General features: G+C 67.3%; 54 protein-coding genes (1 of these 54 cut by a window edge). 29 read left to right on the forward strand and 25 right to left on the reverse strand.

Annotated elements, in window-relative coordinates; translation table 11 throughout:
* Nucleotides 1-223: 223 nt before the first annotated feature.
* Together ABIA73_RS06525 and ABIA73_RS06530 are read right to left on the reverse strand one after the other, a co-directional pair.
* Nucleotides 224-448, reverse strand: coding sequence for a YbdD/YjiX family protein (locus ABIA73_RS06525; protein WP_025877091.1), 225 nt, complete (start codon nucleotides 446-448; stop codon nucleotides 224-226).
* Nucleotides 448-2,529, reverse strand: a complete 2,082-nt coding sequence (locus ABIA73_RS06530; protein WP_025877093.1) for a carbon starvation CstA family protein — start codon at nucleotides 2,527-2,529, stop codon at nucleotides 448-450. The genes ABIA73_RS06525 and ABIA73_RS06530 overlap by 1 nt, the downstream gene beginning before the upstream one ends.
* A gap of 269 nt (nucleotides 2,530-2,798) precedes the next feature.
* Between ABIA73_RS06530 and ABIA73_RS06535 the strand changes: the two genes are divergently transcribed.
* A complete protein-coding gene (locus tag ABIA73_RS06535; RefSeq protein ID WP_354275569.1) occupies nucleotides 2,799-3,650 on the forward strand; it encodes a pirin family protein in 852 nt (283 codons plus the stop codon).
* A 225-nt stretch (nucleotides 3,651-3,875) separates the two neighbouring features.
* Here ABIA73_RS06535 and ABIA73_RS06540 read toward each other — a convergent pair whose 3' ends face one another.
* From ABIA73_RS06540 to ABIA73_RS06555, 4 genes are all read right to left on the reverse strand, one after another.
* A complete protein-coding gene (locus ABIA73_RS06540; RefSeq protein ID WP_025877096.1) occupies nucleotides 3,876-4,334 on the reverse strand; it encodes a hypothetical protein in 459 nt (152 codons plus the stop codon).
* Between the two features lie 196 nt (nucleotides 4,335-4,530).
* On the reverse strand, nucleotides 4,531-5,250 hold the full coding sequence (gene aqpZ, locus ABIA73_RS06545; RefSeq protein WP_032951977.1) for an aquaporin Z: 720 nt from the start codon (nucleotides 5,248-5,250) through the stop codon (nucleotides 4,531-4,533).
* A 121-nt stretch (nucleotides 5,251-5,371) separates the two neighbouring features.
* Nucleotides 5,372-6,235 (reverse strand): pirin family protein, encoded by an 864-nt coding sequence (locus ABIA73_RS06550; RefSeq protein ID WP_099786112.1) that lies wholly within the window; start codon nucleotides 6,233-6,235, stop codon nucleotides 5,372-5,374.
* Nucleotides 6,236-6,882: 647 nt separating this feature from the next.
* The gene (locus ABIA73_RS06555) at nucleotides 6,883-8,946 is read right to left on the reverse strand and encodes a 3-hydroxyacyl-CoA dehydrogenase NAD-binding domain-containing protein (protein ID WP_354275570.1); all 2,064 of its coding nucleotides are present in this window, start codon (nucleotides 8,944-8,946) and stop codon (nucleotides 6,883-6,885) included.
* Between the two features lie 235 nt (nucleotides 8,947-9,181).
* Between ABIA73_RS06555 and rpoE the strand changes: the two genes are divergently transcribed.
* From rpoE to recO, 9 genes are all read left to right on the forward strand, one after another.
* Nucleotides 9,182-9,802 (forward strand): RNA polymerase sigma factor RpoE, encoded by a 621-nt coding sequence (gene rpoE / locus ABIA73_RS06560; protein WP_025877103.1) that lies wholly within the window; start codon nucleotides 9,182-9,184, stop codon nucleotides 9,800-9,802.
* Nucleotides 9,799-10,674, forward strand: a complete 876-nt coding sequence (locus ABIA73_RS06565) for a sigma-E factor negative regulatory protein (protein WP_059064783.1) — start codon at nucleotides 9,799-9,801, stop codon at nucleotides 10,672-10,674. Before rpoE ends, ABIA73_RS06565 begins: the two co-directional genes overlap by 4 nt.
* A gap of 76 nt (nucleotides 10,675-10,750) precedes the next feature.
* Nucleotides 10,751-12,292 (forward strand): DegQ family serine endoprotease, encoded by a 1,542-nt coding sequence (locus ABIA73_RS06570; protein ID WP_059064782.1) that lies wholly within the window; start codon nucleotides 10,751-10,753, stop codon nucleotides 12,290-12,292.
* A 184-nt stretch (nucleotides 12,293-12,476) separates the two neighbouring features.
* Complete coding sequence (gene lepA, locus ABIA73_RS06575; RefSeq protein WP_033832213.1) at nucleotides 12,477-14,270, forward strand: translation elongation factor 4; 1,794 nt, start codon at nucleotides 12,477-12,479, stop codon at nucleotides 14,268-14,270.
* 54 nt (nucleotides 14,271-14,324) lie between these two features.
* The gene (gene lepB / locus ABIA73_RS06580) at nucleotides 14,325-15,119 is read left to right on the forward strand and encodes a signal peptidase I (protein WP_025877111.1); all 795 of its coding nucleotides are present in this window, start codon (nucleotides 14,325-14,327) and stop codon (nucleotides 15,117-15,119) included.
* Nucleotides 15,120-15,153: 34 nt separating this feature from the next.
* A complete protein-coding gene (locus ABIA73_RS06585; protein WP_025877113.1) occupies nucleotides 15,154-15,537 on the forward strand; it encodes a DUF4845 domain-containing protein in 384 nt (127 codons plus the stop codon).
* Complete coding sequence (gene rnc, locus ABIA73_RS06590; RefSeq protein ID WP_025877115.1) at nucleotides 15,527-16,207, forward strand: ribonuclease III; 681 nt, start codon at nucleotides 15,527-15,529, stop codon at nucleotides 16,205-16,207. The genes ABIA73_RS06585 and rnc overlap by 11 nt, the downstream gene beginning before the upstream one ends.
* Entirely contained in the window at nucleotides 16,204-17,100 is an 897-nt protein-coding gene (era, locus tag ABIA73_RS06595) for a GTPase Era (protein ID WP_025877117.1), read from the forward strand. The genes rnc and era overlap by 4 nt, the downstream gene beginning before the upstream one ends.
* An 18-nt stretch (nucleotides 17,101-17,118) precedes the next feature.
* Nucleotides 17,119-17,838 carry a DNA repair protein RecO gene (gene recO, locus ABIA73_RS06600; RefSeq protein WP_134832927.1) on the forward strand — a complete coding sequence of 240 codons (720 nt, stop codon included), beginning with the start codon at nucleotides 17,119-17,121 and terminating at the stop codon, nucleotides 17,836-17,838.
* A 556-nt stretch (nucleotides 17,839-18,394) separates the two neighbouring features.
* Here recO and ABIA73_RS06605 read toward each other — a convergent pair.
* On the reverse strand, nucleotides 18,395-19,117 hold the full coding sequence (locus ABIA73_RS06605) for an Hpt domain-containing response regulator (RefSeq protein WP_025879186.1): 723 nt from the start codon (nucleotides 19,115-19,117) through the stop codon (nucleotides 18,395-18,397).
* A gap of 128 nt (nucleotides 19,118-19,245) precedes the next feature.
* Between ABIA73_RS06605 and rlmD the strand changes: the two genes are divergently transcribed.
* A complete protein-coding gene (gene rlmD / locus ABIA73_RS06610) occupies nucleotides 19,246-20,580 on the forward strand; it encodes a 23S rRNA (uracil(1939)-C(5))-methyltransferase RlmD (RefSeq protein ID WP_025879185.1) in 1,335 nt (444 codons plus the stop codon).
* Nucleotides 20,581-20,640: 60 nt separating this feature from the next.
* Here the strand turns inward: rlmD and ABIA73_RS06615 are convergent, their stop codons facing one another.
* A complete protein-coding gene (locus tag ABIA73_RS06615; RefSeq protein WP_059064779.1) occupies nucleotides 20,641-21,261 on the reverse strand; it encodes a hypothetical protein in 621 nt (206 codons plus the stop codon).
* 93 nt (nucleotides 21,262-21,354) lie between these two features.
* Between ABIA73_RS06615 and ABIA73_RS06620 the strand changes: the two genes are divergently transcribed.
* From ABIA73_RS06620 to ABIA73_RS06655, 8 genes are all read left to right on the forward strand, one after another.
* A complete protein-coding gene (locus tag ABIA73_RS06620; RefSeq protein ID WP_059064778.1) occupies nucleotides 21,355-21,840 on the forward strand; it encodes a CYTH domain-containing protein in 486 nt (161 codons plus the stop codon).
* A 48-nt stretch (nucleotides 21,841-21,888) separates the two neighbouring features.
* On the forward strand, nucleotides 21,889-22,596 hold the full coding sequence (locus ABIA73_RS06625; RefSeq protein ID WP_059064777.1) for a DsbA family oxidoreductase: 708 nt from the start codon (nucleotides 21,889-21,891) through the stop codon (nucleotides 22,594-22,596).
* A gap of 162 nt (nucleotides 22,597-22,758) precedes the next feature.
* Nucleotides 22,759-23,766 (forward strand): beta-N-acetylhexosaminidase, encoded by a 1,008-nt coding sequence (gene nagZ, locus ABIA73_RS06630; protein WP_025879181.1) that lies wholly within the window; start codon nucleotides 22,759-22,761, stop codon nucleotides 23,764-23,766.
* The gene (locus ABIA73_RS06635) at nucleotides 23,766-24,320 is read left to right on the forward strand and encodes a hypoxanthine-guanine phosphoribosyltransferase (protein ID WP_025879180.1); all 555 of its coding nucleotides are present in this window, start codon (nucleotides 23,766-23,768) and stop codon (nucleotides 24,318-24,320) included. Before nagZ ends, ABIA73_RS06635 begins: the two co-directional genes overlap by 1 nt.
* 81 nt (nucleotides 24,321-24,401) lie before the next feature.
* Entirely contained in the window at nucleotides 24,402-25,148 is a 747-nt protein-coding gene (locus tag ABIA73_RS06640) for an S-methyl-5'-thioinosine phosphorylase (RefSeq protein WP_025879179.1), read from the forward strand.
* 88 nt (nucleotides 25,149-25,236) lie between these two features.
* Nucleotides 25,237-25,443, forward strand: a complete 207-nt coding sequence (gene cspE / locus ABIA73_RS06645; protein WP_019183439.1) for a transcription antiterminator/RNA stability regulator CspE — start codon at nucleotides 25,237-25,239, stop codon at nucleotides 25,441-25,443.
* A gap of 377 nt (nucleotides 25,444-25,820) precedes the next feature.
* Complete coding sequence (locus ABIA73_RS06650) at nucleotides 25,821-27,089, forward strand: FAD-dependent oxidoreductase (RefSeq protein WP_033831732.1); 1,269 nt, start codon at nucleotides 25,821-25,823, stop codon at nucleotides 27,087-27,089.
* Between the two features lie 178 nt (nucleotides 27,090-27,267).
* On the forward strand, nucleotides 27,268-27,537 hold the full coding sequence (locus tag ABIA73_RS06655; RefSeq protein ID WP_025879177.1) for a hypothetical protein: 270 nt from the start codon (nucleotides 27,268-27,270) through the stop codon (nucleotides 27,535-27,537).
* A gap of 21 nt (nucleotides 27,538-27,558) precedes the next feature.
* Here ABIA73_RS06655 and pdeM read toward each other — a convergent pair whose 3' ends face one another.
* From pdeM to ABIA73_RS06675, 4 genes are read right to left on the reverse strand one after another with little or no spacing between them, the layout of a single operon-like run.
* Nucleotides 27,559-28,200 (reverse strand): ligase-associated DNA damage response endonuclease PdeM, encoded by a 642-nt coding sequence (gene pdeM / locus ABIA73_RS06660; protein WP_218787824.1) that lies wholly within the window; start codon nucleotides 28,198-28,200, stop codon nucleotides 27,559-27,561.
* Nucleotides 28,190-30,649, reverse strand: a complete 2,460-nt coding sequence (locus ABIA73_RS06665; protein ID WP_218787823.1) for a ligase-associated DNA damage response DEXH box helicase — start codon at nucleotides 30,647-30,649, stop codon at nucleotides 28,190-28,192. Before ABIA73_RS06665 ends, pdeM begins: the two co-directional genes overlap by 11 nt.
* Entirely contained in the window at nucleotides 30,646-32,253 is a 1,608-nt protein-coding gene (locus ABIA73_RS06670) for an ATP-dependent DNA ligase (RefSeq protein ID WP_218787822.1), read from the reverse strand. The genes ABIA73_RS06665 and ABIA73_RS06670 overlap by 4 nt, the downstream gene beginning before the upstream one ends.
* The gene (locus ABIA73_RS06675; RefSeq protein ID WP_218787821.1) at nucleotides 32,250-33,248 is read right to left on the reverse strand and encodes a ligase-associated DNA damage response exonuclease; all 999 of its coding nucleotides are present in this window, start codon (nucleotides 33,246-33,248) and stop codon (nucleotides 32,250-32,252) included. Before ABIA73_RS06675 ends, ABIA73_RS06670 begins: the two co-directional genes overlap by 4 nt.
* Before the next feature lie 114 nt (nucleotides 33,249-33,362).
* Here ABIA73_RS06675 and ABIA73_RS06680 point away from each other — a divergent pair, with 114 nt between their 5' ends.
* A complete protein-coding gene (locus tag ABIA73_RS06680; protein WP_033831727.1) occupies nucleotides 33,363-35,000 on the forward strand; it encodes an acyl-CoA dehydrogenase family protein in 1,638 nt (545 codons plus the stop codon).
* Between the two features lie 171 nt (nucleotides 35,001-35,171).
* Here the strand turns inward: ABIA73_RS06680 and ABIA73_RS06685 are convergent, their stop codons facing one another.
* The 3 genes from ABIA73_RS06685 to ABIA73_RS06695 all read right to left on the reverse strand — a co-directional run bounded on the left by ABIA73_RS06685 (nucleotide 35,172) and on the right by ABIA73_RS06695 (nucleotide 37,373).
* A complete protein-coding gene (locus tag ABIA73_RS06685) occupies nucleotides 35,172-35,582 on the reverse strand; it encodes a hypothetical protein (RefSeq protein WP_025879171.1) in 411 nt (136 codons plus the stop codon).
* Nucleotides 35,583-35,731: 149 nt separating this feature from the next.
* Complete coding sequence (locus ABIA73_RS06690) at nucleotides 35,732-36,073, reverse strand: hypothetical protein (RefSeq protein ID WP_025879170.1); 342 nt, start codon at nucleotides 36,071-36,073, stop codon at nucleotides 35,732-35,734.
* A 124-nt stretch (nucleotides 36,074-36,197) separates the two neighbouring features.
* A complete protein-coding gene (locus ABIA73_RS06695) occupies nucleotides 36,198-37,373 on the reverse strand; it encodes a thiolase family protein (RefSeq protein WP_025879169.1) in 1,176 nt (391 codons plus the stop codon).
* 181 nt (nucleotides 37,374-37,554) lie between these two features.
* On the opposite strand from ABIA73_RS06695, the gene ABIA73_RS06700 reads away from it, so the two are divergent.
* Nucleotides 37,555-40,392, forward strand: a complete 2,838-nt coding sequence (locus ABIA73_RS06700; RefSeq protein WP_354275571.1) for a S8 family serine peptidase — start codon at nucleotides 37,555-37,557, stop codon at nucleotides 40,390-40,392.
* 85 nt (nucleotides 40,393-40,477) lie between these two features.
* On the opposite strand, the gene ABIA73_RS06705 is transcribed toward ABIA73_RS06700, so the two are convergent.
* Complete coding sequence (locus tag ABIA73_RS06705) at nucleotides 40,478-41,575, reverse strand: Glu/Leu/Phe/Val dehydrogenase dimerization domain-containing protein (RefSeq protein WP_025879167.1); 1,098 nt, start codon at nucleotides 41,573-41,575, stop codon at nucleotides 40,478-40,480.
* A gap of 272 nt (nucleotides 41,576-41,847) precedes the next feature.
* On the opposite strand from ABIA73_RS06705, the gene ABIA73_RS06710 reads away from it, so the two are divergent.
* Complete coding sequence (locus ABIA73_RS06710) at nucleotides 41,848-42,927, forward strand: HDOD domain-containing protein (protein WP_354275572.1); 1,080 nt, start codon at nucleotides 41,848-41,850, stop codon at nucleotides 42,925-42,927.
* Nucleotides 42,928-42,930: 3 nt separating this feature from the next.
* On the opposite strand, the gene ABIA73_RS06715 is transcribed toward ABIA73_RS06710, so the two are convergent.
* The 3 genes from ABIA73_RS06715 to ABIA73_RS06725 all read right to left on the reverse strand — a co-directional run bounded on the left by ABIA73_RS06715 (nucleotide 42,931) and on the right by ABIA73_RS06725 (nucleotide 45,884).
* Nucleotides 42,931-44,499 carry a phospholipase D family protein gene (locus ABIA73_RS06715; RefSeq protein ID WP_354275573.1) on the reverse strand — a complete coding sequence of 523 codons (1,569 nt, stop codon included), beginning with the start codon at nucleotides 44,497-44,499 and terminating at the stop codon, nucleotides 42,931-42,933.
* Between the two features lie 139 nt (nucleotides 44,500-44,638).
* Nucleotides 44,639-45,337: an RNA pseudouridine synthase gene (locus ABIA73_RS06720; RefSeq protein ID WP_025879164.1), complete on the reverse strand. Its 699-nt coding sequence runs from the start codon at nucleotides 45,335-45,337 to the stop codon at nucleotides 44,639-44,641.
* A gap of 46 nt (nucleotides 45,338-45,383) precedes the next feature.
* A complete protein-coding gene (locus tag ABIA73_RS06725) occupies nucleotides 45,384-45,884 on the reverse strand; it encodes a M48 family metallopeptidase (RefSeq protein ID WP_354275574.1) in 501 nt (166 codons plus the stop codon).
* A gap of 61 nt (nucleotides 45,885-45,945) precedes the next feature.
* Here ABIA73_RS06725 and ABIA73_RS06730 point away from each other — a divergent pair, with 61 nt between their 5' ends.
* Together ABIA73_RS06730 and ABIA73_RS06735 are read left to right on the forward strand one after the other, a co-directional pair.
* Nucleotides 45,946-46,503: a DUF2058 domain-containing protein gene (locus ABIA73_RS06730; RefSeq protein WP_025879162.1), complete on the forward strand. Its 558-nt coding sequence runs from the start codon at nucleotides 45,946-45,948 to the stop codon at nucleotides 46,501-46,503.
* Nucleotides 46,504-46,609: 106 nt separating this feature from the next.
* Nucleotides 46,610-46,876 carry a DksA/TraR family C4-type zinc finger protein gene (locus tag ABIA73_RS06735; protein ID WP_025879161.1) on the forward strand — a complete coding sequence of 89 codons (267 nt, stop codon included), beginning with the start codon at nucleotides 46,610-46,612 and terminating at the stop codon, nucleotides 46,874-46,876.
* A gap of 648 nt (nucleotides 46,877-47,524) precedes the next feature.
* On the opposite strand, the gene ABIA73_RS06740 is transcribed toward ABIA73_RS06735, so the two are convergent.
* Both ABIA73_RS06740 and ABIA73_RS06745 read right to left on the reverse strand, forming a co-directional pair.
* Nucleotides 47,525-48,118, reverse strand: a complete 594-nt coding sequence (locus ABIA73_RS06740; protein WP_025879067.1) for a mechanosensitive ion channel family protein — start codon at nucleotides 48,116-48,118, stop codon at nucleotides 47,525-47,527.
* A 35-nt stretch (nucleotides 48,119-48,153) separates the two neighbouring features.
* Complete coding sequence (locus ABIA73_RS06745) at nucleotides 48,154-48,333, reverse strand: hypothetical protein (protein WP_032977115.1); 180 nt, start codon at nucleotides 48,331-48,333, stop codon at nucleotides 48,154-48,156.
* A 126-nt stretch (nucleotides 48,334-48,459) separates the two neighbouring features.
* Between ABIA73_RS06745 and ABIA73_RS06750 the strand changes: the two genes are divergently transcribed.
* Genes ABIA73_RS06750 through ABIA73_RS06760 form a run of 3 tightly spaced genes read left to right on the forward strand, consistent with a single transcriptional unit; the run spans nucleotide 48,460 to nucleotide 50,450 of the window.
* On the forward strand, nucleotides 48,460-49,038 hold the full coding sequence (locus ABIA73_RS06750; protein ID WP_025879069.1) for an RNA polymerase sigma factor: 579 nt from the start codon (nucleotides 48,460-48,462) through the stop codon (nucleotides 49,036-49,038).
* Entirely contained in the window at nucleotides 49,035-49,559 is a 525-nt protein-coding gene (locus ABIA73_RS06755) for a hypothetical protein (RefSeq protein WP_059064771.1), read from the forward strand. The genes ABIA73_RS06750 and ABIA73_RS06755 overlap by 4 nt, the downstream gene beginning before the upstream one ends.
* Nucleotides 49,560-49,571: 12 nt before the next feature.
* Nucleotides 49,572-50,450, forward strand: coding sequence for a DUF4097 family beta strand repeat-containing protein (locus ABIA73_RS06760; protein ID WP_032977119.1), 879 nt, complete (start codon nucleotides 49,572-49,574; stop codon nucleotides 50,448-50,450).
* 49 nt (nucleotides 50,451-50,499) lie between these two features.
* On the opposite strand, the gene ABIA73_RS06765 is transcribed toward ABIA73_RS06760, so the two are convergent.
* From ABIA73_RS06765 to ABIA73_RS06775, 3 genes are all read right to left on the reverse strand, one after another.
* A complete protein-coding gene (locus tag ABIA73_RS06765; RefSeq protein ID WP_025879072.1) occupies nucleotides 50,500-50,682 on the reverse strand; it encodes a hypothetical protein in 183 nt (60 codons plus the stop codon).
* Between the two features lie 11 nt (nucleotides 50,683-50,693).
* Nucleotides 50,694-50,987 (reverse strand): YkgJ family cysteine cluster protein, encoded by a 294-nt coding sequence (locus ABIA73_RS06770; RefSeq protein ID WP_051501656.1) that lies wholly within the window; start codon nucleotides 50,985-50,987, stop codon nucleotides 50,694-50,696.
* A gap of 230 nt (nucleotides 50,988-51,217) precedes the next feature.
* Nucleotides 51,218-52,579: an Hsp70 family protein gene (locus tag ABIA73_RS06775; RefSeq protein WP_025879074.1), complete on the reverse strand. Its 1,362-nt coding sequence runs from the start codon at nucleotides 52,577-52,579 to the stop codon at nucleotides 51,218-51,220.
* 179 nt (nucleotides 52,580-52,758) lie between these two features.
* Here ABIA73_RS06775 and ABIA73_RS06780 point away from each other — a divergent pair, with 179 nt between their 5' ends.
* Nucleotides 52,759-53,094, forward strand: a complete 336-nt coding sequence (locus ABIA73_RS06780; protein ID WP_025879075.1) for a zinc ribbon domain-containing protein YjdM — start codon at nucleotides 52,759-52,761, stop codon at nucleotides 53,092-53,094.
* Between the two features lie 7 nt (nucleotides 53,095-53,101).
* Here ABIA73_RS06780 and ABIA73_RS06785 read toward each other — a convergent pair whose 3' ends face one another.
* Complete coding sequence (locus ABIA73_RS06785) at nucleotides 53,102-54,259, reverse strand: tetratricopeptide repeat protein (protein WP_059064769.1); 1,158 nt, start codon at nucleotides 54,257-54,259, stop codon at nucleotides 53,102-53,104.
* A gap of 229 nt (nucleotides 54,260-54,488) precedes the next feature.
* On the opposite strand from ABIA73_RS06785, the gene ABIA73_RS06790 reads away from it, so the two are divergent.
* Nucleotides 54,489-54,913 carry the 5' portion of an HD domain-containing protein gene (locus ABIA73_RS06790; RefSeq protein WP_059064768.1) on the forward strand. It continues 178 nt past the right edge of the window, so only the first 425 of its 603 coding nucleotides appear in the window; it begins with the start codon at nucleotides 54,489-54,491; its stop codon lies beyond the right edge, outside the window.

The raw sequence follows: 54,913 nt of genomic DNA on the forward strand, positions 1-54,913 counted from the left end.
ATTTTGTGCGTGGGGGGGGGGTGGGGGGCTTGCTGGGACTGGGGGCGCCCGTCGGCCCCCCCCCCCCCCCGGGGGGGGGGTGGCGGGGGGGCCCCCCCCCCCCCCCACCGCCCCGTCAAACCCACAGAACCCCAGAGCCGACGCTCCAGCAGTTGCGGTTGCAGTTGATGTTGCCGTTGCCTCTGCGGGCGCCGGGCTGCAAGCCCGGCACCCACCGGGAACCTCAACAGCAGCGACCACCGTTGCGCCCGCCATACCGCGCTTCCTGCCGCTCGCGGAAGAACGTCTTGTAGTCCATCGGCTCGCGGTCCGGATGCTTCTCCCGCACATGCCGCACATAGTTGTCGTAGTCGGGAATGCCGCAGCACAGCCGCGCCGTCTGCACCAGGCGTCGCCAGATCCGGCGATGCGCCTGGTACTGCCCCACCGGAACCAGTTGTGTACTCATTACAGGTCCACCATTTCATGCGGCTTCAGCGCCACGTACGGGGTCTCGCGGTCGCTGCGCTGCGGATTGCGGCGCGCCGCCACGATCGTCTTGATCGAATACACCAGCACCGACGCCACCACCAGCAGGAACAGCGCGGTCAGGCCGGTGTTTACATAGGCATTGACCACGATCTGCTGCATCTGCGCGACCGACTTCGCCGGTGCGGTGATGGTGCCGCTGGCCAACGCGTCCTGGAACTTGTGTGCCTGTGCCAGGAAGCCCTGCGCCGGATTGCTGTCGAAGATCTTGATGAAACCAGCATAGGTGGTGCAGATCAGCAGCCACACCGCAGGCACCGCGGTGACCCACGCGTAGCGGTCACGCTTCATCTTGAACAGCACCACCGTGCCCAGCATCAGCGCGATGCCCGCCAGCATCTGGTTGGAGATGCCGAACAACGGCCACAACGTCTGGATGCCGCCGAACGGATCGACCACGCCGGTGTACAGCAGGTAGCCCCACAGCGCCACGCAGCCGGCAGTGCCGATAATGTTGGCGGTCCACGACTCGGTCTTCTTCAGCGCCGGCACGAAATTGCCGAGCAGGTCCTGCAGCATGAAACGACCGGCACGTGTGCCCGCATCCACAGCGGTGAGGATGAACAGTGCTTCGAACAGGATGGCGAAGTGGTACCAGAACGCCATCATCGCGTCGCTGCTGCTGGGGATCGCCTCATGCAGGATCTGCGCGATGCCCACCGCCAGGGTGGGGGCACCACCGGCACGATGCAGGATGGTCGGTTCACCGATCGCTGCCGCCGTGGCCGTCAGCTGTTCGGGGGTGATGGTGAAGCCCCAGGTATTGGTGATGTAGTGCGCGGCCGACGCTGCATCGGCACCGATCACTGCCGCCGGGCTGTTCATCGCGAAGTAGATGCCCGGATCGATGATCGAGGCCGCCACCAGCGCCATCACGGCCACGAACGATTCCATCAGCATGCCGCCGTAGCCGATGTAGCGCATGTGCGCTTCATTGGCCAGCAGCTTGGGCGTAGTGCCCGAGGAGATCAGTGCATGGAAACCCGACACCGCGCCGCAGGCGATGGTGATGAACAGGAACGGGAACATGCCGCCTTTCCACACCGGGCCGTCGCCGCTGGCCGCGAACTGGGTCAGCGCCGGCATCTTCAGTTCCGGCATCACCACCAGGATGCCGATGGCCAGCGCGATGATCGTGCCGATCTTCAGGAAGGTCGACAGGTAGTCGCGCGGTGCCAGCAGCAGCCAGACCGGCAGCACCGAGGCGACGAAACCGTAGCCGATCAGCATCCAGGTGATCTGGGTGCCGGTGAAGGTGAACGCCGGGCCCCAGGTCGGGTCTGCCGCCACCTTGCCACCGAACCAGATCGCGGCGAGCAGCAGCACCAGGCCCACCACCGAGATCTCACCGATCTTGCCCGGCCGGATGTAGCGCATGTAGACGCCCATCAGGATCGCGATGGGCATCGTCGCGATCACCGTGAACATGCCCCACGGGCTTTCCGCCAGCGCCTTGACCACCACCATCGCCAGCACGGCCAGGATGATGATCATGATCAGGAAGGCACCGAACAACGCGATGGTGCCGGGCACCTGGCCCATTTCCTCGCGCACCAGGTCACCCAGTGAGCGGCCGTTGCGGCGGCTGGACAGGAACAGGACCATGAAGTCCTGCACCGCACCGGCCAGCACCACGCCGACCACCAGCCACAGCAGGCCGGGCAGGTAGCCCATCTGCGCGGCCAGCACCGGGCCGACCAGCGGGCCGGCACCGGCAATGGCGGCGAAGTGGTGGCCGAACAGCACGTGCTTGTTGGTCGGTACGTAGTCCAGGCCATCGTTGTTGATCACCGCCGGGGTGGCCCGGGTCGGATCGAGCTGCATCACCTTGTCGGCGATGAACAGGCTGTAGAAGCGGTAGGCAACCAGGTACAGCGATACCGCCGCGACCACGATCCACAACGCGTTGATGTGCTCACCGCGCCGCAGCGCCACCGTGCCCAGGCAGAACGCGCCGAGCAGGGCGAGGGCCGCCCAGCCTATTTTGGAAAAACCTTTCATGAGGTGCTCTCTCCCGGAAAGACAGGCAAAGAGTCCCGCGTGCCCCTGGCAGGGTCAATGTGCACGGGACCATTCGGCGGTAGTACTTTGGTCGTACATGGGTGTGGCAGGTGGCGATGTTCCTTCGCAGCCGACAACGCAGGCGGTGCCGGCGTGCGGACATGACGTGCGGCGAACACCAGGGATGGAACAATCGGTTGCGACGGCATCCATTGGCGTTGCGCGCTGCAGCGTCCATTTTTACCGGCATCCATCCAACAGGAGTCACCATGAGCCTTCCCGAGCCGGTCCGCGTCCTGCGTACCATCCGTGGCATGCCCACCTCCGACGGTGCCGGTGTTCGCCTGACCCGGGTCATCGGCGGCCCCTCGCTGCCCGACCTCGATCCGTTCCTGCTGCTCGACGAATTCGGCACCGATCGCGCCGAGGACTACATCGCCGGTTTCCCCGAGCATCCGCATCGTGGTTTCGAGACCGTCACCTACATGCTCGATGGCCGCATGCGGCATCGCGACAATCACGGCAACGAGGGCCTGCTGACCCCCGGCAGCGTGCAGTGGATGACGGCCGGCCGTGGCCTGGTGCATTCGGAGATGCCCGAGCAGGAAAGCGGGCAGATGCGCGGCTTCCAGCTGTGGGTGAACCTGCCGGCGCGCGACAAGATGACCGCGCCGAAGTACCAGGAATTCGCTCCCGGGAAGATCCCGGTGGTGCAGCCGGCCGAAGGCGTGCAGGTCAAGGTGATCGCCGGCACGGTCGAGGGCACGGTGGGGCCGATCGCGCAGCCAGCCACCGATCCGCTGTATCTGGACATTGCACTGGAGGCCGATCGTGCCTGGACCTACTCCCTGCCCGAAGGCCACAACGCGTTCGTCTATGTGTTCGAAGGCGGGTTGACGGTGGGCGAGCAGGATGCGGCGCGCGACGTGGCGCGGCAGGAACTGGCGGTGCTGGGCGGCGGCGAGCAGCTGCATCTGTCGGCAGGCAGCGACGGTGCGCGGTTGATCCTGGTGGCGGGTCGTCCGCTGCGCGAGCCGGTGATGCGCCATGGCCCGTTCGTGATGAACACCCGCGAGGAATTGATGCAGGCCTTCGTCGATTTCCAGGAAGGCAGGTTCTGAGGTCGCGCTGCGGGCCATGCCCACAGCACATTGGTAGCACCGGGCCACGCCCACAGCGCATCGGTAGCGCCGGGCCATGCCCACAGCACATTGGTAGCGCCGGGCCATGCCCGGCGGATGTCCAGAAGAGCCGACACGACAGAAAGCCGCCGGGCATGGCCCGGCGCTACCGATGGATCGGGTGGAAGTGCGGGAATGCTGCCAGGCAGTCATCCCCGCAGCGCCTCAGCGGCCGTCGGCCACGGCAGAGGGCGTCAGGTTCATGCCCTGCGCAAGCTGCTGCAGCGTGCCCAGTTCCTGGGAACTGTCGGGATACAGCGCGATCTGCGCGTAGCGGCCCTTGTCCAGCTTGACCACGCTGATGCGGCGCTCGGCATAGCCCGGCGGCTGCTGGCCGCCCAGGTCCGGCTGGTACCAGTACATCGATTCACCGGCAAAGCTGCCTTTTTCCTGGCGCAGCGAGCGGGTCAGTGGAATGCCCGGATCGCGCTGGCTGAGCATCAGGCTCAGTACTTCGCGCCCGTCACTGGTGGCCGCGCGGCAGACCAGGAAGCCGGACTGTGCCTGCTGCTGCCATTGCAGGCCGCTGCTGGCGGGCAACGAAGGACAGTCGACCGGGGCCTGCGCGCAGGCAGACGCCGCAACGAACAACAGGCTCGACAGAACAACAGGCGCGAACTTCATGCATCCCCCAAGGTGGCGTGTCGTTGGCACCGCCGGTGACACCGGCGGTCGAGGCATCCCATCCCCGGATGCCGTCCTGCCCGGCGAAAGCACGGGCGGATGACCAGACCTTAACGGAACGTGAGCGATCGCACAAATCGCGGTTACATCCGTAACCATTGCGGCCGAGGGTCGGCCGCAATGGCACGGTCATGGCTCAGCGGTCGTTGCCGATCCACTTGTAGATGATGCCGCCGATCGCACCGCCCAGCAGCGGGGCGACCCAGAACAGCCACAGCTGGCCGGTTGCGCCACTGCCGGCGAAGAAGGCCACCGCCGTGGAGCGGGCCGGGTTCACCGACGTATTGGTCACCGGAATGCTGATCAGGTGGATCAGGGTCAGGGCCAGGCCGATGGCCAGCGGCGCGAAGCCCGCCGGCGCCTTGCCATGGGTCGCGCCCATGATCACGATCAGGAACACCGCCGTGAGCACCACTTCGCACAGGAACGCGGCCGCCACGCTGTAGCCACCGGGTGACAGCGCACCATAGCCGTTGCTGGCGAACGCGCCGGCCTGGCTGCCATCAATGGCGAAGCCGCTGGCACCGGAGGCGATCTGCAGCAGGATGAAGCCGGCCAGCAGGCCGCCGGCCACCTGCGCGATGATGTAGGGCACCAGATCCCGGGTCGGGAAGCGGCCACCGGCCCACAGGCCCACGCTGACCGCTGGATTGAAGTGCGCACCGGAGATATGGCCGAACGCGTAGGCGCCGGTCACCACGGTCAGGCCGAAGGCCAGGGCCACGCCGAGGAAACCGATACCCAGCGGATTGCCGTCGCCACCGAACTTGGCGGCCAGCACCGCACTGCCACAGCCACCCAGGACCAGCCAGAACGTGCCGAGGAACTCGGCGGACAAGCGTTTACCCATGCTCATGTGTTGCACTCCTTTGACGGTCTAAAGTGTGATTTATGTCACATTTCAGTGATCAGCGGGTGACTGTAGCGTCAACGCCGGGTGCAGGGATACACCTTCGGATGTGTGCAACACGCGATGCTCAGTACTGGGGCAGGGGAATGAATTCCTTGTCGTCGCCGGGAATGGTGCCGAAACGTCCGGCTTCCCAGTCGTGCTTGGCCTGCTCGATACGTTCCTTCGAGCTGGAAACGAAGTTCCACCACAGATGGCGCGGGCCATCCAGCGGTTCGCCGCCGAACAGCATCGCCTTCACCGGCGTCTTCGCCCGCAGGCGGCCGCGCGCACCGGCTTCGGGAAGCACCAGGTGCTGGGCGGGAATGTCCACACCATCCAGCTGCGCTTCGCCTTCGAGGATGTACAGCGCACGTTCGCGGTGGCCATCATCGATGTCGATCTCTGCATCCGGGTCCAGGTCGATCGCCACGTTGAGCGTGTCGGCGAACACCTTGACCGGCGACTCCTCGCCATAGGCGCGTCCGGCAATGACGCGCAGCCAGGCGCCGTTGCGGCGCTGCTCGGGCAGGGTGGCGGCGGCATGGTGGTAGAAGGCCGGTTCGATTTCCTCATGCGACTTCGGCAACGCAACCCAGGTCTGCATGCCGTGGATCGGGTTGTCATGGTCGCGGTCCGGTTGCGGCGTGCGCTCGGAATGGGCGATGCCGCGGCCGGCGGTCATCCAGTTGACGTCGCCGGGACGGATCACCTGGTCCGAGCCCAGCGTATCGCGGTGGCCGATGGCACCGGACCAGAGGTAGGTGACGGTGGCCAGGCCGATATGCGGGTGCGGGCGCACGTCGATGGCGGTACCGGGGTGCATGAGTGCCGGGCCCATCTGGTCGACGAACACGAACGAACCGATGCTGCGGGCCTGCAGGGTGGGCACGGCGCGGCGCACTTCCAGGCCGCCGATGTCGTGCACGCGCGGGGCGATGATGGTGGTCATGCGGGCGTTCTCGCTGGCAGGGATCAAGGCGGTCAGCATCGCATGTGGTGGTGGCGGTGACATTCCCCGTCCGGGTAACAGGTTGTTCCAGCCAACGGCGCAGCCCCTCGTGGCTGTGGGTTGGTCGCTGAAGGCAAAAGCAGAAGCCGCGCTTGGCCGGGCGGGTGGGTGGCGCAGGACACGCCGTAAACCCGTCCATGGGGGCTCGATGGCGCCATCCATGGCGCCAACGGTCCTGCGCCACCCACCCGCCCGGCCTCTGACGGTTTCCGTGTGCTGTCCAGCCACGGAGAAGAAAAAAGAAAATCAAAATCAAACCCAAACGCCGGTCGCTTCGCTCGCATCCACGCATGGCGTGGACCAAGCGTGTCGACCAAGGTCGACACCTACCAGCTCCCGAAGGTCACCGACCGTCACCGGGAAACTGTCAGGGGTGGGGCGGTGTGGGTTGGCAGGACCGTTGGCGCCATGGATGGCGCCATCGAGCCCCCATGGATGGGTTTACGGCGTGTCCTGCCAACCCACACCGCCCCGCCCACCAAACAGAAAAGCCAGAGCCGGCTGTTGCTCCGGCTCTGACTCTGGCTTCGGCTGTTGCTGTTGCTGTTGCCTACGCGGGTGCCGGGCCGCAGGCCCGGCTGATCACATCAAACCACCGGTTCGCGCAGTACCGGGTTGTCCCAGCCCGGGCGCGGTGCGAAGCGATCACCGTGACGCTGCTGCAGCGCCTTCAGGCGCTCCACGATGGCATCGGCACCCACCGCACGGATGTGCTGGATCGGACCGCCGCGGAACGGTGCGAAGCCGGTACCGAAGATCACGCCCGCATCCAGCAGGTCCGCGTCGGCCACCACGCCTTCGTGCAGGCACGCCACCGCCTCGTTCAACAACGGCAGGATCAGGCGATCTTCCAGATCGGCAGGCGCCTGATAGTCGCGCGCCACGTCCGGCTTCTTGGCCCGGCCGTTCTCCCAGGTGTAGATGCCCTGGCCATCCTTCTTGCCGCGCTTGTCCGGTTCCACCGTCTGCAGCGCCGCCGGAATCTGCAGGCCCAGGAACGGGGCCAGTTCCTTGCCCACGCCAGCGGCCACGTCCAGGCCTACGGTGTCGATCAGTTCGATCGGGCCCATCGGCATGCCGAACTTCACCGCCGCCTTGTCGATCACCGCGCCCGGAATGCCTTCAGCGTATGCGGTGGCCGCTTCCAGCATGTACGGGAACAGCACGCGGTTGACCAGGAAACCGGGCGTGCCGGCCACCGGCACCGGGAACTTGCCCAGCGCCTTGCAGAAGGCTGCCAGGCGACGTTCGGTTTCGGCCGCCATGCCGTCGTGATGGATGATCTCCACCAGCGGCATCTGGGCCACCGGGTTGAAGTAATGCAGGCCGGCGAACTGCGCCGGGCGCTGGATGTGATCGCGCAGCTCCACCAGCGGAATCGACGAGGTGTTGGTGGTCAGCAACGCGTCGAGCTTCATCTTCGGCTCCAGCGTCTGGTACAGCGCACGCTTGGCTTCCGGGTTCTCGATGATCGCTTCGATGACCAGATCGGCCTGCGCCACGCCATTGCCTTCCAGGTCCGCACGCAGGCGCGCGGCGACGGCCGGGCGCTTGCTCTCGTCACGCACCTTCTTGGCGAACAGTGCCTGCGCACGTTCCATGGCCGGGTCGATGAAGCGCTGCTCGCGGTCCTGCAGGGTCACTTCAAAACCCTTGTAGGCGGCCCACGCAGCAATGTCACCGCCCATCACGCCAGCACCGACCACGTGCACGTGGCGGATGCCGGAATCGCCACCGCCCAGGCCCTTCAGGCGTTCGGTGAGGAAGAAGATGCGGATCAGGTTGCGCGCGGTCGGCGTGCTGGCCAGCTTCACTACGGCGCGTCGTTCGGCATCCAGGCGTGCCTGCACCGGCTTGCCGCCGCTGCGCTGCCAGGTGCTGATCAACGCATACGGCGCCGGGTACTGGTCCTTCTTCGCCTTGCGTGCGACCTGCTTGACCATCTGCGGGGCCAGCAGCTGGCGTGCCGGCCAGGTATTGGTCGCCCAGGCCAGCGCACGCTGCTTGAACGGGCGGGTGGTGCCGGACAGTGCCAGCGCCACGGCGGTATCGAGCACGACGGCCGGTGCCACCACCTTGTCGACCAGCCCGATGCCGCGTGCGGCCGAGGCCGACAGCGTGCGTCCGGTCAGCATCATGTCCATCGCCGCCGGTGCGCCGACCAGCTGCGGCAGGCGCGCGCTGCCACCCCAGCCCGGGAAGATGCCCAGTTGGGTTTCCGGCAGGCCGATGCGGGTGGAACTGTCATTGGATGCAACGCGATAACGGCAGGCCAGGGCCAGCTCGGTACCGCCGCCCAGGCAATGGCCATGGATGGCGGCCACGGTCGGGCAGGGCAGTTCTGCCAGCTTCTGGTAGGTCGACTGGCCGCGGCGGATGGCGTCGTTGACGGTGCCGCGGCGATCGAACTCCTGGAACTCCTTCAGGTCGGCACCGGCGATGAAGCCTGCCTTCTTGAGGGACTGGATCACCACGCCCTTCGGTGGGTCCATGGCGATGCGCTCCAGCAGGTCGCCCAGCTCCAGCAGCACATCCTGCGACATTGCGTTGACACTGCTGTCCTGACGATCCAGGGAGAGGACCACCACGCCATCGTCGCGGATCTCGGGGTGCCAGTGGCTGAAGCGGAGACCATCGAAGCTTGAGAGCATGGACGTTCCATCCGGTTGTGTATGGAGAAGGGGGCTATGATCCAGAGGTTGTTTCCCCCGCGTCAAATCCCAATAGCAGGGGTGTGGCGCCCCGGATCGCAGGCCTTGGACCGGAACGTTAACGGAACGGTGGTTAAAAGCTGGTGCGGCGCCAGGTGATCGGCGACTGAACTTTTCCCGGGATTGGCAGTCTCATTGCCCGACGTCGGTTGGGCTGACAGGAGTGCGGCCCCTCATGGCCGATGTTGATACACCTCAGGAGCTGGATCTGGAACTGGTCCGGCGCGTGCAGCACGGCGAGAGTGCCGCCTTCGATGTCCTGGTGCGCAAGTACCAGCATCGGGTCGTGGCCCTGGTCGGTCGCTACATCGCCGACTGGAGTGAATGTCAGGACGTGGCCCAGGACACTTTCATCCGTGCGTACCGTGCGATTGGAAGCTTCCGCGGCGACGCCCAGTTCTCAACCTGGTTGCATCGGATCGCCGTGAACACCGCCAAAAACCACCTGGCTTCGCACAATCGCCGCCCGCCGACCGATGACATCGACATCGGCGACGCCGAGCAGTTCGACAGCGGCACGCGCCTGCGCGACACCGATACGCCCGAGCGCGAGTTGATGCGCCAGGAACTGGAACAGACGGTGATGAAGGCCGTCAACGCGCTGCCGGAAGAACTCCGGTCGGCGATCACCCTGCGCGAGGTGGAAGGCCTGAGCTACGAGGAAATCGCGCAGAAGATGGGGTGCCCGATCGGCACCGTGCGTTCACGGATCTTCCGGGCGCGCGAGGCGATCGACACCGAACTCCGGCCGCTGCTGGACATCGGCAGTGCCACCCGCGAGAAGAGCCGTATATGACCCGCATTCCGAACAACGAATCGCACAACCACCAGTCTCCCGCCGGGCAACGCCTGGACGAACGCCATCGCCAGCAGTTGTCGGCGCTGGTCGACGGCGAGCTGGGGGCAGACGAGGCGCGCTTCCTGGTGCGCCGCATGGAACACGATCCGGAACTGGCTGGCTGCCAGGAACGCTGGCAGCTGCTGGGTGATGTCATGCGCGGCCAGGCGTCGCTGCTGGCACCGGCCGGTTTCAGCGCCGCCGTGGCTGCCGCCATCGCCGCCGAGCCCGCACCGCTGGCCGAGCCGAAGCGTCAGGCCCGCCGTAGTGGTTGGCGTGCATGGGGCGGCGGTGCGCTGGCCGCTTCGGTTGCCGCCGTAGCGCTGTTCGTCGGCCGCGAAAAACTGCAGGAGGCGCCGCCGGTGGATGTCTCCGCACCGCAGGTGATCGCCAGCCAGGCGCAGTTGCCGCCGGCATCGGAGCAACCGGCTGCCGTCACCGAGGCGTCGGTGGACACTGCTGCGATGGCCGTGGCCAGCGTGCCGGCGGTGGCCATGGCCGCCGCCAGCCGTCGCCAGGATGTGCGCCGCGCCAGCGCCACCCGCAGCCAGCAGGCCGCACGCGTGGCCCAGCGCGATGACGCACCGCTGCGCGCGGTTGCCAGCCAGGCGCCGCTGACCCCGACCATGCCCGCCGGTAGCGCGCGCAATCTGCCCTTTGGCGAGGTCGGCAATCTGCAGGCACGGCCGTGGCCGCGCTCCAGCCTGGCGCCCGCCGCCGGTGGTGCCCTCAATGCCAGTTTCCCGGCCCATGCCGGTGGCGCTGCGTTCTATCCGTTCGAGCCACGCCTGCAGGACGACCTGCCGGCGCCGCAGCGCCCGCGCGACTGAGCCGGGTAACGTCACACGCCCCGCCGCCAGCGGGGCGCTTCTTTCCCTTTCCATCCGACCCGGAGGTTGCCGTCCGATGACTCCCCGACTCCGCACACAGGCCATTGGCCTGTTCGCCCTGACCCTGCCGCTGGTGGCCTGCGCCCAACCGGCGGCGCCGACGACCGCCCCGCCGCAGGCCACCGCCGCTGCTGCGGCGCCGCGCGCACCGGCGCAACCGCTGGTCAGCGGTCTGCCTGACTTCACCAATCTGGTGGAACAGGTTGGCCCCGGCGTGGTCAACGTCGACACCACCATTGTCCGCAGCAACCGTCAGGCACGCGGCGGCATGGTCCCGGGTGATGACGAGATGCCCGAGTTCTTCCGCCGCTTCTTCGGCCCCGATTTCCCGATGCCGGGGCAGGGCCCCGGCGGCCAGGACGGCGGACCCAGCATCAAGGGTCGCGGCATGGGCTCGGGCTTCATCATTTCGCCTGACGGCTACGTGCTGACCAATTACCACGTGGTCGCCGACGCCAGCGAAGTGAAGGTAAAGCTCGGCGACAGCCGCGAGTTCACCGCGAAGGTGGTGGGTAGCGACCAGCAGTACGACGTGGCCCTTCTCAAGATCGACGGCAAGAACCTGCCGACCGTGCGCGTGGGTGATTCCAATACCCTCAAGCCCGGTCAGTGGGTTGTTGCGATCGGCTCGCCGTTCGGCCTCGACCACTCGGTTACCGCCGGCGTGGTCAGTGCGCTTGGGCGCAACACCGGTGGCCCAGACCAGCGCTATGTGCCGTTCATCCAGACCGACGTGGCGATCAACCAGGGCAATTCCGGCGGCCCGCTGCTCAACACCCGTGGTGAAGTGGTCGGCATCAACTCGCAGATCTTCTCGGCCTCCGGCGGCTACATGGGCATCAGCTTCGCGATCCCGATCGACCTGGCGATGAACGCGGTCGAGCAGATCAAGAAGAGCGGCAAGGTCACCCGTGGCCAGCTGGGTGCGGTGGTCGAGCCGATTGATTCATTGAAGGCGCAAGGCCTGGGCCTGCCCGACAGCCGCGGCGCGCTGGTCAACCAGATCGTGCCGGACAGCGCTGCGGCCAAGGCCGGGGTCAAGATCGGTGACGTGATCCGCACGGTGAACGGTGCGCCGGTCAACAGCTGGTCCGATCTGCCGCCGCTGATCGGTGCGATGGCACCGGGCAGCCGCGTCACCCTGGGCGTGATCCGCGATGGCAAGCCGCGTGACCTGAGCGCGACCCTGACCGCTCTGGCCGAGGACGCGCAGGGCAATGCCCGCAGCCCGTCCGCAGGCAATGACACGGCGGCTCCGCAGGCCGGCGCCAATGCCCTGCTGGGGTTGGACGTTGCCGACTTGACTGCGCCGCAGCGCAAGCAGCTGGGCCTGGAGGCGGGCGAAGGTGTCCGCATCACCGCCGTGAAGGGCGAGGGCGCCCGTGATGCCGGCCTGTCCGGGGGCATGGTGATCCTGCAGGTGGCCAGTACCCCGGTCGGCAGCGTTGAAGCCCTGAACCGCGCGCTGTCCGGCTACAAGAAGGGCGATGTGGTCATGCTGCTGGTCCGTACCGGCAGCGGCAACAGCGCCTTCGTCGCGGTCAAGGCCGGCCCGTAACAACCGATGGCCGCCTTCACGGCGGCCCTCGTGGTGTCCCCGAAGCCCCGCCCTGGCGGGGCTTCGGCCATTCCGGGGCCGTGTCGGCAGGCCAACCACGCGGTGGCCCTCCGGGCATGCGATAATCGACCGTTACCCTGACGACGCCGCGCGCCGCCGCCACCTCTCTATGTCCTCTGATTCGATGCGGAACATCCGCAACTTCTCCATCATCGCCCACGTCGACCACGGCAAGTCCACGCTGGCCGACCGCATCATCCAGCTCTGTGGCGGCCTCCAGGCCCGCGAGATGGAAGCGCAGGTGCTCGACTCCAACCCGATCGAGCGCGAACGTGGCATCACCATCAAGGCGCAGTCGGTGTCGCTGCCGTACGTGGCGAAGGACGGCCAGACCTACCACCTGAACTTCATCGACACCCCCGGCCACGTCGACTTCTCCTATGAAGTCAGCCGCTCGCTGGCCGCCTGCGAGGGCGCGCTGCTGGTGGTCGATGCGGCCCAGGGCGTGGAAGCGCAGTCGGTGGCCAACTGCTACACCGCCGTGGAGCAGGGGCTGGAAGTGGTGCCGGTGATCAACAAGATCGACCTGCCCACCGCCGATATCGAGCGCGCCAAGGCCGAGATCGAGGCCGTGATCGGCATCGATGCCAGCGACGCCGTGCCGGTCAGCGCCAAGACCGGCCTGAACGTGGTCGACGTGCTGGAAGCGATCGTGCATCGCATTCCGCCGCCGGTGCCGCGCGATACCGACAAGCTGCAGGCGCTGATCATCGACTCGTGGTTCGACAACTACCTGGGCGTGGTCTCGCTGGTGCGCGTGATGCAGGGCGAGATCAAGGCCGGTGACAAGCTGCAGGTGATGTCCACCGGCCGCAACCACCAGGTCGACAACGTTGGTGTGTTCACCCCGAAGCGCAAGGTGCTGCCGGCACTGCGCGCGGGCGAAGTGGGCTGGGTCACCGCCAGCATCAAGGACGTGCACGGCGCTCCCGTCGGCGACACCCTGACCCTCGCTGCCGACCCGGCGCCGAAGCCGCTGCCCGGCTTCCAGGAAATGCAGCCGCGCGTGTTCGCCGGCCTGTTCCCGGTCGATGCCGAGGACTACCCGGACCTGCGCGAAGCGCTGGACAAGCTGCGCCTGAACGATGCCGCGCTGCGCTTCGAGCCGGAAAGCTCCGAAGCGATGGGCTTCGGTTTCCGTTGCGGCTTCCTCGGCATGCTGCACATGGAAATCGTGCAGGAGCGCCTGGAGCGCGAATACAACCTGGACCTGATCAGCACCGCGCCGACGGTGGTGTATGAAGTCCTGAAGACCGATGGCACGATCATCAACATGGACAACCCGGCCAAGCTGCCGCCGGTGAACCATGTGCAGGAGATCCGCGAGCCGATCATCCGCGCCAACGTGCTCACTCCCGAGGAGTACATCGGCAACATCATCAAGCTGTGCGAAGAAAAGCGCGGCAGTCAGATCGGCATCAACTACCTGGGCAGCCAGGTGCAGATCAGCTACGAGCTGCCGATGGCCGAAGTGGTGCTGGACTTCTTCGACAAGCTGAAGTCGGTCAGCCGTGGCTATGCCTCGCTGGACTACCACTTCGTGCGCTTCGATGCCGGTCCGTTCGTGCGCGTGGACGTGCTGATCAACGGCGACAAGGTCGATGCGCTGTCGCTGATCGTGCATCGCAGCCATGCCGATCGTCGTGGTCGCGAGCTGTGCGAAAAGATGAAGGACCTGATCCCGCGCCAGCAGTTCGACGTGGCCATCCAGGCCGCCGTCGGCTCGCAGATCATCTCGCGCACCACGGTCAAGGCCATGCGCAAGAACGTTCTGGCCAAGTGCTATGGTGGCGACGTTTCGCGCAAGAAGAAGCTTCTGGAAAAGCAGAAGGAAGGCAAGAAGCGCATGAAGCAGGTCGGCCGCGTGGAAATTCCGCAGGAAGCCTTCCTGGCCGTGCTGCAGATGGACAACAAATAAGCCCCGAAACCGGCCTTCGGGCCGATCGTCCGGTGACGTTGCAAAGGACCCTGAATGAAACTGTTTGAGATCCTCCTGGTCGTGCTGACCCTGGCCTCCGGCCTGATCCTGCTGGCCGACAAGCTGTACCTGGCCAAGCGTCGCGCCCAGCGCGCCGGCCTGCTCGACACCGAGCCGGTGCTGGTGGACTACTCGCGTGCGTTCTTCCCGGTGCTGGCGATCGTGCTGATCGTGCGCAGCTTCATCGCCGAGCCGTACAAGATCCCGTCCAGCTCGATGATGCCGAACCTGCTGATCGGCGATTTCATCCTGGTCAACAAGTTCTCCTATGGCCTGCGCCTGCCGATCACCAACACCCGCTTCGTGCCGGTCGGCGATCCGGCCCGTGGTGACGTGGTGGTCTTCCACTTCCCCGGCCATGGCGACAACGACCCGGCCAAGGGCGAGAACTTCATCAAGCGCGTGATCGGCGTGCCGGGCGACACCGTCGTGTTCGAAGGCGACGGGGTGATCCTCAACGGCGAACCGCTGAAGTACGACAACAAGGGCATCTACGCTGGCCACAAGGGTCAGGGCGAGGGCGCCAACCTGCTGGTCGAGCACCTGCCGGGCCGTACCCACACCGTGCTGGAGACCGATTATCCGCGTGGCCAGGGCCAGTGGACCGTGCCGGCCGGCAAGTACCTGGTGATGGGCGACAATCGCGACAACAGCGACGACGGCCGTTTCTGGGGCCTGCTGCCGGAAGAGAACCTGCGCGGCAAGGCATTCCTGATCTGGCTGAACTGCCAGGGCTGGTTCTGCAAGGACGGCTTCGAACCGTCGCGGATCGGCTCGAGCATCAACTGACTTCACATCCACTCGCGTATCTGGGGAGAACGCAATGAAGACGATGAACACGCAGCGCGGCATGACCCTGACCTCGTTCCTGACGGTCCTGATCGTGGTTGGCTTCTTCCTCTACATCGGCATGAAGCTGTTCCCGATGTACCAGGAGTATTACGCGGTGCGCTCGGCGATGAAGAGCCTGGCCAAGGAACCGGGCATCGGCAGCATGGCGCCGGCCAACATCCAGGAACTGTTCTTCAAGCGGCTGTACATCAACTACTCGGACAACGTGAAGCCGGCCAACGTCAAGTTCGACCGTCGCGACAATGGCTGGACCCTCAAGGTCAACTACGAAGTGCGCCGCCAACTGGTCGGCAACCTGGATGTGGTTGGCAAATTCGATTCTTCCCAGGACCTGACCCGTAGCGGTGCCGAATAAATCTTTCCAACGTGAAGACCTGATCGGTCACGCCTTCCGCGACCCAGACCTGCTCAAGCAGGCGCTGACCCATCGCAGTGCCGGCGCGCCGCATAACGAGCGGCTGGAGTTCCTTGGCGACAGCATCGTCAACATGATGGTCGCCGAGGCGTTGTACCTGCGCTGGCCCAAGGCGGACGAAGGCGCGATGACCCGCGCCCGCGCCGAGCTGGTCCGCGAGGGTGCGCTGGCGGTGATCGCGCGGACCCTGCAGCTGGGTGACCGGCTGACGATGGGCCCCGGCGAAATGAAGTCCGGCGGCCATCGCCGCGACTCGACCCTGGCCGATGCATTCGAGGCCGTGGTTGCTGCGATCTACCTGGACGCGGGTTTTGAAGCCTGCCGGGCGATGGTCCTGCCCTGGTTTGCCGCCTCGATGGAGGCGCTGCCGGCCACCGGGCGACCGGAGAAGGACCCCAAGACCCGCCTGCAGGAATGGCTGCAGGGCCGACAGAAGGCGTTGCCACAGTACGAACTGGTGTCAGAATCCGGTGACGACCACGCCAAACACTTCCGGGTACGCTGCAACGTAGCCGACCCCGCCGCCAGCACCGAGGGCGAAGGCTCCTCGCGGCGGATTGCCGAACAACAAGCGGCTGCGGCCGTCCTTGAACAACTGGATTCCAAGTGAGCGAACAAACTCCCCATCATTGCGGCAGCGTGGCCGTCATCGGCCGCCCCAACGTGGGCAAATCGACCCTGACCAATGCCTTGGTCGGGGCCAAGGTCAGCATCGTGTCCAACCGGCCGCAGACCACCCGTCACCGCCTGCTGGGCATCGCCACCTACCCGGAAGGGCAGCTGGTGCTGGTCGACACGCCCGGCCTGCACAAGGTGCAGAAGCGGGCGATGAACCGGGTCATGAACCGCGCTGCCCGCGGCTCGCTGGAAGGCGTCGACGCCGGCCTGCTGGTGATCGAAGCCGGTCGCTGGGACGAAGAGGACAGCCTGGCCTTCAACGTGCTGCGCGACGCCGGTATCCCGGTGGTGCTGGTGGTCAACAAGATCGACCGCATGAAGGACAAGGGCGCACTTCTGCCGTTCCTGCAGGAAGTGACCGCCGGCCGTGATTTCTCGTCGGTGCATCCGATTTCGGCGCAGAAGCGCAACGGCCTGGAAGCCCTGGTCCGTGACGTGCTGGCGCTGTTGCCGGAAGCCCCGCCGATGTTCGGCGAAGACGAGATCACCGACCGCAGCCAGCGCTTCCTGGCCGGCGAACTGGTGCGTGAACAGCTGATGCGCCAGTTGGGCGAAGAGCTGCCGTACGCCACCACGGTGGAGATCGAGCGCTTCACCGAGGACGGCAACCTGCTGCGCATCGGTGCGGTGATCTGGGTCGAGCGCGAAGGCCAGAAGGCGATCGTGATCGGCAAGGGCGGCACCCGCCTGAAGGAGATCGGGGCCAAGTCCCGCCTGCAGATGGAGCGTCTGTTCGGTGCCAAGGTGTTCCTGGAAACCTGGGTGCGCGTGCGTGAGGGCTGGTCCGATGACGAGGCCGCGCTGAAGGCCTTCGGCTACGAATAAGCCGCGACGGTCGCTTCGATGCTGATCGAGGACGACACCGGCTTCGTGCTGCATGCGCGGGCCTATCGCGAGACCAGCCTGCTGGTCGAGGTATTGAGCGCCGAGCACGGCCGGATCGGCCTGCTCGCGCGTGGTGTTTCCACGGCCAAGGGCCAGGTGCTGCGAGCGGCCCTTCAGCCACTGCAGTGGATCCGCTTCAGCGCGCTGCAGCGTGGCGAACTGGCCCAGCTGCGCGGTGCTGAAGCGCTGGATGTGGCGCCGCGCCTGCTCGGCCAGGCCATGCTGGCCGGGTTCTATCTCAGCGAGTTGACCCTGCGCCTGGCACCGCGCCAGGACCCGCTGCCGGAGTTGTACCTGGCCTTTGGTGAGGCGCGTGCGCGCCTGGCCGTGGGGGCCGGACTGGCCTGGACCCTGCGCCGTTTCGAACGCGAGCTGCTGACGGCGCTGGGCGTGGGTTTCGATCTGGAGACCGCCAGCGATGGCCAGCCGATTGACCCGGCGGCGCGCTATGAACTGGACCCGCAGGAAGGACCGCAGCGCCTGCTCAGCGAGCGTGGCGGCGAGCGTCGCGCAGCGGCTACCGGCTCGGCACTGCTGGCCCTGGCAGCCGACGACGAACCGGAAGCCGCCGATCTGGCCAGCCTGCGCCTGCCGATGCGGCGGGTGCTGGCCCATCACCTGGGCGCGCGCGGGTTGAAGTCGTGGGAGATGCTGGAGCAGCTGACACCCCGGCGTTGAGGGGTGTTCGGCAGGGCTTGCAGCCCTGCACCTGCCGAGGCCAAGGCACGAGCCAGAGCAACAGCAACAACAACAGCGTGCATTCCGTGGGTAGGCGGGGTGGGTCCGATTGCGGGGGACGCCGTAAACCCGTCCATGGGGGCTTGGCCGCGGCATCCATGCCGCGGACACCCCCGCAACCGGACCCACCCCGCCTTCGACAATTGTCCGCGAGCTGTCGGAATGGCTTCCGGCTCTGGTAGGTGTCGACCTTGGTCGACACGTAGATCCACGCCATGCGTGGATGCTCTTCGATCCAATATCGAAATATTCGATTTCGATGGAGATTCATCCACGCATGGCGTGGATCTACCAGATCGCGGAAATCTGTCAGAGGTGGGGCGGTGTCGGAGTGCGGGGTGTCAGCCGCATGGATGCGGCTGCCAAGCCCCCATGGACGGGTTCACGGCGTCCCCGCACTCCGACACCGCCCCGCCATCCCACGGGATGCACGCTTTTGACGTTGAATTTGACGTCAGCTTCGGCGGGTGCAGGGCGCAGCCCTGCCGACCAACCCTCAGTGCAGCAGGGCAGCCACCGCCGCGCGGAACCCCGCCTGTGCCTGCCCCGATTCGGGCGTGTGATGCAGCTGCCGTACCGCACGTGCCAGTCGCGCTGCACCCACGAACCCGCAGCTGGCCTGCAACCGGTGCAGCTGGCTGCGCAGCTGGCGCTCGTCATGCTGGTCCACGGCCTGTTCGACCGCATCGCGCACGCCCGGCAGTTCGGCCAGGAACAGCTCGCGCAGGGCGATCAGGTGGTTGCGTTGGCCATTGAGCGCGGCCAGGGCGGCGGTTTCGTCCCAGTCCTCCAGGGCCAGCTCGACCGCCGCCGGCGGCACCGTGGAACCGGCGGGGCTGTTGACCAACGCGCGACGGACCGCCTTCAGCAGTTGGTCGCGGCCCAGCGGTTTGACCAGGGTGTCGCTGAAACCCGCCTCGCGCAGGCGGGCGTGAATGGCAGCATCGCCGTCGGCGGTGTGCGCCAGCGCCGGGGTGTCCGGGTGCGAGCGGCGCAGCTGGTGCAGCAGCTGGGCACCGTTGCCATCAGGCAGGTTGACGTCGATCAGCCACAGATCGTGGGCACCGGGCTCGGCGCGCGCCAGGGCGCTGGCCAGTGAGTCGGCGGTATCCACATCCGCTGGTAACGTTTCCAACGCCGCTTTGAAAAAACCACGGCTGATGATGTCGTCCTCGACAAGCAGGAAGCGGGGTCGACTGGCCCGCGGGGTCATCTGCATCAGGGCTGCCTCCATGTCAGCTGGGGTCAATCATCAAGCACGGCGGCGGCGGGCGCAAGCGGCCAGCGGCCCTGCTGGTCAGGATCTGCGACAATACGCCCCCACTTTTGCCCGCAGCCTGTTGCCACGTGGCCCGATCCCGCTCCCGCATCGACCGTACTCCCTTCCAGACCGAGATCCTCGACCTCAGCCATGATGGTCGCGGTGTTGCCCGCCGTGAAGGCGAGGGCGGCAAGGTCACCTTCATCAGCGGCGCCCTGCCGGGCGAAGTGGTGATGGCCGAACAGACCGCCCGCAGCCGCCACTTCGATGAGGCGCGCACGGTGGAAGTGCTGCAGGCCTCGCCGCAGCGGGTGACCCCCAAGTGCCCGCATTTCGGCACCTGCGCCGGCTGCGTGCTGCAGCACCTGGACGAAGACCAGCAGATCGTCGCCAAGCAGCGCGTGCTGATGGACAACCTGGAGCGCATCGGCCATGTGAAGCCGGGCACCGTGCTGCCGCCGCTGGTAGGTGACAGCTGGGGCTACCGCCGCAAGGGCCGGTTCTCGGTGCGCCGGGTCGAGAAGAAGGACAAGACCCTGGTCGGCTTCCGCGAGCAGGACCCGCGCTTCGTCGCGGACCTGCAGCAGTGCCTGACCGTGATCCCGGAAATCGGCACCAAGGTGGAGGTGCTGTCGACCTTCATCGAATCCCTGGATGGCAAGCGCGACATACCGCAGATCGAGTTCATCGCCGGTGACCAGGCCGTGGTGCTGACCGTGCGCCACCTGCAGCCGCTGAGTGATGCCGATCGCGCCGCCTGGGCGGCCTTTGGCCAACAGCACGGTTTTGTCATCTACCTGCAGTCGGGCGGCGTGGATACCGTGCAGCCGCTGGACGGGCAGGGCGTGGCGCTTTCGTTCCGGCTGGCGCCGTGGGATGTCGAACTGGCGTTCCGTCCGCTGGATTTCATCCAGGTCAATGCCAAGCTCAACGAGAAGATGATCGCCCACGCGCTGGACCTGCTTGAACCGGGTGCCGACGAGCGCGTGCTGGACCTGTTCTGTGGCCTGGGCAACTTCACCCTGCCGCTGGCGCGCAAGGTGCGCGAAGTGGTGGGCGTGGAAGGTGATGCCGGGCTGGTGGCGCGTGCGCGTGAGAACGCCGAGCGCAACGGGCTGGCCAACGCGCAGTTCTACAGCGCCGACCTCACCCAGGACCAGCGCAGCACGGCATGGATGCGCCAGGGCTTTGACAAGCTGCTGCTGGATCCGCCGCGTTCGGGCGCCATCGAAGTGCTGCAGCAGCTGCCGTTGAAGCAGTTCAAGCGCATCGTCTATGTCAGCTGCCATCCGGGCTCGCTGGCCCGCGATGCCGGCTACCTGGTCAACGAACAGGGCTTCACCCTGGTCAGCGCCGGTGCGATGGACATGTTCCCGCATACCGCGCACGTGGAAAGCATCGCGGTGTTCGAAAAGCGCTGATGCCTGCAGCGCCGGGGGCTGCCCGGCGCCTGCCTTGCCGCTTGCAGGCAGGCAATGCGGTCAGTCGGCCGGTGCGTTCTGCCACTGGCCGTCCACGCGCACGAAGGCCATGGACTGCTCGCCGTGCTCGCTGCCGTCGCCTGCGCGCACGGTGCATTCGATGGCGGCCCTGTCGCTGGCGACCTCGCAGTTCCTCACGTCCTGCACCTGCAGGGTGCCGGCAGCCTGTTCGAAGCGTGCGCGCAGGGCTGGGTCGGCCTGCTGCTGCGCCTGTCCGGCGATCCGTTCCCGCAGCAGCACCTGCACTCTTTCGCGGGGCGGTGCCGGTACGGGCACATTGCGCTGGTCAGGCAGTGTCCACGCGCCATCCACCAGCGCCAGCCGCAGCAGCTGTGGTCGCGAGTTGATGCCTGCGCTGGCGGTGGCGATGCAATCGACGGCGTCGCCGGCCTCGGCGGGGGCACAGCTGTCCAGGGTCTGCAGACGGGGCCGGAACGTCTCGGCAACCAGGCGACTGCTGTCGCTGGCGGGGCGATCGGCAACGGCCTGGTCGAACATCCGGTCCATCGCAGCCTGTGCCTGCTGCAGCGAAGGTACGGTCGCCGATCCGGCGCTGGCAACGGCGCACGGCAGCAGCGCCGACAGGGCAAGACAGCGACGAAGGCGATGGGAAAGCGTCATGAGCGACCATTCCATGGTTGGGGGCCGCGCAGTGTAGTCCTGCCCGTCGCCGCGCCGATAGGCAGCGTCTGGCGTGAGCCGCATACTGTGCCCATGGGCATCGAAATCGAACGCAAATTCCTCGTCACCCATGATGGGTGGCGCACTGCCGCGCACCGGGTCATCCCGATGGCGCAGGGCTACATCAACGATCTGGGCGCACTCGACCGCGGCAGCCAGAACGCCTCGGTGCGGGTCCGCATTGAAGGCGACAAGGCCGCGCTGAACCTGAAGTCGCGCACCCTGGGCCATACCCGGCAGGAGTTCGACTACCCGATTCCGGTGCAGGATGCGCGCGACCTGCTGGCGCTGTGCGTCGGCGGCCTGATCGACAAGCGCCGGCATCTGGTCGAGTACGCCGGCCTGACCTGGGAAGTGGACGAGTTCCTCGGCGACAACGCCGGCCTGGTGGTCGCCGAAGTCGAGCTGGACAGCGCCGACCAGGTCATCGACCTGCCGGACTGGATCGGCGCCGAAGTGACCGACGACGCCCGCTATTACAACGTCGCTCTGGCCAGCCGCCCCTATTCACAGTGGTGAAACCCTCCGTCCCCTTTTTTCGAGGGTGTCGGCCCCCATGTCGGGGGGATGAGAATCGACATCTACTCCGACGTGGTCTGCCCCTGGTGCTGGATCGGCAAGCATCGCTTCCAGCAGGGTGTGCAGTTGCTGGGCGCCGATGCGCCCGAACTCGAGATCCACTGGCAGCCGTTCCAGCTTGACCCCGATGCGGACGCCACCCCGGTGCCACTGCGCGAGGCCTATGTGCGCAAGTTCGGCGGTGCCGAGCGCACCGAGCAGATTCTGGGCCAGACCCAGACCGCTGCGCGGGCCGAGGGCCTGCCGATGGACTTCAGCCAGGGCCAGGTGCGGGTAACCACGCTGCCGGCGCATCGCCTGTTGTGGCTGGCTGGCCAGCACGGCGTGCAGGAGGCCGTCGGTGAGGCGCTGTTCCGCGCCCATTTCGAGCATGGACAGAATCTGGCCGACCCGGCGGTGCTGGTCGAGGCCGGCGCCGCCGGTGGCCTTGCCGCAGACGAGATCCAGCAGATGCTGGCCGGCGATCGTGGCCTGGCCGAAGTGGAAGCGAGTCTGGCGCAGGCCCACGCACTGGGTATCTCCTCGGTGCCCACCTTCGTCATCGATGGCCGCTGGGCGGTTTCCGGAGCCCAGCCCCCGGAAGCCTTCGCCAACGCGCTGCGCCAGATCGCCGCCGAGCAGGCGGCAGGGCAGGGCGCGGAGGGTGCCCCGGAAGGCGGCGACGACGCCTGCGGCGCGGACGGCTGCAAGGTCTGACCGACCCGCAGAAGGGGACGGAGGGGGGTGAGTCCCATCCGGCACCAGTGGGTCGATTGCGCCTTGATCCCCTCCGTCCCCCTTTTTGACCACTGCGCCTGTTGGCCGGTTCTGCGACAATGCGGCACTGCGCCATGCGGGCGCCCGTTGTGGAGATCGACCATGCTGCTGATCGGCGTTGCCGGTACTGAACTGACCGCCCAGGAACGTGAGTGGCTGCAGCACGATGCTGTGGCCGGGGTGGTGCTGTTCAAGCGCAACTTCGCTTCGCGGCAGCAGGTGACCGAACTGTCCGCGGCGATCCGCGCTGCCGCACCGCGCCCGCAGTTGATCTGCGTGGACCAGGAAGGCGGTCGCGTGCAGCGCTTCCGTGAGGGCTTCAGCGAACTGCCGCCGCTGCAGGACATCGGTGTCCAGTACGCCAGGGATCCCGACGCTGCGCTGGCATTGGCCGAGCAGCACGCCTGGCTGATGGCCAGTGAGGTCCGTGCCAGCGGCGTGGACCTGAGCTTCGCCCCGGTGGTCGACCTCGGCCGTGGCAATCGCGCCATCGGCAATCGTGCCTTCAGTGAAGACCCGCAGGTCGTGGCCGCGTTCACCGCCGCCTACGTACGCGGCATGCATGCGGTCGGCATGGCCGCCACCCTCAAGCATTTCCCCGGCCATGGCACCGTGCTGGAAGACACCCACGTGGATACCGCGATCGATCCGCGTGCGCTGGATGAACTGCGCGCACAGGATCTGGTCCCGTTCACGGCCGGTATCGCCGCCGGCGCCGATGCGGTGATGATGGCGCACGTGATCTACCCGCAGGTCGCACCGGAACCCGCTGGTTACTCGCCGCGCTGGATCCAGCAGATCCTGCGTGGCGAGCTCGGCTTCCGCGGCGTGGTGTTCTCCGATGACATCGGCATGGCCGCCTCGCACAGCGCCGGTGGCGTGCCGGCACGCGTGCACGCACACCTGGATGCCGGCTGCGATGTAGTGCTGGTCTGCCACCCGGAGCTGGTCGATGAAGCCCTGCACGCGGTGCAGGGACGCTCCCTCAATACCGCTGCGCTGCTGGGCCTGCTCGGCCGCGGCGCGCTTGGCTGGGATGGCCTGCTGGCCGATGCCCGCCATGGCGACACCCAATCCCGTCTGCTGCAAACCCTTGGAAGAACCGTCTGATGCCGAACCTCACCATTTCCCAGGCCCTGGCCCAAGCCGACCTGCTGGTCGACCGCCCCACCATCGACAAGGCCATTGCCGGCATCGCCGACGCCATTGCGCGCGACTACCAGGGCGAGGTGCCGCTGTTCCTGTCGATCATGCACGGTGCGCTGCCGTTCGCCGGCCAGCTGGCACTGGAGCTGGGCGCGCGTGGCCAGGACGTGCAGTTCGATTACCTGCACGCCACCCGTTACCGCGGTGAGACCACCGGCGGCGACCTGGTGTGGAAGCACAAGCCGGCCACGGCGCTGTTCGGCCGCCGCGTGCTGCTGGTCGATGACATCCTCGACGAGGGTTACACCCTGCAGGGCGTGCGTACCTGGTGCCTGGAGCAGGGCGCGACCGACGTGCGCATTGCCGCGATGACCGTGAAGAAGCACGATCGCGCGCTGCCGGACGTCACCGCCGACTATGCCGGCATCGAGCTGCCGGATCGCTACGTGTTCGGTTTCGGCATGGACGTCAACGAAACCCTGCGCTGCGTGCCGGCCATCTACGCGATGAAGGAATAACAACGCGGCCGCCTGCGGCCTGCGTTTCCCGCCGCCGGCATCCTCGGGTGCCGGCGTTCTTTTTTCTCTGGAGTGCTTTCCATGCAACAGATCGCCCTGGCCGTGATTGGCGGTACCGGTGTCTACAACCTGGCCAAGCTTGACGACGTGCAGACCCACGAAGTCGACACCCGCTTCGGCAAGCCGTCCGGCCCGGTGCGGGTCGGGACATTGCTCGGTCATCGCGTGGCCTTCCTTGCACGCCATGGTGAAGGCCATTCGCTGCCGCCGCACAAGATCAACTACCGGGCCAACCTGGCCGCGCTGCAGCAGATCGGCGCGCAGCGGGTGCTGGCGCTGAACACGGTCGGTGGCATCGGTGACGATTTCGGGCCGCGCGTGCTGGCCTGCCCGGATCAGGTAATCGATTACACCTGGGGCCGCATCAGCACGATCTGCGAAGAAGAGGGCACCGACGTGGTGCACGTCGACTTCGGCCATCCGTATACGCCGATGCTGCGCAGCAAGATCCTGGCGGCGGCGAAGGTGACCGGTGTGAAGGTCCACGATGGCGGCTGCTATGGCGCGACCCAGGGCCCGCGGCTGGAAACCATCGCCGAGATCGCGCGCATGCGCCGCGATGGCTGCGATCTGGTCGGCATGACCGGTATGCCCGAAGCGGCGCTGGCGCGTGAGCTGGGGCTGGATTACGCCTGCCTGGCGATCGTTGCCAACTGGGCCGCTGGGTGCGGTGATGGTGAGGAGATCACCATGGCCGAAGTGCTCGCCAATGTGCAGGCCGCCAGCAACGGACTTCCGGAACTGGTCGGCGAATTGGCGCGGGGGTGATTGTCTTCGCGTAACAAGCTTTGCATACTCAGCTTGTGCGCGGGTTCAGCGTACACCACCCATTCATTGCATAAGGTCACGCATCACCATGCCGAACGGTACCGTCAAGTGGTTCAACGACGCCAAGGGATTTGGCTTCATCTCGCCGGAGGACGGCAGCGCCGACGTCTTCGCGCACTTCTCCGCGATCAACTCCAAGGGCTTCCGCAGTCTGCAGGAAGGCCAGAAGGTCACCTACGACGTGACCCAGGGCCCGAAGGGCGCCCAGGCCTCGAACATCGTTCCGGCCGAGTGATCCACTCGATAGTGCGTTGAAAACCCCGCTTCGGCGGGGTTTTTTTTGCTGGCCGTGAAGATGCTCTTGCGGCGGGAGCGCCTGTCCTTGCGTGCGAATGTCACCCGGCGCCGGCCTGCGGCCATCGCCTCCTCCTTTACTTCGCACGCAAGGACAGGCGCTCCCGTTGCGGAATCGCGCGCGCCAACAGATGCCATGAAAGCTGAGCGCTGCCACCATTGCCGGCTCTCCTGCGAAGTAAAGGAGGAGGCAGCCGCGCAGAGGCTGCCGGGGGACATTCGCAGGAGAGCCGGCAGTGGTGGCGGAGCCCGATGCACATCTGCTCGGAAGAGGGGGCAGCTGATGTACCGCCCCTGCGCCGATGGCACAATGCAGGCATGACGGAACGACTGCGCATCGCCGTGATTGGATACGGCACCGCTGGCCAGGCATTGGCCATCCTGCTCACCCGTGATGGCCACGAGGTGGAGATCTTCGAACGCGTGCCGACCCCCGGGCCGGTGGGTGCGGGATTCCTGCTGCAGCCCAGCGGACTGCAGGTGCTGTGGCAGATGGGCCTGCTTGAGGCCGTGCGTGGCTACGCCATGCCGGTGCGACGGCTGTATGGCGATACGCCGTGCGAGCGCGCGGTGATGGACATGGGCTATGACGGCCTGGATGCGCGACTGCACGGCATGGGCATGCAGCGCGGGGCGTTGTTCTCGGTGCTGGACCAGGCGCGTGAAGGCGCCGGCGAGCTGCACGTGGGCACGACCATCGTCGAGGTCGATCACCAGCAGGGGCGGCTGCGCGACAGCGACGGTCGCACGCACGGACCGTTCGATCTGGTGGTTGCCGCCGACGGCGCCGCCTCCACGCTGCGCAACGCCGTCGACGGTGGCGCGGCGCTGGACCGGGTGTACCCGTGGGGCGCGCTGTGGTGCCTGTTGCCGGCCGAAGACTGGCCACACATGCAGCAGCTGCGGCAGCGCTACGTCGCCGCGCGCAAGATGATCGGCCTGCTGCCGGTGGGCACCCGACCCGGTGACGACACGCCTCGCCTGAGCTTCTTCTGGAGCCTGCCGCGTGCGGATTTCGACCGCTGGCAGGGCGACGGCATGGCGCCGTGGCTGGAAGAACTGCATGCGCTGTGGCCACAGGCGGGCGCGCGCTTCGCCCATCTGCGCGACGCCGGTCAGCTGGCGCGTGCGGTGTACCGCGATGCCGTGATGAAGCGTTGGCATCAGGGGCGGCTGGTGCTGGCAGGCGATGCAGCACATGCGATGAGCCCGCAGCTGGGGCAGGGCGTGAACATGGCGCTGCTGGATGCACTGGCACTGCGCGACGCGTTACGCACCCACGGTGGTGGCGAACCGGCATTGCAGGCCTACCAGGCGCAACGACGTGCGCATGTGGCGGTCTATCAACGCTGGAGCCGCTGGCTGACGCCGCTGTTCCAGTCCGATCGCGATGCGTGGGCAAAGGCGCGCGATGTGCTGTTGGGACCGATGGGACGACTGCCTGGCGGGCGTGGGCACATGCTGCGCGTGCTCAGCGGCACCCAGCACGGATGGCTGGGCGCGTTGCCGCTCGATCCGGCATTCATCCAGGCGCTTGCCGCTGCGCCCCTGCCGCTACAGGGCGTGGAAATGCCGGCCACCGCGTGAAGCCTTTCGTTACGGCATTTAACGATTGCCTCACCCCGTATGTGCGACAAGAGATGAGCACGCGGCAGCCGCGTCGCCCGCTTTCCTTTTCGTGATGGATCATCGCGTGGCCCGGGTGGCGCCGCCGTCGTTGCCTGTTGCGGCCCGGATGCGCCGCACGATGCACGAGGAGGATGCCATGTTGTTCGCGGTCGAGAAGCTGGAATCGGAAATCTGCAAGCTGCGCGGTCTGCTGCGGATGCTGCACGAGGACCAGCCCGACGTACTGGAAGATGTGTTCGAGTTTCATGTCGGCAGTCTGATCAGCCACGCATCACCGGAAAGCCACGGCCATATCCGCGCCTGCGCACAGGAAATGCTGATGGCGATACAGGCACTGCCGCGCCACGCCGACGAGGCGACGCAGGATTTCAGCCTGATGCACGGAATCGCCGCCCGCCCGTCGTAATCCCGCGCAGGTCTCGACGCGTCAGCGAACCGGTAGCGGCACTACGCTGTCTTCCACACAGGCGAGCAGCTGTTCGCCCGGCGCCAGTACAGGCACCACACCGGCGGTGAATGCCGAGAATGCCGGCAGGATGGTCACGCCCTGGCGCAGCCAGAACGCGGGGAAGCGCCGACGCAGTGCCGGCAACGCAACCTGCGGATGCACATGGCCCGCCAGCACGTGCGCGGAGGCATCGGCCAGCGGCTCGTGCCGCAGCAGGAACGGTCCCCATCGCGCGTCGTCATGCATCTGCACCTGCAGCGCCGCCTTCGGCAGATCCCGGTCGTGATTGCCGCGCACCACGTGGATCTCCAGCGCAGCGTGATGTTCGCGCCAGCCAAGCCATTGCTGATACCAGGCCGCGCGATGCGCCGGGCCGTGCAGGACGTCGCCGAGGATCCATAGTTGCTGGCACTGGTGCATGGCCACCAGGTCCTGCACGCGCTGCAGGTCATTGCCGGTGCCGCCCGACGGCAGGGCGATTCCCGCACGCCGGAACACGTCCGCCTTGCCCAGGTGCAGGTCGGCGATCAACAACGCGCGCTGCGCCGGCCACAGCAGCGCCCGGCCGCCGAGCAGCAGCATCGACTCACCTCCCAGCTGCAGCGGAAGATCAGCGGCCATGGCGGCGCTCCAGCTGCTGCGCGGCACGCTGCACGCGCGTGCGCCAGTCTTCATTGCTGAACTGCCCACGCAGGCGTTCGGCCCACAAGGGAAATGCCAGCGGGGTCAGTGATGAGGGCCGCTGCAGGGACAACGAACGTGTGGTGATGCGTGCCAGCACCTGCTGCAACCCGGGCAGGTCGAGGCTGTCGTGCAGTACTTCCTGCTCGGCCAATGCCAGCAGCAGATGCTCAGGGTCGTGCTCGCGCAGCACGTCATGCAGCAGTCCGGCGGAAGCCTGCAGCTGGCGCAGCGAGCGTGGCATGCCACCCGGCAGGCTGGGCACCAGCAGGCCCGCCACGCGCGCGATGCCGCGGAACTGGCGGCGCGCCAGTTCGCCCAGGTTCACCGCTTCGCGCAGGTCCTGCAGCAAACCTGCAGCATCCAGCATTGCCCGCCAGTCCTGTTCCTGCAGATCCACCGGCGTTGCCGGAGCGAGCACCAGGCCATGGTCATTCACTGCATAGCCGATGCTGTTGCGTTGCCGACGGGTGCAGCGAAGGGCCAGCAGCGCGGCCAGCGCTTCGTGCACATGGCGGCCCGCAAAGGGATAGACGAACAGGAACTGGCCTTCGCGTCGGCGCACGTCTTCCACCAGCAGGTGGTCGGGCGATGGCGCCGCAGACAGCTGCGACTGCAATGCCAGCAGCGGCGCAAGCCACCGCGACTCCGCGCTCTGGTCGGCGCCTGACAGCACCTTTTCCAGTTCGCGGCCCAGCGGCATCGACAGTGGCAGTTGACCGCCCTGCCAGCGCGGTACCACGCCATCACCACCACCGCGCGCCACGCGCACGAACGCGGTCATGTCGCGCAGCTGCACCAGCTCCAGCAGCCGCCCCGCAAACTGGAAACGGTCGCCGCGGCGCAGGCGGCTGGCGAACTGCTCTTCCACCGCGCCCAGGCTGCCGCCACGCAGGAACTGTACGCGCACGCTGCCGTCGCTGCTGATGGTGCCGATCGACAGCCGATGGCGCAGCGCCTGGCGGCGATCGGGCATGCGGTACACGCCGTCGGCATCGCGTACCACCTTATGGAACTCCGGGTACCGGGACAATGCACGTCCGCCCTGCACGATGAAATCGATCACCGCATTCCACTGTGCGTCCTCCAGCGCGGCGAAGGCATGCGTGCCACGGACCTGTTCCAGCAGTGCATCGGCGTTGAAGCCGCCCGCCAGCGCGCGGCTGACGGCGTGCTGGGCCAATACGTCCAGCGACAACGTGGGAGGACGTCGCGCTTCGATCACCCCGTCATGCAACGCGTGCCGGGCCGCCGCGTACTCGGCCAGTTCCAGCGCATGGCTGGGAATGCACAGTATCTGGCCGCTGGCACCGGGCCGATGGCGCGCACGCCCTGCGCGCTGGCGCAGGCGCGCCACGCCCTTCGGGCTGCCCAGCTGCAGCACCTGGTCCACTTCCGGAAAGTCCACGCCCAGATCCAGGCTGGAAGTGGCCACCACGCACCGCAGCGTGCCCGCACGCAGTCCGTCCTCGACCTGCTGTCGCAGCGTGGGATCCAATGATCCATGGTGCAGGGCGAGCGTGCCGGCATCTTCCGGCCACACGGCTGCGAGGGCCTGGTGCCACAGTTCCGCCTGCGCACGGGTATTGGTGAAGAGCAGGCTGCTGCGTGCACGGAACAGCGCGTCGAGCACGCGCGGAAGCTGGGAAAGGCCAAGATGCCCGGCCCATGGAAAGCGTTCGCCGGGTTCGGGCAGCAGGCTGCGGATCGTCACCGGCCGCTGCCGTGCACCTTCCACGATTGTTTCCTGTGGACGGTGTGGCAGCAGTACGTCGCGTGCCTGTGGCAGGTTGCCCAATGTGGCCGACAGCCCCCACAGCTGCATCGCCGGCGCTGCATCACGCAGCAGCGCCAGATTCAACTGCAGCAGCACGCCGCGCTTGTTGCCCAGCAGTTCGTGCCATTCGTCCACCACCACGCAGCGCAGTTGGCGCATGCGCTCAAGGGTGTCGGGATAGCTGAGCAGCAGCGCCAGCGACTCCGGCGTGGTGACCAGCACGTCGATGCGACCTTCGCGGGCCAGGCGCCGGTCGCGGTTGCTGGCATCGCCGCTGCGCAGCCCCACGCGCCAGCCCAGGCCCAGGCCGTCGATCGGTGCCTGCAGCGCACGTGCGGTATCGCTGGCCAGTGCACGCAGCGGCGTTACCCACAGCACCTGCAGCGGGCGTACCGCGCTGGCGCGACGCGGTACGGGGGGCGGGTCGAGCATCGCCTGCAACAAGGGGCCGCCGAACATGGCAAGAGTTTTGCCGCTGCCGGTTGGGGTGTGCAGCAGGCCCGATTCGCCCGCCAGATAGTGACGCCACATCGCGCGCTGGAAGGGCAGGGGGCGCCAGCCGCGGCTGCCGAACCACTCGTGCAGGCGCTGCAGCGCATCGCTGCGCTTCATCGCGCCAGCGCCTGCAACTGGGCCAGGTGGTCGGCTTCGGCAGCTGGCTTGTCGTGGCGCCAGCGCAGGATGCGTGGAAAGCGTACGGCGATGCCGGACTTGTGGCGCGCGCTGCGGTTGACTGCTTCGAAACCAAGTTCGAACACCTGTTCGGCACTTACGCTGCGCACCGGGCCGAAGCGTTCACGCGTGTGTGCACGTATCCAGCGGTCGAGGGCGAGGATTTCCTTGTCGTCCAGACCGGAATAGGCCTTGGCTACTGGAACCAGTGTTTCGCCGTCCCAGACGCCGAAGGTGTAGTCGGTGTACAGCGTGCTGCGCCGACCATGGCCTGCCTGCGCGTACAGCAACACTGCATCGATCGTCAGCGGTTCGACCTTCCACTTCCACCAGTCGCCACGGCGACGCCCGGACTGGTAGACCGAATCACGACGCTTGAGCATCAGCCCTTCCACGCCACGCTCGCGCGATGCTTCGCGCAGCTGCGCGGCATGCTGCCAATCGTCGGCTGGCACCTCAGGCGACAGCTGGATGCGCGGATCGCCGAGCGTGCCGATCACCTCGGCCAACTGCACGCGTCGCTGCTGCAGCGGCAGTGCACGCAGGTCCTCGCCGTCGCGCTCAAGCAGATCGTAGGCGAGCACGCGTACCGGCGTGTTGCGCAGGGTGGCGGCGCCGGGTTTGCGGCGCTGGATGCGGGTCTGCAGGGCGGTGAATGCACGCGGCAGATTGTCGGCGTCGTCCCATGCCAGCAGCTCGCCATCGAGCACGCAGCCATCGGGCAGAGACGCTGCCGCCTGCTCGATCTCCGGGAAGCGACCGTCCAGCCGTTCTTCGCCGCGCGACCACAACGCCACCTCGCCCTGGCGCCGCAGCAACTGCAGGCGGATGCCATCCCACTTCCATTCCAGCAGCCAGTGGCTGATGTCGCCCAGCCGCTCGGTAGGCTCGCCTTCCAGCGGCGAAGCGAGGAAGAACGGGTAGGGCTGCTGACGATCGGTCGGCAGTTCTTCGGCAGACAGCAAGGTGGTAAGCAGGCCGGGGGAGGGCACCCAGTCGCCGAGCATGCGCTGGGCGATACGGGCGATATCCAGCCCGGACCACTCGGCCAACGCCTGCTGCACCACGCGCTGCGACACACCAACGCGCAGCGCGCCGGTCAGCAGCTTGTTGAAGACCAGGCGTTCGGCCGATGCCAGCTGTCGCCAGCCGTCGACTACGGCGGCACGACGCACCGGCTCCGGCTGGTTGGCAACGGCAAGCAGGTGTTGTTCGATCCAGTCGGCCAGAGGCCGATCCTCGGCTTCGGTGGCCGGATCATCCAGCAGCAGGGTAAGCGTTTCAGCAAGGTCGCCGACCTGCGCGTAGCTGTCTTCGACCAGCCAGGGGGGCAGGCCGGATTCGTCGGCGATCCACGCCCGCAATTCGCCGCTGCCGGCAATCTTCCGCCGCGCGCCGCCCACTTTGCCGCCGCTGAGCAGGTACAGCGCCCACGCTGCGTCATGCGGGCGTGCGTGCTGGAAGTAATCGATCAACGCCGCGCGCTTGTCCAGCGTCGCCGTGCTGCGATCCAGCCGCTGGTACAGCGCGGCGAAGGCCTTCATTCCTCGCCTCCGAAATCGGTGCGGAACGCTTCGGCGGCAACGCCGCGTTCGCGCAGGTACGGAATCAACGCATCGGTGTTGCCGTGGGTGGCAATGACCCGCTGCGCGCCGGTCTGGGTGATGGTCTGCAGCAGCGCTGGCCAATCGGCATGGTCGGAGATCACAAAGCCACGGTCGACGTTGCGCCGGCGGCGGTTGCCGCGCAACTGCATCCAGCCCGAGGCGAAACCGAGCTGGTGACGGCCGAACCGGCGCAGCCACGGCGTACCGGCGGCCGAGGGTGGGGCCAGGATCAGCTGGCCGGCCGCATCGGGCTGACGCCCCTGTTCGGCAACGGTGAGCGTGTCGAGTATGGGCACACCGGCCTGGCGATAGACGGCCACGCCGTTGGCGATGGCGCCATGCAGCCAGGCAGGCTGGTCATCCACCGCACGCAGCTCGGCAAGCACGCGTTGCGCCTTGCCCAGCGCATAGCAGAGCAGCACTGCCGCTTCGCCCCGCTGCGCGCACTCGCGGCGCCAGGCGGCGATCTCGGCCGCCACGGCACGGGTATCGGGCCAGCGGTAGATCGGCAGCGCAAAAGTCGCCTCGGTGATGAAGGTATCGCAGGGCACCACTTCGAATGCAGTGCAGGTCGGGTCGGGCTGGCGCTTGTAGTCGCCCGACGCCACCCAGACCTGCTCACCATCGTCGATGCGCACCTGCGACGAGCCGAGCACGTGGCCGGCGGGATGCAGCGATACCTGCACCCGGCCCAGCGCGAACGGCACGCCCTCGGCATGCGCGTGCAGCGGCACATCGCCCAGGCGCCAGCGCAGAATCGGCACGCTGCCGGTGCTGCAGTGGTACTCGCCCATGCCCGGACGCGCATGGTCGCCATGGCCATGGGTGATGACCGCGCGCGGTACCGGCCGCCAGGGATCGATATGGAAATCGCCTGCCGCGCAGTACAGCCCTTCCGGCCGCAGTACTACCAGATCGTCTTTGCCTGCCATGCCGTCACTGTGGCGGTCCGGTCGTGCACGTGGCGAGAATCGGCCTGAACGCGGGGTTGCCGGGCGATACGGCACAATCGGACCGCACACCTCTTGCCGGCGGGGAAGGAACCGATGAGTGGACCGAGCTTCAACAGCAGCGCCCCCTACGAAACCCATGTGGTGCTCAACCAGCCGCCGCCGTTTGCCGGCCGGCAGCTGTGGACCGACGACATCGCATTGATGGAGGCCGTGCAGCGCGAGGGCGCGGCGGCGTTCGCACCGCGGTTGGCGGCGTACGGAGGACTGGCCGGCGACGAGCTGTACCGCATCGGCTTCGACGCCAACCGCGATCGCCCACGCCTGCGTACCCATGATGCACAGGGCCATCGCATCGATACCGTGGAATTCCATCCGGCGTATCACCAGTTGATGCAGACGGCCAAGGAACATGGCGTGGCAGGGTTGTCCTGGCACGAGCCGCAGCCCGGCGCGCATGTCGCGCGCGCTGCGCTGAGCTACCTGCACCACCAGGCCGAGGCCGGCACCAGCTGCCCGTTGACCATGACCCACGCCGCGGTAGCCGTGCTGCGCGGGCAGCCGCATCTGGCCGAGTGGTCGCGCAAGGCCGCCGCACCGGTATACGACCCGCGCGATGTGCCAGTGGCCGACAAGGCCGGCATCACCCTGGGCATGGGCATGACCGAGAAGCAGGGCGGTTCGGATGTGCGCGCCAACACCACCCGCGCCGAACCCATCGACGGCGAGCGCTATCGGCTGATCGGCCACAAATGGTTTTTCTCCGCACCCATGTGCGATGGCTTCCTGGTACTGGCGCAGGCGCCGGCCGGATTGACCTGCCTGCTGATGCCACGGCGCCTGGCCGACGGTGATCGCAATGCATTCCGCCTGATGCGCTTGAAGGACAAGCTGGGCGACTGGGCCAACGCATCCAGCGAAGTGGAGTTCTGTGGCGCACAGGCCTGGCGTGTGGGCGAGGAGGGACGCGGGGTGGCCACCATCATCGGCATGGTGATGATGACCCGGCTGGACTGCATGCTGGGCGCTGCGGCGGAAATGCGCATGGCGCTGGCGCAGGCGCTGCATCACGCGCGGCATCGGCGCACCTTCGGCAAGCCACTGTTGGACCATCCGCTGATGGGCAACGTGCTGGCCGATCTGGCGCTGGAATCGGAAGCGGCCACGGTGCTGGCGATGCGCATCGCACGCGCGGTCGATCGCGCTGGCAGCGATCCGGCCGAGGCCGCGCTCGCGCGGCTGGGTACGGCCTTGGGCAAGTACTGGATATGCAAGCGCGCACCTGCGTTCGTCAACGAAGCGCAGGAATGCCTGGGCGGTGCCGGCTACGTGGAGGAATCGATGTTGCCGCGGCTGTACCGGCAGGCACCGTTGAATTCGATCTGGGAAGGCAGCGGCAACATCCAGTGCCTGGATGTGCTGCGCGCGCTGGCGCGCGAGCCGGAGGTGCTGGCGGCGCTGCACGGTGAACTGGAGGCGGTGGCCGATCGTGATGCGCGTTATGCGTCGGCACTGCAGCAGTGGCGCGATGCGGCGGCGCCGGAGGAGGCACAGGCACGGGTGTTCTGCGAACGCACTGCCTTGCTGCTGCAGGCGGCGCTGTTGCTGCGTGCCCGCAGTCCGATGGCCGAAGCGTTCATCCGCAGCCGGTTGCACGGCGAGCATGGGTTGGCGTTCGGCACGCTGCCGGCGGGGTTGGATGTGGCGGCGATGCTGGCGCGTGCGCTGCCGTAGGTGACGGCCAACGGCGAGGCCCCTCATGGTGGGCGGCGCAGGAGCGCGGCCCTGGACGGCTTCCGTGCGCGCCCAGCACCGAATCAACAGAAGAAGCGAAAAGCAGAAAAGCCGCGGCGATGCCGCGGCTTTTCCGGTTGCGCCGGGCGATGCCCGACGAACGCGAAGGCCTTAGTGCTTGGCTTCTTCCTTGGCGGCAGTGGCCTTGGCGTCGTCAGCAACATCGCGGGCCTTGTCGGCAACCTTCTGCGCGGCATCGGCCGTGGCGTCGCTGGCGTGGGCGGCGGCATCGGTGGCTGCGACCTTGGCCTTGTCGGCGGCGGTGGCGGTCGCGGCTGCGGCGCTGTCCAGCGCCTGCTGGGTATCGGCGGCAGCCTGTTCAGAGGCGGCAGCAGTCTTGTCGGCAGCGTCGCGGGTGGCGGCAGCGGCCTTGTCGACGGCATCGCGTGCGGCGACGCCGGCGCTGTCGGCGGCCTGCGCGGCATCCTGCTTGGCCTGTTCGGCTTCCGGCCCCTTGCAGGCAGCCAGTGCGAGCAGCAGGGAGGCGGCCAGCAGGGTAGTGGTCAGCGGACGGATCTTCATGGCGGTCTCCGGTACTGCAATGGATGGGGACGCCAGCCTATTCATACCGTTGTGAAGACCTGGTGGTGACCTGCGCACGGAACTGCGCGCAAAGAAAAAGCCGCTGGCGAACCAGCGGCTTCTTCAGAACAGCTTGAAGAAAGAAGTTATTACTTCTTGGCTTCTTCAGCAGCGTCCTTGGCCTGCTCAGCGGTAGCTTCGGCAGCCTTGGCGGCGTCCTTGGCTTCGCCAGCAGCGGCGTCGGTGGCAGCGCCAGCAGCCTGGGCAGCGGCGTCGACCGAAGCGTCAGCAGCGGTGGCGGCGGTGTCAGCGGCCTGCTGGGCAGCGTCGGCGGTCTGGGCGCCAGCAGCGGCGGCCTGGTCGGCAGCAGCCTGGGCTTCGGTGGCGGCCTGGTTGGCCGAAGCAGCGGCGTCCTGGGCAGCTTCCTGCTTCGAGCAGGCGGCCAGGGCCAGAGCCAGGGACATCGCGACCAGCAGCTTGTTGATGCTCATTGTGTAAATCCTCGTCGTTAGAATTAGGCAACGCGCATGCTGCGCGCCGACAACATGATGACAAGCCAAGATTGGGTGTCAAGCGATCCCGCATTCATTTTTGCGAAATAGACGTTAAACCCTTTCAGATCAACTCGATGGCGATAGCCGTCGCTTCGCCGCCGCCGATGCACAGGGTGGCAATGCCGCGCTTGCCGCCGCGCGTGCGCAATGCGTTGACCAGGGTGACCACCAGGCGTGCGCCGGAGGCGCCGATCGGATGGCCCAGCGCGCAGGCACCGCCATTCACGTTGAGCTTGTCGTGCGGGATGCCCAGTTCGCGCATCGGTGCCATCGCCACCACGGCGAAGGCCTCGTTGACTTCGAACAGATCGACCTGGTCCAGCGACCAGCCGGTCTTCGCCAGCAGGGTGTGGATGGCACCGATCGGAGCGGTGGTGAACCACTCCGGCTCCTGCGAATGGGTGGCATGGCCGACGATGCGCGCCAGCGGCTGCAGGCCGCGTGCGGCAGCATCTTCTTCGGTCAGCAGGACCACGGCGGCAGCGCCGTCGGAGATGCTGGAGGAACTGGCGGCGGTCACGCTGCCGTCCTTCTTGAAGGCCGGGCGCAGGGTCGGGATCTTGGCAATGTCCGAACGACCGGGCTGTTCGTCGCTGGCGACCTCGACTTCACCCTTGCGGGTGGCGACCTTCACCGCAACGATCTCGTCGGCGAAGGCGCCGTTGGCCTGGGCTGCCTGTGCGCGCTTGACCGATTCGATGGAGTAGGCGTCCTGCTCTTCGCGGGTGAACTGGTACTTGTCCACGGCGCATTCGGCGAACTCGCCCATGGCCTTGCCGTCATAGGCATTGACCAGGCCGTCGTGGGCCATGTGGTCCACCGCCTGGAAGTTGCCGAAACGGTTGCCGGTGCGCGAATTGGGCAACAGGTGCGGCGCGTTGGACATCGACTCCATGCCGCCGGCGACCACGACCTTGGCCGAACCGGCCTTGATCAGGTCATGCCCGAGCATGATGGCCTTCATGCCCGAACCGCAGACCTTGTTGAGGGTGGTGGCGCCGACCGACAGCGGAATACCGGCGGCGATCGCTGCCTGGCGGGCAGGGGCCTGGCCGAGATTGGCCGGCAGCACGCAGCCCATCAGGACTTCGGAGACGTCGCTGGCAGGCACGCCCGACTGTTCCAGCGCGGCGGCGATGGCGGCCGCGCCGAGGGTCGGGGTCGGAACGCCGTTGAACTGGCCGAGGAAGGAGCCGATGGCGGTGCGCTTGGCGGCGGCGATGACGATGTTGGACATGGCAATCTCGTTGATGCGTGAGCAATGTTCGGAAAGGAGACGACGGGCGTTGGATACGGCGCCGTTTCCCGGCAGACTGCGTGGGGGTCGGCCCAGTATAGAGGGTCGGCGAAGACTGCCGCTGGGCAGTACTGGATGCCTGCCCGGATGGCGGCAGGCCAACGTTCATGGGAAGGAAACGATGGAACGTAAGACGATGGGAAGGTCGGTCCTGGCATCGGCGCTGGCGGTGGCGCTGACGGCGTGTGGCGGTGGAGGCGGCGGCAGCAACGTGCGCATCGACCCGCCCCCGACCACGCCTCCGGTCACGCCCCCGGTCACCCCGCCTCCCGCTGCCAGACCGCTGGAGCCGGCCGTGGATGCGCATCTGGCACAGACCAACGCGCGTGCCGCACAGGCCACCGGCGCGACCGGTCGCGGCGTGCGCATCGGCATCGTCGATTCGGGCGTGCTGCGCAGTGCCGAGGCGCTGAACGGACGGGTGGTGGCCAACCTCAACTACATCGACCCGAGCCGCAACAATCTCAACGTCGATGACGTGCTCGGCCATGGCACGGCCGTCGCCAGCCTGGCGGCCGGTGTACCGGTGGGGGGCTGGCCCGGCGGCATCGCACAGGGTGCGGAGATCGTCTCGGCACGCATCATTTCCGACACCACGCCCAAGGATGACGGCAGTGGCAGGGGCAACTCCTTCAGCGGCACGCTGGGCGTGGCCGGGGTCCACCAGGACCTGATCAACTACGGCGTGAAGGTGATGAACAATTCCTGGGGCGGCCTGTACTGGACCGACCTCGGCACCACAGCGCAGGTCGCGGGCGAATATCGCCCCTTCATCATCAATCACGGTGGCCTGGTGGTGTTCGCCGCAGGCAACGAAGGGCGCGACCAGCCCAGCAGCGTGGCCGCGCTGCCCAGCCAGCGTGGCTTCGGTGGATCGCTGCCGGCAGCGGATCTGGAAAAAGGCTGGCTGGTAGCTACTGCGATCGATCCGAACAAGCCCGGTGAACGTGCGCCGTGGGCCAATGCCTGTGGCGACGCCGCGCGCTATTGCCTGACCGCTCCCGGCAGCGCGGTGTTCCCGGAGCCGGGTACCGGCAAGTACCTGTGGAACTACGGTACGTCCTTCGCCGCGCCGCTGATCTCCGGTGCTGCGGCGCTGGTCTGGCAGCGCTATCCCTACTTCGACAACGACCTGGTGCGGCAGACCCTGCTCGGCACCGCCACCGACATCGGTGCGCCGGGCGTCGATCCCATCTACGGCTACGGCATGCTCAACGTCGGCAAGGCGGTGAACGGTCCCGGCCGCTTCGACTGGGGCGATGCCACGGTCAATGTCGACGCGGCCTCTTCGGGCTCGATCTGGAGCAACGACATCGCCGGCGCTGGCGGCCTGATCAAGCGCGGCGATGGCCGGCTGGAGCTGAGCGGCAACAACAGCTACAGCGGTGCGACCCGCATCGAGCGCGGCACCCTGGCCCTGCGCGGTGGCGCCGTGATCCGTTCCAACGTGAGCGTCTCCGGTTCCGGCGGGGCCTCGATGGCCGGCCTGCAGTTCATGCCCGGCACGCCGCGGGTGATCGGCAACGTCGACAACGGCGCCAGCGTGGTGCTGGTCAACGCCAACACCACCGCGACCATCGAAGGAAATTACAGCCAGCGGCCGGATGCGCAGCTGATCGTCGCGCTGGGGGTAAACGCGCTGCAGGTGACCGGCACCGCACGCCTGGCCGGTGGCGTGGTGGTCGATGGCATCGTGTCCGGTTACGTGCCGCAGGTCGGCAGCCGCCAGGGTCTGGTCCATGCCAACGGCGGTATCAACGGCACGTTCACCACGCCGGTGGCCAACACCGGCGCCAACGGCCTGACCCTGCTGCAGGCGCAGTACGGCTATGGCAGCAACGACGCGTGGATGGACCTGACCCAGGTCAACGTTTCGGCAGCCGCATCAGGCCTGGGCGCCAATGCACAGGCATCGGCACTGCGGGTGCAGTCGGCATTCACCGCGCTGGACCGCAATGCGGATCTGCAGGGCTCGGCGTTCGGCGTGGCCGCAGGCGCGCTGCAGCGTACGTCTGGCGGAACCGATGGCCTGTCGGCGAGCCTGGAGAGCCTGTCCGGACAAGCGCATGCGCGCGCTGAAGCGTCGACCTTCGACAGCGTGGACATGTCGCGCCGCGCGGTTGCCGAGCGCTTCGACCGCGTGCAGGCTGCGCCGAAACTGCGTGGCGCCTGGCAGAGCGCGCTGGGTGAAGCCGGGCAGGGCAGCTTTGCCGGCAACGCCGCCGACAGCCAGGGCTGGATGGCCGGCCAGGACGTGGCACTGGGCAGCAACGGCCTGCTGGGCATGGCCTTTGGCGAAACCCGCAGCAATGGTGGCAGCAACTTCAGTGGTGACCGTGGGCGTGACCGCCAGGCGCAGGCGCAGCTGTATGCCGGCTGGAGCCTGGGGCGTGGCTATGCGCTGGCCCAGTTCGGCACCGGCCAGTTCACCCGGGAACTGGATCGCCAGTTGCTGCTGGGTGCCGGTGCCTACGGTGTGTCCGCGCGCTACGGCGGACGTTTCAGCAGTGCCAGCGTTGAAGGCGGCTACCGTTTCGGGCGCATCGGTGCGTCGTTGACACCGTACCTGGGGGCAAGCAGCACCCGCCTGGATACCGATGGCTTCAGCGAGCAGGGCGGCTTCGGCTTCGGCCTGCGCGGTGAGGCGTCGCGTGCACAGCGCAGCCAGATGCTGGCGGGCCTGCGGGGTGAGCGGCAGTGGGGGCGCTGGACGCTGCGCGGCCATGCCGAATGGCAGCAACGGCTGGATGGCGGTGAGCAGGCCTGGCAGGCAAGTTTCGTCGGCGTTGATGCCTGGGCGCCGTTGGCCGGTGTTGACGCACCGCGTGGCAGTGCCTTGTTCGGCCTGGCGCTGGAATCGTGGTGGGGCCGCAATGGCCGCCTGAGCCTGGGCATCGACCAGCGCGTGGGTGGCGATGATGCACGTCAGGCGGCGCTGCGCTACAGCACCGGTTTCTGATCATGGCGCCGGGCGTGCTGCCCGGCGCGTTCATCCGGCGGTGCCGACCCACGGTCGGCACGCGTCCGGTTGCCGGGGGCGGCGCTCAGCCGCCGCGCAGGTCGCCCAGGCGCGGTGTGCTGCGGCCCAGCGGCATCTTCAGCTTGCCGATCGACAGGATGCGCGCTTCTGCGATCCGGTCAGCCGCGCGCTGCGGGGCAATGTTCTCGCGCTGCGACAGTTCGAAGATGCGCGTCAGGTTGTGGTAGATGCTGCGGATCAGCCGCATCGCGCGCTCGCGGTTGTAACCGTCGATTTCCAGCGACACGTTCATCACGCCACCAGCGTTGACCGCGTAGTCAGGCGCATACAGGATGCCGCGCGCATGCAGCTCGTCGCCGATCTCCAAGCTGGACAGCTGGTTGTTGGCGGTGCCACAGATGATCTTCGCCTTGATCCGCGGCAACGTGTCGGCGTTGATCGCGCCTTCCAGCGCGCACGGCGCGAACACATCGGCGTTCACTTCGTGGATCTCGTCCGGCTTGACTGCCTCGGCGCCGAAATCGTTGACTGCACGATCCACCAGCGCGCTGTCCAGGTCGGTGACATACAGCTTGGCGCCACGGTCGCGCAGCAGCTTCACCAGTTCCATGCCGATATGGCCCAGGCCCTGCACCGCGATGCTGGTCTTGCCCACTTCCTCATGGCCGAACTTGAAGCGCATCGAGGCCATCAACGCCTGCAGCGCGCCATAGGCGGTGAACGGCGCCGGATCTCCCGAGCCGCCATGGACCTGGTGCACGCCGGTGACGAACTGGCTCTCCAGGTAGATGTTCTCCATGTCGTTGACGTCGGTGCCGACGTCCTCGGCCGTGATGTAGCGACCACCCAGCGAATCGACATAGCGGCCGAACGCGCGGAACAGCACTTCGGTCTTGTCGACCTTGGGGTCGCCGATGATCACCGCCTTGCCGCCACCGACATTGAGACCGGCCAGTGCATTCTTGTAGGTCATCGTGCGGCTCAGCCGCAGCACATCGGCCAGCGCATCGTCGGTGCTGGCGTAGGGGCGCATGCGCACCCCGCCCAGGGCGGGGCCCAGGGTGGTGTTGTGGATGGCGATGATTGCCCGCAGGCCGGCATCCTGGTTGTGGCAGAACACCACCTGTTCGTGGCCGGTGGTTGCGAGGGTTTCGAATAGCATGGGGTCTCCGATGGCGCGATCTGCGGTGAACTGCGGCGAACTGCCAATGAACGGTAGGGTCCGAAAACAAAAAAAGCGACGTCGTCGGTACAGGGGGACGGGTCGCGCGGCGCCATTCTAGTCCATTCGCCCGGGATATGCCGTCGACGCCGGACGCGCCCGGGTTAAAGAAGATGAAAGTGCGGCCGATGCTGCGACGACGGCAGGTCGCCGGATGTGATGAAGGCGCAGGGGCAGGCAGTGGCAGCAGGACAACGACAGGATGGGCGGCGATGACCGCAGCGTGGTGGCGATCTGTGCTCCGTTGGCTATCGCAGCTGACCGGGCAGGCCCCGGCACGCCTGGCCGCAGCCCCCCGCCAGGCCGTGGCGGCCGCGGCGGCGAGCCTGCAGGGCGACGCCTTGTCGGCGGCCGAGGTCGCCGCCCACCTGCAGCGCGGACTGCACGCGCTGGCCCTGTATCCGCGCTTGGCAGGCGATCCGGCGGCGGTCAGCGCATCGGGTCTGGCCGAAGCGGTGGACCGCGCGCTGCAGGACCGCGACTGGGCTACCCGGCAGCTGCCGCGGCGCCCGCAACTGCTGCCGCAGCTGATCCAGACGGTCAATGACGACGTTGCATCGGCGCGGGTGATGGCGGCGATCATCGGCCAGGATCCGGTGCTGACCGGCAACCTGCTGCGGATCGCCAACAGCCCGGCCTACAAGGTGCACGAGCGGCCCGTGGAAAGCCTGCAGCGGGCGGTGACCCTGGTCGGCACCGAAGGTGTGCGGCAGATCATCAGCGCCGTGCTGGTGCAGCCGGTGATGCAGGTGCAGTGCGAGGTGTTCCCGCAGTTCAGTTCGATCATATGGGAGCACGCGCTGCTGGCGTCGCGCGCGGCCGCCGACCACGCCCGCACGGTCACCTTCGGCGATGCCTTCGCTGCGCAATGGCTGGGCCTGGTGCAGGGCCTGGGCGCGGCGCTGGTCATGCGTCAACTGCTGCAGGAAGCACAGGTGCGTGGCGAAGAAGTGGAGCCCGCGCTGGCCCTGCAGTTGCTGCAGCAGTGGTCACTGCCGTTGGCGCAGCGGGTGGCAGCAGCGTGGGAACTGCCCGAACCGGTGCATCAGGCCTTGGCGCCTGATGCAGACGGTCCGCTGGCCGACAGCCTGCGCCTGGCCAGCGCCGCTGCGGCGGCCAGCCTGCTGTGCCGGCACGGGCATGCCAGCCAGGGCCGCATGCTGGCCTTGCTGGAACAATTGCCGGCAGCGCCGCCACACGCGCTGCGCTGGATCTGGCGGCGCCTGCATGGGCGCAATGTGGAAACCCTGGACGAAAGCCTGCACGGCGATGGCGAGGGGGCCGCCCCCTGATCGTTACAGCTGGGATTCCAGCGGCAACCAGCTGATCACCCGTGCCGTCCAGCGTTTGCCGAGGCTGCTGCCGGGCTCGGCATCGACCCAGTGCGGCGGCGGCTCGCGCTGCAGCCAGCGCAGTTCGTCATCAGCGCCCAGTGCCAGCCACCAGCTGTGTTCCGGGCTGGCCAAGCGCAGGTATTCCGCGCGCAGCTGTGCGCCCAGCACCGGGTCGTCGAACAGCACGCCCATCTCGGTGTTGAGATAGGCCGAACGCGGATCGAGGTTGAACGATCCGACGAACCCGCGCCGGTCGTCGACCAGCAATGCCTTGGTGTGCAGGCTGGCGCCGCTGCTGCCGAACAGGCTGCCGTCACCGGCCTGGCCGTTCGCCTTCAGTTCGTACAGCTGCACGCCGGCCTTCAGCAGCGGCACCCGGTAGCCCATGTAGCCACCGTGCACGGCAGCCACATCGTTGGCCGCCAGCGAGTTGGTCACCACGCCGACCTGGGCGCCGCGTCCGGCCATCGCCGAAAGTCCGTCCAGCCCTTCGCTGCCGGGAACGAAGTACGGCGAGATCAACAGTGCCTTGTAGCGTGTCGACTGCAGCTGTTGGACCAGCTCGGTGACCAGCCAGTCGTCGTGTGCATCGCCGTGGTGCTTCATCGGTGGATCGGACACGATCCGTACCTGCCTGCTCCAGTGCAGCGGCTCCGGGCTGGCACGCTGGCGCTGGCGCGACTCGGCCACGCGCTGCAGGTACGGTTGGGCCTGCGCATGCAGCGCGTCCAGATCGGACTGGCGCACCAGCTGGCGCAGCTGTGCATCGGTATAGGTTGCCAGCGCCGAGATCGGAATCGCTGCGTCGCTGTTCCAGTAGTCGTCGAAGATCTGGTTGGCCTGCTGCACGGCCGGGCCGGCTACCACCAGGTCCAGGTCCTGGAAATTCACGTCGCTGCGCGCGCTGAAATATTCCTCGCCGATGTTGCGGCCACCCACGATCGCGATGCGGCCATCGGCGATCCAGCTCTTGTTGTGCATGCGGTGGTTCACGCTGAAGGCGCGTTGCACCAGCTCCAGCGTGCGGGCCAAGCCGCTGCGGTTGCGGAACGGGTTGTACAGGCGAAGCTCGATGTTGGGATGCGCATCGAGCGCCATCATCAACGCATCCTTGTCCTTGGCATTCATGTCATCAAGCAGGATGCGCACGCGCACGCCACGTTCGGCAGCGTCGTACAGCGCCTTGGCCATCAAGTGGCCGATCAGATCGTCGTGCCAGATGTAGTACTGCAGGTCCAGGCTGCGGCCGGCGTGCTCGGTGACCATCGCGCGGGCAGCGAACGCATCCATGCCATCGCTGAGGAAGGCTACGCCAGACTGCCCGGGATGGGCGGCCTGCAGGGGCATCATCTGCCGATCGATGGGCGTCTGCGCAGGTTGCAGCGGCAGTACCTGCGACGCTTCGCCGCGCGCTTGCGGGGCCAGGTGGTCGGCCAGCAGCAGGCCGGACAGCATCAGCAGAAGCAGGGCGGCGATGATGATCGCGGCCACGCGCAGCAGGCGTCGCCATAAAGGTTTGCGCAGACTCATGACGCCGATGGTAGATCCTGGCTACGCATGGAGGTAGACCCACGCCACGCGTGGATGAACTGTCACCGGTAGATCCACGCCATGCGTGGATGAAGCGCCAACGGTAGATCCACGCCATGCGTGGATGAAGCGCCGTGACTCAGAACCGCTCGTCGCTGCCCAGATAGCGCCACTGGCCCACGGCCAGCGGGCCCAGCGCCACCCGGCCGATGCGCAGGCGGCGTACGGCCACCACCTGCAGGCCGGCAGCCGTCACCGCAGTCCTCAGGCCCTTCGCGGTCAGTCCCTTGCCTGCAAAACGCAGGCGCTGCTCGCTCTGCCAGCTGACCTTCGGGCCGCCTGCTTCATGCTGCAGCCGGGCCATCAGCCACGGGCCACGTTCCGGGCCGCCTTCAGCCACTTCGACCAGGTACTCCTGTTCGGTGCGGCCCAGGTTGCGCTGCAGGTGCGCGAGCACCGCCGGATCCTGGCTGACCACCACCAGCCCGTTGTCGTCGGCCGGCAGCGAGGATGCCAGCTGCAGGCCGTGGAAATGCCGTTGCAGCGGACGGATGTCGCTGGCATCCAGTTCGCTGCGGGTCTCGGTACGGATCAGCGCGCACAGGGCATCGGCTGGCACGCCCGCCGGTTTGTGCAGCAGCATGCTGGCGCGCTCGGCCTTGCTGTCGCTGGCCTGCTCGGCCACCACGATGCTGGCGCTCTCGTCCACCGGGCGCTGCGGCTGTTCCACCACTTCGCCATCGACGCTGACCCAGCCGCCCTCGATATAGCGCCGCGCTTCACCACGCGGGATGCCGAGCAGGGCGGACAGGCGTTTGTCGAGTCGGGTCGGTTCCATGGCGAAAGGTCGGGCAGGGGGCGCGCAGTGTAGCCGCTACGCCGGCTCAGCGCTGGCCGCGGTTGGCCAGCTCGGTCAGGTACAGGCGGGTATCGAACTCCAGCTGCAGGTAATCCGGCTCCATGTGCTGGCACAGCTGGTAGAAGGCCTTGTTGTGGTCGGCCTCCCTCAGATGGGCCAGCTCGTGCACCACGATCATGCGCAGGAAGGCGGCTGGCGCCTGCCGGAACACGGTGGCGATGCGGATCTCGCGGCTGGCCTTGAGCCGGCCGCCGTGTACACGGGAAATGGCGGTGTGGGTGCCCAAGGCATGCTTGATGACCTCCAGCGTGTTGTCGTAGCAGACCTTGTTGAGCGGCACCGACTTGCGCAGGTAGCGATCCTTCATGTCCTGGGTGTAGTCGTACAGCTGGCGGTCGCTGCGCACCTCATGCAGGTCGGGGTAGCGCTGCTGCAGCCAGGGGCCGAGCTTGCCCTGTGCCAGCAGATCGCTGACCTGGGCGACCAGGGGTTCGGGGTAGCCGGTGAGGTACTTCAGGACAGCCATGCAGGGGCGTCGGCGCGTCGGTAGAATGGGGCATCCAGATTACACGCGGTACGTATCGACCATGGCAAAGCCCAACGCGCTGCAGGAACAATTGCTCAAGGCCGGCCTGGCCAAGAAGTCGCAGGCCAGTGCCGCCGCGCGTGAACAGGCCAAGGCCCGCCAGGGCAAGGCCGAGTCGACGTCGGCGGAGGTCCAGCGTGAAGCTGAACGCGCGCGCGCCGAGAAGATCGAGCGTGACCGTGCGCTGGCTGCCGAGCGCAACGCGCAGGCCAAGCAGGCTGAGCGCAAGGCGCAGGCCAAGCAGATCATCAGCGCCCACGCCGTGCCGCACAAGGGCGAGGACGAGTACCGCTTCAGCGATGGCGCGGTGATCCGCACCCTGTTGATCGATACCAAGCTGCGCAAGGCACTGTCGGTGGGCGTGCTGGTCATTGTGGCCCATGGCGATGGCTACGCGGTGCTGCCACGCGCGGCAGCGGAGAAGGTGCGTGAACGCGCCCCGGAAGCCATCATCGTCGACCATGGCACGCCCGGCTCCAGCGCCGAGATCTCCACCGGCAACGCCGAGGACGACGCCTACTACGCACAGTTCCAGGTCCCCGACGACCTGGTCTGGTAAGGCGGCGCTGAACCGGCCGCAGCGTCCGCCGGGCATGGCCCGGCGCTACCGATTGCGGCGGGGTGTATTGTCCCCATATCAGGCGACACACCTGCGGAGGATGGCCATGGCTACCGGTTGGGCCGGAGATGGCGCGGTCCAGGACCAGATCGACGCCACCGTCGACGATGCGATTGCCCGCGCGCGGCGCCAGCTGCGCCAGGGCCCGGGTCTGGAACACTGTGAGGAATGCGACGCGCCAATTCCCTTGGCGCGGCGTCAGGCAGTGCCTGGCGTACGGCTGTGCGTGAACTGTCAGCAGGCGCACGACGAAGAGGAACAGGCGCAGAGTGGCTACAACCGCCGGGGCAGCAAGGACAGCCAACTGCGGTGAAGGGTGTTCGGCAGGGCTGGGCCCTGCACCCGCGGTAGTGCCGGCCGCTGGCCGGCAACCTTGAGAGCAACAGCAACAGCAAGAGCAAGAGCGGCATTCCGTGGGATGGCGGGGCGGTGTGGGGTTGCAGGACACGCCGTAAACCCCGCTCCGCGGTCCGGCCCAGCCGCTGGCGGCTGTGCGTTCGGGCGCTTGCGAAGCAGTGCTTCGCAAGCAAAGCGCCCTCACCCTTGGGGGCTCGATGGCGCCATCCATGGCGCCAACGGTCCTGCAGCCCCACACCACCCCGCCTCTGACAGTTTCCAGGGGTCTGTTGGATCCACGCCATGCGTGGATGAATTCCGATGGAAATCGAATATTTCGATATTGGATCGAAGAGCATCCACGCATGGCGTGGATCTACGTGTCGACCAAGGTCGACACCTACCAACAGCAGCCGGGAATTGTCGAAGGCGGGGCGCTGTGGGTTTGCGAGGTGTGAGCGGCATGGATGCCGCGACCAAGCCTCCAGGGATGGATTCACGGCGTCCCCGCACACCCACAGTGCCCCGCCATCCCACGGAATGCCGGCTTTTGACGTTGACGTTGACGTTGCCTTGGTTTGAAGGCCTCTGCGGGTGCAGGGCGCAGCCCTGCCGAACAATCCCCTCAGCCGTCGCCCTGGATGCCGCCAGGCGCCTGCGTCGGATCGCGCCAGCGCCGCACCGTGCGCTGGAAGAACAGGTTGTTCGGCAGCTGCAGCACCGTGCCCTCGTGGCCGTTGCCGGTTTCCTGCAGCGTGGTGTAGATCAGGTTCACGTCGATCACCCGGCCCTTCAGCCCGGGCTTTTCGCCGTTCTCCAGCACTTCGATGTAGTCATGCAGGCGGAACGGTCGCGTGGTGAAGATCAGCAGCGTGCAGAAGATGTTGGACAGCACGCTCCAGGCCGCGAAGAACGCCACCGCGCCCACCGCAGCGAAACCGGTGAAGGCCGTCCACAGCACCGAGGGCGATGCGCCGAGCAGGCTGAGGATGTACAGCACCGCGCTGAAATAGACCACGAAGCTGGTGATCCGGCGCGCGCCCATCACCATTTCCGGCGGCAGCGTGTAGTGGTCGGCGAAGCGGCGGATCAGGCGCCGCGCCAGCACCCGCAGCAGCCAAGCGGCGAGCAGGGTGATCAGGATCTGCAGGGCGATCCCGATGTCATGCAGCCAGGGGTGGGTCCAGGCGGGCAGGTGGTCCTTCAGCGACAACATCATGGGGCGACAACGTGTGACGGAAACGGGGCTTGATGTTACCCGGCGCGTGTCGACGTTTCGACCGCCTGTGCCCAGGCAAGGCAGACAAGGTCCTGTTTGTGCTGCTGCAGGCAGGCGCGGCCGCTTTCGGCACGCCAGTGCAGGGAAACGTCGAACGCCTGCAGCAGCATGCAGGCCGCGATCGCCAGCAGGGCGGCGCAGGAAGGGCTGGACATGGGAGGCTCCTGGCCGGGCAGGCCTGCGGGGGACCTGTGATGGATGCAGCCAGGCGCGAAAAGGTTGCAACCGAAAAGCGCTCCGGAAGATCTAAACCTTTTTCCGGCAGGCCGCATCCAACGGATATGCTCGACACCACCATGCCCGCGCCGCCTGCCGCCAACGACGTCGTCGACGAAACCGCCTTGGTACGTGCAGCGGCGGGCGGCGATACCGCTGCCTATGAACAGCTGTATCGGCAGCATGCGCCGCGGGTTTTTGCCACCCTGTGGCGGCTGTGTGGCGGGCAGCAGGCGCGTGCCGAGGATGCACTGCAGGAAGCGTTCCTGCAGGCATGGAAGGCACTGCCCGGCTTCCGTTTCGAGAGCAGCCTGTCGACCTGGCTGCATCGGTTGGGAGTGAACGCCGCGCTGATGGAACTGCGCGGTCGTGCCGCCGGGCATGACCACGACAGCCTGGACGACGTGGACGGTGGGCTGCCGGAGATGGCGGTGCATGACGGCTGCGCCGGCACCGAACGCGACCTGGAGCGCGCGTTGGCGACCCTGCCGCCGCGCGCGCGTGCGGTCTTGGTGCTGCACGATATCGAAGGCTGGAAACACCATGAAATCGCCGGCCAGCTGCAGATGGCGGTCGGCAGTTCCAAAGCACAGCTGCATCGCGCGCGTGGCCTGCTGCGCGCGCGCCTGGGAGACATGACATGAGTACGCACGACCCCGATCACGACCTGCTGGCGCGCCTGCGCGCCCTTCCCGCGGAACGCAGCGCACCGGCCGATGGCTGGGAACGCCTGTCGGCGCGGTTGCCACCCCGCGAGCCGGTTGCCGCGCAGGCGCCGTTGGACAACGTGGTGGCCTTGCCACTGCGCACCCGTCGACGCTGGTGGCTGCCGGTTGGCGCGGCGTTGGCAGCCAGCCTCGCGCTCTACGCGGTGGCGCCGTGGCGGCACGCGCCCGAGTTGCTGCCTGCACCCAGCGGCCTGCAGCTGCAGGCCGATGCGATGACCGAACAGTACCGGCAGGCAGTGGCGTCGCTGCCTGATGGCACTGCGCCGGAGTGGCAGCCCGCGCTGCATGAACTGGATCGCAGCGCGGAACAGATCCGCGCCGCGATGGCGCAGGACCCGCGTGCGCCGCACCTGCTTGGACAGCTCAAGCGGACCTATGCGCTGCGGCTCGAACTGACCCGGCAGGCGGCCCAGGCCGCCTCCGGTCTGACAACCTGAGGAGACCCCCCGATGCGAACCCTTTTCCCTCTCTGCGCGGCCCTGCTGCTGGTGCCCGCCATGGCGCTGGCCGATACACGCGTCGATGAACGCCACAATGTTGCTGCAGGCGGCCGCATTGAACTGAGCAACGTCGCTGGCAAGGTGACTGTACGCGGCTGGGACCGCAATGACGTGCAGCTCACCGGCACGCTCAGCGACGGCCTGCAGCTGCGCCAGGAAAAGAGTGCCAACCGGGTGCGCTGGGAAATCGAGTATCCGCGACGCGGCAACAATGGCGGCGCCACCTTGACCCTCAACGTGCCGCGCTCGGTGGAGCTGCTGCTGAGCACGGTCAGTGCCGACCAGGACATCAGTGGCGTGGACGTGCGGCGGCTGCAGGCAGATACCGTCAGCGGCAACCTTGCCGCCGCCGGTCGTAGTGGCGACAGCGTGCTCAATACGGTCAGCGGCAATGTCACTGCGCGGTTGCAGACCCCGCGGCTGGACGTGAACACGGTCAGCGGCCGGATCGAGGCTGGCGGGGGCGTTTCCGGGGAGATCGGGGCGCAGACGGTGTCTGGCCGGGTAGGCGTCGATGCCGGTCGCATCCAGCGCCTGGTGGTGGAGACGGTATCCGGAGGCATCGACCTGTCGGCGACGGCACTGGCACCAGGCGGGCGCATCAACGTCGAGTCGGTCAGTGCCTCGGTCAGCCTGCGCCTGCCGCGTACGGTGTCGGCGCAGCTGTCAGTGAACAGCTTCAGCGGGTCGATCAACAGCGACGCCGGCAAGGTGGAGCGGCCGCGCTATGGGCCGGGCAGCAGCCTGGATGCGCGGTTGGGCAGCGGCGACGGCGATATCCGCGTGCAGTCGCACTCGGGTAGTGTGCAGGTGCGCCTGGACCGCTGAGCGCGGCCCGGCAGGCCGCGGCGGCAGCGCCGCCGCGGTCGGGGGAGGGTCAGCTGGCTTTCTTCAGCGCCCAGGTGGTACCGAGAACTTCAATCTTGCCACCGCTCTTGCGGAACGCGGCCAGGTCGGAGGCGATCGAGTCGCTGTTGACCACGGTGCTGGCGGATGCGCCCTTGCGTTCGCTGCGGATGCTGTTGCTGGCCTTCGCGGGGGTCTTTGCCTTGCGGGGCATGGTTGCTCCTGTCAGGTGGAAGGGGAGGAAAGCGCGCAGGATTCAGCCTGGCGCAGGTAGTCCTGCCGCTCGCGGCGGCAGTCGTCGCCGCCCATCGAAAACTGGCGGCAGATCGCCGGGCGCTGCGAATAGATCGTGCAGCGCAGGTGATACGGATCGATCGCCGCGCACCAGCCTTCCTCGTTGCGCGCCATCACGGCACGGCCGTGTGCATCGCGCGACAGGAACTGGCCGGGCACGTGGTCGCCGGGCTGCAGCAGGACCGGCAACCGGCAACAGACCGCGTCACAACGGCGGCAGTCGATGGGTGCTGGTTCAGCGTCAGGTTGTACGGCCACAGGGGCCTGGCGGGTGCCCAAAGCGGGTCTCGATGGCGGCTCGGGTAATACGCGGACCATGATCGAGCCAGAGGGCATGGTCGCCAGACCCGCTGGGCGGGTCAGGCTGCACCATGGGTACACACACCGGCGAGGCCAGCGGAAGGTGCAGCGGTTTTCTAGCCGGCCAAGGGTAGCTCAGACCGCGTAACGTTTTGTTAATCCCGGCTGGCTGCCGCCAGCGCGAGGCCCTGGACGACCCCCAGCGAGGGCTCGCCGTGCACCATCCGGGCGCCCGGGAACGCCTCGGCAGCGGCCTGCCGCAGGTAGCCGGCGCGGGACATGCCGCCGGTCAGGAACACCGCGTCAGGGTCGCCGCCGATGTCGCTGCGGACCTGGGCCAGCAGTTCGCGGATCTGGCTCAGGTAGCCATGGGCGGCGGCGGCCAGGCCGTCGGCGCTGTTGTCCACGTGCAGGTCGCGGGCGATGTAATCCAGCGTGCTGCGGTGTTCGCTGGCACCGCTGAGGGCGATCTTGGCGCGCTCGACATCGCGGTACAGGCGGGCGGTGTTGCCGGTGTCCTGCAGCGCCTGCAGGCGCGCGCCCCACGGCGCGTCGACGTTGTCGTAGTTGTGCTGGCGGAACTCGCGCTGGCGGGTCATGTCCTGCACGGTGGCCGCTTCCACGTAGTGGTGGGTGGGCACGCGGGTGATGCCGCGGCCGAACAGCGGCATGTAGCCGGACAGGCTCAGGGCCAGGTCGATATCGGTGCCGCCGCGGGCAATACCCCAGGCACGGTGGATGCGCGGGGCCTGGCTGCCGCCCACTTCGGCGTGCGCGATATCGGTGGTGCCGCCGCCGATATCGACGATCACCGCCTGATGGCGATCGCGGCTTTCAGCGTGGTAATGCATCGCTGCGGCGGCAGGCTCTTCAAGGAAATCGATGTGGTCGAAACCAGCCTGGCCGGCCGCTTCGCGCAGGATGTCCAAGGCCTGGTCGTTGCCGGCTTCGCCGATCGAGCTGCGGAACTGCACCGGGCGGCCGAGCAGGGCGCTGCGCAGCGGCTGGCCGAGCTGGGCGCTGGCGGTCAAGCGGATGTGTTCGAGGATGTGCGCGGCAATGCCGGTGATGGTCTGCCGCGCGCGTGGGTGCAGGTTGTAGCCGAGCATGGACTTCGGGCTCTGCACGAGGTTGCCTTCGTGCTCCTCGAAATACGCTTCCAGCGCGTCGTCGCCATAGACGGCGTTCTGCAGCAGGTCGCTGGCGCTGCGTTCCTTTCCGGCGCGAGCCTCCATCCATTCCCGGCGCAGGGCGCGCAGTGCCTCGCGGCGCAGGGCCTGCGGCGTGCGCTCCTGGCCAGCGGCGCGGGCTGCACGGGCGGCGCTGTCGATCAGCTGCTGCAGTTCGTGTTCCTGCCCGGCGTCGAGCTGGAAATCGTCCGGGTCGGGCACCACGCCGGGGAAGTACACGCTGGTGCGGAACTGTTCGGCCTCGCCGAAGCGGATCGGCAGCAGCTTCCCATCACGCACGATGGCGGCGGCGGAGTTGCTGGTACCGAAGTCGATGCCGAGGCGCATGGGGAGGTCCGGGGACGATCAGGGGCCGCGCACTCTGCTGGAGTTTGCCGCGCGCTGCAAGTTCCGGTGCCTGCCTCGGGCGGGGTGGGGCGAGGTCCGGTCCGGACCGACGTCGGAAAATGAACGAAAAGGCAGGGCGGTTACAATGGCCGCTGTTGATTCATTTTGAGGTACTTGCAATGTCTTCTGTTCCCGCCTGCCCGCAGTGCACCCTGGAAAACACCTATGCCGATGGCGCGCTGTGGATCTGCGCCGACTGCGGCTTCGAGTGGACGGCCGAAGAAGGTACCGGTTCGACCCTGGTCGTGCGTGACAGCAACGGCAATACCCTGCAGACCGGCGACACCGTCACCGTGATCAAGGACCTGAAGGTCAAGGGCTCCTCAATCCCGCTCAAGCAGGGCACCGTGATCCGCAACATCCGCCTGGTCGAAGACGATGCCGAGCACATCGAGGGCAACTCGGACAAGATCAAGGGCCTGGTGCTGAAGACCTGCTTCCTCAAGAAGGCCTGATCGCGCCTCAGCGCTTGGCCTGCTGCGCCCGCCAGCGGGCCAGGCTGTCCAGCTTGGCCTGGTAGCGTGCCTGCTGCGTTGATCCGCCCAGTTCCTGCGCCCGCAGCAGTTCGCGGTCCGCACGCTGCAGCCGGCCCGTCAGGAAATACACCCGCGCCAGGCCGAAGTGGAACTGGTGCGCGGTGTCGTACAGGCGCACCGCCCGCCGGTAGTACGTGATCGCCTTGTCCAGGTCGCCAGCGCGTTCGGCCTGGGCACCCTGCATGTACTGCGCGAACGGGTCCTCGCGCTGCACCGACTGCAGCTTCTTCTGCATGGCTTCCGCCTGCGCCGTCATGCCCAGCTTGCGATAGAGCGCACTGGCGTTGTTCAGCGCTGCACTCTGGCGTCCGTCCAGTCGCAACGCCGTGTCCAGCGCCGTGCGGGCCGCCTGGTCATCGCCCAGGCGGTTGTCGAGCACGCCGATGTTGTTCCATGTCGAGGCGAACTCCGGGTCCTGCGCCAGCGCGGCATCGAAGAAGGCACGTGCTCCGCTCAGGTCGCCATCGGCCAGCTGCTCCGCGCCCCGGTTGTTGTAGTAGTGCGCCAGCGCCCGTTCACGGCCAATCGGTTGCGGCCCGTGGCGGTCGTACAGCACGTTGCGGTCCAGGTCGACCGTACCGTAGCGGCCACCGACATCCACGCCGGCGTTGACGTGCCCGACGTTGTAGACCACGCCCTGGTCCTGGTCCTGGTACCACGACACCACCTGGCCGACTTCCTGCACCCGCGCCTGGATGCCGGCCTCACGGGCGAGGGTGACGAACAGCAGGGTGAAGGCGAGGCAGTTGGCGCGCTGGTGCTGCCAGATCTCGCTGACGGTGTAGGTCGCATCGGCGTCGTACTGCAGGTCCAGGCCGTGCTGGCTGAAGATCATCTCCACCAGCGCCTGCAGGCGCTGGTCGCGCGAGTAGCTGCGGCTGATCACCTGCTTCTGCAGCATCTCGCGCATTGCCGGCGGGATCGCGAGCACCTGTTCGGGTGTCGGCACGCTGGCGGCGGTGACCTTTACGCTGGAGATGGTCGGGATGGCGGGCGCAGCGGCTGGAGCATCCTGCGCGGACAGGGCTGGCGCGCCGAGCGCAGCCAGTGACAGGAGAAAGCATCGGGCGGCAAGACGGCGCATGACGGTTTCCGGCGGCGGCGGGCGCTCCCGCCTGCGGCCAGTGTAGACCCGCGCGTGGCGGTCCGCATCCACCGGCGATCGGCGCTGCGCTTCGTCCACAGCCGGTGTGGACCAGCACGCGACAAACCTGTGGACAACTGTCCTGCGCCCTTGCCCGGCACGGGATGTGAGTGGCTGGTGAAAAAACAGCCAGCTTGCCCGGCGGTGCCAAGGGCAGGATCATCCCTGCATGGACTTCGCCCCGCTGACTCTCGCTCCCGCGCATTGGCAGGCACTGCAGGATGCCTATGCGACGCCACCGCGCGCCTACCACCACTTCGGCCATGTGCGCGCGGTGCTGCAGCATTGCCAGGAGGTGGCTGCAGGTCCGGGCTGGCAGCAGCCGGCCGAGGTTTATCTGGCAGTGCTGTACCACGATGCGATCTACCAGGCCGGCCGCAAGGACAACGAGGCCAGGTCGGCCGCGCTGGCCCTGCAGGCGATCGCAGACTGGCCCGAGCTCGCATCGGTCGATGCCGGCCGGGTCGAGCAGTTGATCCTGCTCACCGCCCGCCATGGCGAGCTGGGCCCGGCCGATGTCGATGCCGAAGCGGCGCTGTTCCTCGACTGCGACATGGCGATCCTGGCGGCACCCGAGGAGGTGTTTGCCGCGTA

Source organism: Stenotrophomonas sp. 2694, from assembly GCF_040548715.1.
GTDB classification, from domain to species: Bacteria; Pseudomonadota; Gammaproteobacteria; order Xanthomonadales; family Xanthomonadaceae; genus Stenotrophomonas; species Stenotrophomonas indicatrix.

Coding starts and splice junctions, on each gene's coding strand:
- ABIA73_RS06775 (WP_025879074.1), bottom strand. CDS start 52,579: ATGCGCCTCGGCATCGACTTCGGTACCAGCAACTCCGCCGCCGCCATC.
- ABIA73_RS06680 (WP_033831727.1), top strand. CDS start 33,363: ATGAGTGGACCGAGCTTCAACAGCAGCGCCCCCTACGAAACCCATGTG.
- ABIA73_RS06700 (WP_354275571.1), top strand. CDS start 37,555: ATGGAACGTAAGACGATGGGAAGGTCGGTCCTGGCATCGGCGCTGGCG.
- ABIA73_RS06715 (WP_354275573.1), bottom strand. CDS start 44,499: ATGAGTCTGCGCAAACCTTTATGGCGACGCCTGCTGCGCGTGGCCGCG.
- ABIA73_RS06640 (WP_025879179.1), top strand. CDS start 24,402: ATGCAACAGATCGCCCTGGCCGTGATTGGCGGTACCGGTGTCTACAAC.
- ABIA73_RS06740 (WP_025879067.1), bottom strand. CDS start 48,118: ATGATGTTGTCGCTGAAGGACCACCTGCCCGCCTGGACCCACCCCTGG.
- ABIA73_RS06735 (WP_025879161.1), top strand. CDS start 46,610: ATGGCTACCGGTTGGGCCGGAGATGGCGCGGTCCAGGACCAGATCGAC.
- ABIA73_RS06570 (WP_059064782.1), top strand. CDS start 10,751: ATGACTCCCCGACTCCGCACACAGGCCATTGGCCTGTTCGCCCTGACC.
- cspE (WP_019183439.1), top strand. CDS start 25,237: ATGCCGAACGGTACCGTCAAGTGGTTCAACGACGCCAAGGGATTTGGC.
- ABIA73_RS06750 (WP_025879069.1), top strand. CDS start 48,460: ATGCTCGACACCACCATGCCCGCGCCGCCTGCCGCCAACGACGTCGTC.
- ABIA73_RS06565 (WP_059064783.1), top strand. CDS start 9,799: ATGACCCGCATTCCGAACAACGAATCGCACAACCACCAGTCTCCCGCC.
- ABIA73_RS06585 (WP_025877113.1), top strand. CDS start 15,154: ATGAAGACGATGAACACGCAGCGCGGCATGACCCTGACCTCGTTCCTG.
- ABIA73_RS06650 (WP_033831732.1), top strand. CDS start 25,821: ATGACGGAACGACTGCGCATCGCCGTGATTGGATACGGCACCGCTGGC.
- pdeM (WP_218787824.1), bottom strand. CDS start 28,200: ATGGCCGCTGATCTTCCGCTGCAGCTGGGAGGTGAGTCGATGCTGCTG.
- ABIA73_RS06615 (WP_059064779.1), bottom strand. CDS start 21,261: ATGACGCTTTCCCATCGCCTTCGTCGCTGTCTTGCCCTGTCGGCGCTG.
- ABIA73_RS06765 (WP_025879072.1), bottom strand. CDS start 50,682: ATGCCCCGCAAGGCAAAGACCCCCGCGAAGGCCAGCAACAGCATCCGC.
- ABIA73_RS06655 (WP_025879177.1), top strand. CDS start 27,268: ATGTTGTTCGCGGTCGAGAAGCTGGAATCGGAAATCTGCAAGCTGCGC.
- ABIA73_RS06780 (WP_025879075.1), top strand. CDS start 52,759: ATGTCTTCTGTTCCCGCCTGCCCGCAGTGCACCCTGGAAAACACCTAT.
- ABIA73_RS06665 (WP_218787823.1), bottom strand. CDS start 30,649: ATGAAGCGCAGCGATGCGCTGCAGCGCCTGCACGAGTGGTTCGGCAGC.
- lepA (WP_033832213.1), top strand. CDS start 12,477: ATGCGGAACATCCGCAACTTCTCCATCATCGCCCACGTCGACCACGGC.
- lepB (WP_025877111.1), top strand. CDS start 14,325: ATGAAACTGTTTGAGATCCTCCTGGTCGTGCTGACCCTGGCCTCCGGC.
- ABIA73_RS06685 (WP_025879171.1), bottom strand. CDS start 35,582: ATGAAGATCCGTCCGCTGACCACTACCCTGCTGGCCGCCTCCCTGCTG.
- ABIA73_RS06690 (WP_025879170.1), bottom strand. CDS start 36,073: ATGAGCATCAACAAGCTGCTGGTCGCGATGTCCCTGGCTCTGGCCCTG.
- ABIA73_RS06555 (WP_354275570.1), bottom strand. CDS start 8,946: ATGCTCTCAAGCTTCGATGGTCTCCGCTTCAGCCACTGGCACCCCGAG.
- ABIA73_RS06705 (WP_025879167.1), bottom strand. CDS start 41,575: ATGCTATTCGAAACCCTCGCAACCACCGGCCACGAACAGGTGGTGTTC.
- ABIA73_RS06720 (WP_025879164.1), bottom strand. CDS start 45,337: ATGGAACCGACCCGACTCGACAAACGCCTGTCCGCCCTGCTCGGCATC.
- aqpZ (WP_032951977.1), bottom strand. CDS start 5,250: ATGAGCATGGGTAAACGCTTGTCCGCCGAGTTCCTCGGCACGTTCTGG.
- ABIA73_RS06675 (WP_218787821.1), bottom strand. CDS start 33,248: ATGGCAGGCAAAGACGATCTGGTAGTACTGCGGCCGGAAGGGCTGTAC.
- ABIA73_RS06635 (WP_025879180.1), top strand. CDS start 23,766: ATGCCGAACCTCACCATTTCCCAGGCCCTGGCCCAAGCCGACCTGCTG.
- ABIA73_RS06530 (WP_025877093.1), bottom strand. CDS start 2,529: ATGAAAGGTTTTTCCAAAATAGGCTGGGCGGCCCTCGCCCTGCTCGGC.
- recO (WP_134832927.1), top strand. CDS start 17,119: ATGCTGATCGAGGACGACACCGGCTTCGTGCTGCATGCGCGGGCCTAT.
- ABIA73_RS06725 (WP_354275574.1), bottom strand. CDS start 45,884: ATGGCTGTCCTGAAGTACCTCACCGGCTACCCCGAACCCCTGGTCGCC.
- ABIA73_RS06670 (WP_218787822.1), bottom strand. CDS start 32,253: ATGAAGGCCTTCGCCGCGCTGTACCAGCGGCTGGATCGCAGCACGGCG.
- nagZ (WP_025879181.1), top strand. CDS start 22,759: ATGCTGCTGATCGGCGTTGCCGGTACTGAACTGACCGCCCAGGAACGT.
- ABIA73_RS06755 (WP_059064771.1), top strand. CDS start 49,035: ATGAGTACGCACGACCCCGATCACGACCTGCTGGCGCGCCTGCGCGCC.
- ABIA73_RS06605 (WP_025879186.1), bottom strand. CDS start 19,117: ATGCAGATGACCCCGCGGGCCAGTCGACCCCGCTTCCTGCTTGTCGAG.
- ABIA73_RS06745 (WP_032977115.1), bottom strand. CDS start 48,333: ATGTCCAGCCCTTCCTGCGCCGCCCTGCTGGCGATCGCGGCCTGCATG.
- ABIA73_RS06540 (WP_025877096.1), bottom strand. CDS start 4,334: ATGAAGTTCGCGCCTGTTGTTCTGTCGAGCCTGTTGTTCGTTGCGGCG.
- ABIA73_RS06760 (WP_032977119.1), top strand. CDS start 49,572: ATGCGAACCCTTTTCCCTCTCTGCGCGGCCCTGCTGCTGGTGCCCGCC.
- ABIA73_RS06785 (WP_059064769.1), bottom strand. CDS start 54,259: ATGCGCCGTCTTGCCGCCCGATGCTTTCTCCTGTCACTGGCTGCGCTC.
- ABIA73_RS06550 (WP_099786112.1), bottom strand. CDS start 6,235: ATGACCACCATCATCGCCCCGCGCGTGCACGACATCGGCGGCCTGGAA.
- ABIA73_RS06695 (WP_025879169.1), bottom strand. CDS start 37,373: ATGTCCAACATCGTCATCGCCGCCGCCAAGCGCACCGCCATCGGCTCC.
- ABIA73_RS06730 (WP_025879162.1), top strand. CDS start 45,946: ATGGCAAAGCCCAACGCGCTGCAGGAACAATTGCTCAAGGCCGGCCTG.
- rpoE (WP_025877103.1), top strand. CDS start 9,182: ATGGCCGATGTTGATACACCTCAGGAGCTGGATCTGGAACTGGTCCGG.
- ABIA73_RS06535 (WP_354275569.1), top strand. CDS start 2,799: ATGAGCCTTCCCGAGCCGGTCCGCGTCCTGCGTACCATCCGTGGCATG.
- ABIA73_RS06525 (WP_025877091.1), bottom strand. CDS start 448: ATGAGTACACAACTGGTTCCGGTGGGGCAGTACCAGGCGCATCGCCGG.
- ABIA73_RS06710 (WP_354275572.1), top strand. CDS start 41,848: ATGACCGCAGCGTGGTGGCGATCTGTGCTCCGTTGGCTATCGCAGCTG.
- ABIA73_RS06625 (WP_059064777.1), top strand. CDS start 21,889: ATGAGAATCGACATCTACTCCGACGTGGTCTGCCCCTGGTGCTGGATC.
- ABIA73_RS06620 (WP_059064778.1), top strand. CDS start 21,355: ATGGGCATCGAAATCGAACGCAAATTCCTCGTCACCCATGATGGGTGG.